The 55200-nt window shown below is 66.4% G+C and carries 57 protein-coding genes (2 of these 57 running past the window's edge); 38 read left to right on the top strand and 19 right to left on the bottom strand.

The annotated features are described in order from the left end of the window. Positions 1 to 307, bottom strand: partial view of a DMT family transporter gene (locus VIF40_RS01180; RefSeq protein ID WP_331935686.1) — the start only. Its footprint begins 626 nt before the window's first position; the window shows 307 of its 933 coding nt (coding positions 1-307); it begins with the start codon at positions 305 to 307; the stop codon falls past the left edge of the window. 153 nt (positions 308 to 460) lie between these two features. Here VIF40_RS01180 and VIF40_RS01175 point away from each other — a divergent pair, with 153 nt between their 5' ends. Next, positions 461 to 1459, top strand: coding sequence for a glycoside hydrolase family 3 N-terminal domain-containing protein (locus tag VIF40_RS01175; protein WP_331935685.1), 999 nt, complete (start codon positions 461 to 463; stop codon positions 1457 to 1459). A gap of 6 nt (positions 1460 to 1465) precedes the next feature. Here the strand turns inward: VIF40_RS01175 and nagA are convergent, their stop codons facing one another. Beyond that, the gene (gene nagA / locus VIF40_RS01170; RefSeq protein ID WP_331935684.1) at positions 1466 to 2641 is read right to left on the bottom strand and encodes an N-acetylglucosamine-6-phosphate deacetylase; all 1176 of its coding nucleotides are present in this window, start codon (positions 2639 to 2641) and stop codon (positions 1466 to 1468) included. After that, positions 2638 to 3669, bottom strand: coding sequence for an SIS domain-containing protein (locus VIF40_RS01165; RefSeq protein ID WP_331935683.1), 1032 nt, complete (start codon positions 3667 to 3669; stop codon positions 2638 to 2640). Before VIF40_RS01165 ends, nagA begins: the two co-directional genes overlap by 4 nt. 154 nt (positions 3670 to 3823) lie before the next feature. Between VIF40_RS01165 and VIF40_RS01160 the strand changes: the two genes are divergently transcribed. The 10 genes from VIF40_RS01160 to VIF40_RS01115 all read left to right on the top strand — a co-directional run bounded on the left by VIF40_RS01160 (position 3824) and on the right by VIF40_RS01115 (position 16059). Beyond that, positions 3824 to 4714 (top strand): N-acetylmuramic acid 6-phosphate etherase, encoded by an 891-nt coding sequence (locus VIF40_RS01160; protein ID WP_331935682.1) that lies wholly within the window; start codon positions 3824 to 3826, stop codon positions 4712 to 4714. 89 nt (positions 4715 to 4803) lie between these two features. Next, positions 4804 to 5595, top strand: a complete 792-nt coding sequence (locus VIF40_RS01155; RefSeq protein WP_331935681.1) for a TOBE domain-containing protein — start codon at positions 4804 to 4806, stop codon at positions 5593 to 5595. Between the two features lie 109 nt (positions 5596 to 5704). After that, positions 5705 to 7051 carry an ABC transporter substrate-binding protein gene (locus VIF40_RS01150; RefSeq protein WP_331935680.1) on the top strand — a complete coding sequence of 449 codons (1347 nt, stop codon included), beginning with the start codon at positions 5705 to 5707 and terminating at the stop codon, positions 7049 to 7051. After that, complete coding sequence (locus VIF40_RS01145; protein ID WP_331935679.1) at positions 7048 to 8388, top strand: di-heme oxidoredictase family protein; 1341 nt, start codon at positions 7048 to 7050, stop codon at positions 8386 to 8388. The genes VIF40_RS01150 and VIF40_RS01145 overlap by 4 nt, the downstream gene beginning before the upstream one ends. A 48-nt stretch (positions 8389 to 8436) precedes the next feature. Then, on the top strand, positions 8437 to 10566 hold the full coding sequence (locus tag VIF40_RS01140) for a TonB-dependent receptor (RefSeq protein ID WP_331935678.1): 2130 nt from the start codon (positions 8437 to 8439) through the stop codon (positions 10564 to 10566). 192 nt (positions 10567 to 10758) lie between these two features. Beyond that, a complete protein-coding gene (chpT, locus tag VIF40_RS01135) occupies positions 10759 to 11481 on the top strand; it encodes a histidine phosphotransferase ChpT (RefSeq protein ID WP_331935677.1) in 723 nt (240 codons plus the stop codon). A 113-nt stretch (positions 11482 to 11594) separates the two neighbouring features. Then, positions 11595 to 14198, top strand: coding sequence for a hybrid sensor histidine kinase/response regulator (locus VIF40_RS01130; RefSeq protein WP_331935676.1), 2604 nt, complete (start codon positions 11595 to 11597; stop codon positions 14196 to 14198). Beyond that, positions 14195 to 14731, top strand: a complete 537-nt coding sequence (locus tag VIF40_RS01125) for a chemotaxis protein CheW (protein WP_331935675.1) — start codon at positions 14195 to 14197, stop codon at positions 14729 to 14731. Before VIF40_RS01130 ends, VIF40_RS01125 begins: the two co-directional genes overlap by 4 nt. Then, the gene (locus tag VIF40_RS01120) at positions 14728 to 15093 is read left to right on the top strand and encodes a response regulator (RefSeq protein ID WP_331935674.1); all 366 of its coding nucleotides are present in this window, start codon (positions 14728 to 14730) and stop codon (positions 15091 to 15093) included. The genes VIF40_RS01125 and VIF40_RS01120 overlap by 4 nt, the downstream gene beginning before the upstream one ends. Before the next feature lie 126 nt (positions 15094 to 15219). Beyond that, complete coding sequence (locus VIF40_RS01115) at positions 15220 to 16059, top strand: protein-glutamate O-methyltransferase CheR (RefSeq protein WP_331935673.1); 840 nt, start codon at positions 15220 to 15222, stop codon at positions 16057 to 16059. A 141-nt stretch (positions 16060 to 16200) separates the two neighbouring features. Here VIF40_RS01115 and ctrA read toward each other — a convergent pair whose 3' ends face one another. Next, positions 16201 to 16902 carry a response regulator transcription factor CtrA gene (gene ctrA / locus VIF40_RS01110; RefSeq protein WP_331935672.1) on the bottom strand — a complete coding sequence of 234 codons (702 nt, stop codon included), beginning with the start codon at positions 16900 to 16902 and terminating at the stop codon, positions 16201 to 16203. Positions 16903 to 17758: 856 nt separating this feature from the next. Here ctrA and rpmH point away from each other — a divergent pair. The 7 genes from rpmH to VIF40_RS01075 all read left to right on the top strand — a co-directional run bounded on the left by rpmH (position 17759) and on the right by VIF40_RS01075 (position 23212). Next, complete coding sequence (gene rpmH, locus VIF40_RS01105; RefSeq protein ID WP_331935671.1) at positions 17759 to 17893, top strand: 50S ribosomal protein L34; 135 nt, start codon at positions 17759 to 17761, stop codon at positions 17891 to 17893. 37 nt (positions 17894 to 17930) lie between these two features. Then, positions 17931 to 18386 (top strand): ribonuclease P protein component, encoded by a 456-nt coding sequence (gene rnpA, locus VIF40_RS01100; protein ID WP_331935670.1) that lies wholly within the window; start codon positions 17931 to 17933, stop codon positions 18384 to 18386. Continuing rightward, positions 18383 to 20224 carry a membrane protein insertase YidC gene (gene yidC / locus VIF40_RS01095; protein ID WP_331935669.1) on the top strand — a complete coding sequence of 614 codons (1842 nt, stop codon included), beginning with the start codon at positions 18383 to 18385 and terminating at the stop codon, positions 20222 to 20224. The genes rnpA and yidC overlap by 4 nt, the downstream gene beginning before the upstream one ends. 32 nt (positions 20225 to 20256) lie before the next feature. After that, entirely contained in the window at positions 20257 to 20919 is a 663-nt protein-coding gene (yihA, locus tag VIF40_RS01090) for a ribosome biogenesis GTP-binding protein YihA/YsxC (RefSeq protein WP_331935668.1), read from the top strand. Positions 20920 to 20977: 58 nt separating this feature from the next. Continuing rightward, entirely contained in the window at positions 20978 to 21862 is an 885-nt protein-coding gene (argB, locus tag VIF40_RS01085) for an acetylglutamate kinase (RefSeq protein WP_331935667.1), read from the top strand. A 102-nt stretch (positions 21863 to 21964) separates the two neighbouring features. Continuing rightward, on the top strand, positions 21965 to 22687 hold the full coding sequence (locus VIF40_RS01080; RefSeq protein WP_331935666.1) for a pyrimidine 5'-nucleotidase: 723 nt from the start codon (positions 21965 to 21967) through the stop codon (positions 22685 to 22687). 171 nt (positions 22688 to 22858) lie between these two features. Next, a complete protein-coding gene (locus VIF40_RS01075) occupies positions 22859 to 23212 on the top strand; it encodes a hypothetical protein (protein ID WP_331935665.1) in 354 nt (117 codons plus the stop codon). Here the strand turns inward: VIF40_RS01075 and VIF40_RS01070 are convergent. Further along, a complete protein-coding gene (locus VIF40_RS01070; RefSeq protein WP_331935664.1) occupies positions 23190 to 23912 on the bottom strand; it encodes a pentapeptide repeat-containing protein in 723 nt (240 codons plus the stop codon). The genes VIF40_RS01075 and VIF40_RS01070 overlap by 23 nt on opposite strands. Positions 23913 to 24161: 249 nt before the next feature. On the opposite strand from VIF40_RS01070, the gene dapD reads away from it, so the two are divergent. The 5 genes from dapD (at position 24162) to VIF40_RS01045 (ending at position 28225) form a co-directional block, all read left to right on the top strand. Next, positions 24162 to 25019: a 2,3,4,5-tetrahydropyridine-2,6-dicarboxylate N-succinyltransferase gene (dapD, locus tag VIF40_RS01065; protein ID WP_331935663.1), complete on the top strand. Its 858-nt coding sequence runs from the start codon at positions 24162 to 24164 to the stop codon at positions 25017 to 25019. Beyond that, on the top strand, positions 25019 to 25498 hold the full coding sequence (locus VIF40_RS01060) for a hypothetical protein (RefSeq protein ID WP_331935662.1): 480 nt from the start codon (positions 25019 to 25021) through the stop codon (positions 25496 to 25498). The genes dapD and VIF40_RS01060 overlap by 1 nt, the downstream gene beginning before the upstream one ends. Positions 25499 to 25565: 67 nt before the next feature. Beyond that, the gene (locus tag VIF40_RS01055; RefSeq protein WP_331935661.1) at positions 25566 to 25856 is read left to right on the top strand and encodes a hypothetical protein; all 291 of its coding nucleotides are present in this window, start codon (positions 25566 to 25568) and stop codon (positions 25854 to 25856) included. Between the two features lie 86 nt (positions 25857 to 25942). Next, entirely contained in the window at positions 25943 to 27643 is a 1701-nt protein-coding gene (locus VIF40_RS01050; RefSeq protein WP_331935660.1) for a lysine--tRNA ligase, read from the top strand. A gap of 33 nt (positions 27644 to 27676) precedes the next feature. Next, positions 27677 to 28225: an RBBP9/YdeN family alpha/beta hydrolase gene (locus VIF40_RS01045; protein WP_331935659.1), complete on the top strand. Its 549-nt coding sequence runs from the start codon at positions 27677 to 27679 to the stop codon at positions 28223 to 28225. 47 nt (positions 28226 to 28272) lie between these two features. Here the strand turns inward: VIF40_RS01045 and VIF40_RS01040 are convergent, their stop codons facing one another. The 5 genes from VIF40_RS01040 to VIF40_RS01020 form a co-directional block, all read right to left on the bottom strand. Further along, positions 28273 to 29010 (bottom strand): ABC transporter ATP-binding protein, encoded by a 738-nt coding sequence (locus VIF40_RS01040; RefSeq protein WP_331935658.1) that lies wholly within the window; start codon positions 29008 to 29010, stop codon positions 28273 to 28275. Next, the gene (locus VIF40_RS01035) at positions 28961 to 29716 is read right to left on the bottom strand and encodes an ABC transporter permease (protein ID WP_331935657.1); all 756 of its coding nucleotides are present in this window, start codon (positions 29714 to 29716) and stop codon (positions 28961 to 28963) included. The genes VIF40_RS01040 and VIF40_RS01035 overlap by 50 nt, the downstream gene beginning before the upstream one ends. Next, positions 29713 to 30699 (bottom strand): ABC transporter substrate-binding protein, encoded by a 987-nt coding sequence (locus VIF40_RS01030; RefSeq protein WP_331935656.1) that lies wholly within the window; start codon positions 30697 to 30699, stop codon positions 29713 to 29715. Before VIF40_RS01030 ends, VIF40_RS01035 begins: the two co-directional genes overlap by 4 nt. Before the next feature lie 191 nt (positions 30700 to 30890). Beyond that, a complete protein-coding gene (locus VIF40_RS01025; RefSeq protein WP_331935655.1) occupies positions 30891 to 31313 on the bottom strand; it encodes a SufE family protein in 423 nt (140 codons plus the stop codon). An 82-nt stretch (positions 31314 to 31395) separates the two neighbouring features. Beyond that, complete coding sequence (locus tag VIF40_RS01020; protein ID WP_331935654.1) at positions 31396 to 31740, bottom strand: hypothetical protein; 345 nt, start codon at positions 31738 to 31740, stop codon at positions 31396 to 31398. A gap of 288 nt (positions 31741 to 32028) precedes the next feature. Between VIF40_RS01020 and VIF40_RS01015 the strand changes: the two genes are divergently transcribed. From VIF40_RS01015 to VIF40_RS01005, 3 genes are read left to right on the top strand one after another with little or no spacing between them, the layout of a single operon-like run. Next, entirely contained in the window at positions 32029 to 33825 is a 1797-nt protein-coding gene (locus VIF40_RS01015; RefSeq protein ID WP_331935653.1) for a PAS domain-containing sensor histidine kinase, read from the top strand. Then, entirely contained in the window at positions 33818 to 34561 is a 744-nt protein-coding gene (locus VIF40_RS01010) for a peptidoglycan-binding domain-containing protein (RefSeq protein WP_331935652.1), read from the top strand. Before VIF40_RS01015 ends, VIF40_RS01010 begins: the two co-directional genes overlap by 8 nt. Positions 34562 to 34605: 44 nt before the next feature. Beyond that, positions 34606 to 34947, top strand: coding sequence for a DUF1491 family protein (locus VIF40_RS01005; RefSeq protein WP_331935651.1), 342 nt, complete (start codon positions 34606 to 34608; stop codon positions 34945 to 34947). Here VIF40_RS01005 and queC read toward each other — a convergent pair. Both queC and VIF40_RS00995 read right to left on the bottom strand, forming a co-directional pair. Continuing rightward, a complete protein-coding gene (queC, locus tag VIF40_RS01000; protein ID WP_331935650.1) occupies positions 34944 to 35663 on the bottom strand; it encodes a 7-cyano-7-deazaguanine synthase QueC in 720 nt (239 codons plus the stop codon). The two genes, VIF40_RS01005 and queC, sit on opposite strands and share 4 nt — an antisense overlap. A gap of 70 nt (positions 35664 to 35733) precedes the next feature. Beyond that, the gene (locus tag VIF40_RS00995; RefSeq protein WP_331935649.1) at positions 35734 to 37290 is read right to left on the bottom strand and encodes a HAMP domain-containing sensor histidine kinase; all 1557 of its coding nucleotides are present in this window, start codon (positions 37288 to 37290) and stop codon (positions 35734 to 35736) included. 223 nt (positions 37291 to 37513) lie between these two features. On the opposite strand from VIF40_RS00995, the gene VIF40_RS00990 reads away from it, so the two are divergent. Both VIF40_RS00990 and VIF40_RS00985 read left to right on the top strand, forming a co-directional pair. Beyond that, positions 37514 to 38167, top strand: a complete 654-nt coding sequence (locus tag VIF40_RS00990; protein WP_331935648.1) for a uracil-DNA glycosylase family protein — start codon at positions 37514 to 37516, stop codon at positions 38165 to 38167. Positions 38168 to 38388: 221 nt separating this feature from the next. Beyond that, positions 38389 to 39045 carry a DsbA family protein gene (locus VIF40_RS00985; protein WP_331935647.1) on the top strand — a complete coding sequence of 219 codons (657 nt, stop codon included), beginning with the start codon at positions 38389 to 38391 and terminating at the stop codon, positions 39043 to 39045. A 90-nt stretch (positions 39046 to 39135) separates the two neighbouring features. On the opposite strand, the gene VIF40_RS00980 is transcribed toward VIF40_RS00985, so the two are convergent. Further along, complete coding sequence (locus VIF40_RS00980; RefSeq protein WP_331935646.1) at positions 39136 to 39789, bottom strand: response regulator transcription factor; 654 nt, start codon at positions 39787 to 39789, stop codon at positions 39136 to 39138. Next, on the bottom strand, positions 39786 to 41192 hold the full coding sequence (locus VIF40_RS00975) for a sensor histidine kinase (protein ID WP_331935645.1): 1407 nt from the start codon (positions 41190 to 41192) through the stop codon (positions 39786 to 39788). The genes VIF40_RS00980 and VIF40_RS00975 overlap by 4 nt, the downstream gene beginning before the upstream one ends. Before the next feature lie 204 nt (positions 41193 to 41396). Between VIF40_RS00975 and VIF40_RS00970 the strand changes: the two genes are divergently transcribed. Then, complete coding sequence (locus VIF40_RS00970) at positions 41397 to 41903, top strand: hypothetical protein (protein WP_331935644.1); 507 nt, start codon at positions 41397 to 41399, stop codon at positions 41901 to 41903. 94 nt (positions 41904 to 41997) lie between these two features. On the opposite strand, the gene VIF40_RS00965 is transcribed toward VIF40_RS00970, so the two are convergent. The 3 genes from VIF40_RS00965 to VIF40_RS00955 form a co-directional block, all read right to left on the bottom strand. Further along, positions 41998 to 43626, bottom strand: a complete 1629-nt coding sequence (locus VIF40_RS00965) for a CTP synthase (RefSeq protein WP_331935643.1) — start codon at positions 43624 to 43626, stop codon at positions 41998 to 42000. 124 nt (positions 43627 to 43750) lie between these two features. Next, complete coding sequence (secG, locus tag VIF40_RS00960) at positions 43751 to 44287, bottom strand: preprotein translocase subunit SecG (RefSeq protein WP_331935642.1); 537 nt, start codon at positions 44285 to 44287, stop codon at positions 43751 to 43753. A gap of 112 nt (positions 44288 to 44399) precedes the next feature. After that, positions 44400 to 44867, bottom strand: coding sequence for a hypothetical protein (locus tag VIF40_RS00955; RefSeq protein WP_331935641.1), 468 nt, complete (start codon positions 44865 to 44867; stop codon positions 44400 to 44402). Between the two features lie 263 nt (positions 44868 to 45130). On the opposite strand from VIF40_RS00955, the gene leuB reads away from it, so the two are divergent. The 4 genes from leuB (at position 45131) to VIF40_RS00935 (ending at position 47439) form a co-directional block, all read left to right on the top strand. Continuing rightward, positions 45131 to 46243: a 3-isopropylmalate dehydrogenase gene (leuB, locus tag VIF40_RS00950; protein WP_331935640.1), complete on the top strand. Its 1113-nt coding sequence runs from the start codon at positions 45131 to 45133 to the stop codon at positions 46241 to 46243. Between the two features lie 93 nt (positions 46244 to 46336). After that, on the top strand, positions 46337 to 46816 hold the full coding sequence (locus VIF40_RS21395) for a lysozyme inhibitor LprI family protein (protein ID WP_414684730.1): 480 nt from the start codon (positions 46337 to 46339) through the stop codon (positions 46814 to 46816). Between the two features lie 63 nt (positions 46817 to 46879). Further along, positions 46880 to 47140 (top strand): hypothetical protein, encoded by a 261-nt coding sequence (locus tag VIF40_RS00940; RefSeq protein ID WP_331935638.1) that lies wholly within the window; start codon positions 46880 to 46882, stop codon positions 47138 to 47140. Continuing rightward, positions 47137 to 47439, top strand: coding sequence for a type II toxin-antitoxin system RelE/ParE family toxin (locus VIF40_RS00935; protein ID WP_331935637.1), 303 nt, complete (start codon positions 47137 to 47139; stop codon positions 47437 to 47439). Before VIF40_RS00940 ends, VIF40_RS00935 begins: the two co-directional genes overlap by 4 nt. On the opposite strand, the gene ftsH is transcribed toward VIF40_RS00935, so the two are convergent. Together ftsH and VIF40_RS00925 are read right to left on the bottom strand one after the other, a co-directional pair. Further along, positions 47417 to 49282 (bottom strand): ATP-dependent zinc metalloprotease FtsH, encoded by a 1866-nt coding sequence (ftsH, locus tag VIF40_RS00930; protein WP_331935636.1) that lies wholly within the window; start codon positions 49280 to 49282, stop codon positions 47417 to 47419. The genes VIF40_RS00935 and ftsH overlap by 23 nt on opposite strands. A gap of 103 nt (positions 49283 to 49385) precedes the next feature. Further along, a complete protein-coding gene (locus tag VIF40_RS00925) occupies positions 49386 to 51608 on the bottom strand; it encodes a tetratricopeptide repeat protein (protein ID WP_331935635.1) in 2223 nt (740 codons plus the stop codon). A 259-nt stretch (positions 51609 to 51867) separates the two neighbouring features. On the opposite strand from VIF40_RS00925, the gene VIF40_RS00920 reads away from it, so the two are divergent. From VIF40_RS00920 to lptC, 5 genes are all read left to right on the top strand, one after another. After that, positions 51868 to 52461: a hypothetical protein gene (locus tag VIF40_RS00920; RefSeq protein ID WP_331935634.1), complete on the top strand. Its 594-nt coding sequence runs from the start codon at positions 51868 to 51870 to the stop codon at positions 52459 to 52461. 14 nt (positions 52462 to 52475) lie between these two features. After that, on the top strand, positions 52476 to 52949 hold the full coding sequence (locus tag VIF40_RS00915; RefSeq protein WP_331935633.1) for a CYTH domain-containing protein: 474 nt from the start codon (positions 52476 to 52478) through the stop codon (positions 52947 to 52949). A 217-nt stretch (positions 52950 to 53166) separates the two neighbouring features. Then, positions 53167 to 53745: a hypothetical protein gene (locus tag VIF40_RS00910; protein ID WP_331935632.1), complete on the top strand. Its 579-nt coding sequence runs from the start codon at positions 53167 to 53169 to the stop codon at positions 53743 to 53745. 143 nt (positions 53746 to 53888) lie between these two features. Further along, on the top strand, positions 53889 to 54503 hold the full coding sequence (locus VIF40_RS00905) for a ribonuclease D (protein ID WP_331935631.1): 615 nt from the start codon (positions 53889 to 53891) through the stop codon (positions 54501 to 54503). Positions 54504 to 54575: 72 nt separating this feature from the next. Then, positions 54576 to 55200, top strand: partial view of an LPS export ABC transporter periplasmic protein LptC gene (lptC, locus tag VIF40_RS00900; RefSeq protein WP_331935630.1) — the 5' portion only. The gene runs 74 nt beyond the window's last position; 625 of the gene's 699 nt are visible here — the first part of the coding sequence; it begins with the start codon at positions 54576 to 54578; its stop codon lies off the right edge, out of view.

The raw sequence follows: 55200 nt of genomic DNA, 5'->3' as shown, positions 1-55200 counted from the left end.
GCGCGAGCTTGAGCCCGCTCGCGGCGACGAGCACATAAGGCGCGCCGGCGCTGCACACGAGAAGGAGCAGCCGCAGCGGGCCGAGCCGCTCGAGCGCGAGACCCTTGCGCAGCACGACGGGAAACAGCAGCACGCCGGCCGCGCCGAAACGCAGCATGGTGAGATCATAGACCGAGAGCGTGGTCGTCACGCCGAGCCGCGTGACGACGATCCAGGTCGCCCAGATGGTGACGGCGCAGACGCCGAACATCGCGCCCGTGGCGTATCGCGCCGTCCGCGGAGCGCCTTCGACGATCCCCTCGCTCATCCGACTTCCTTCCACGCTCGAGAATTCCCCGCTCGAAACTTCGCTGCGCCGCACTCATAATCGAGCGCGGGAGAAAGCGCGAGCGTCTCCTTTTCGTCGCAATTTCGCCGCGGCCGCATTTGACCGCGCCGCGCGCCGCGCCATCTCACGGCCATGTCCTCCTCTCTGCCCATCGGCGAGCTCTTCCTGCTCGGCTTCCGCACGCCGCATGTTCCGCCCTGGATGCGCGATTTCGCGCGCGACCACGGCCTCGGCGGCGTCATCCTGTTCGACTACGACTGCATCTCCCGCAAATATGAGCGCAATATCTTCGATCCCGCTCAGGTGAAGGCGCTCTGCGAGGAGATTCACGCGCTGCCCTCGCGCCCGCTGATCTTCATCGATCAAGAGGGCGGCAAAGTGCGTCGGCTGAAGGAGGAGCGCGGCTTCCGCCCGCTGCCGAGCGCGCGCCAATTCGGCCGGCTGACGGCGCTCGAGCGGCTCGAGGCGCTACGGCCCGCCTATCTCGAATTGCGCGATCTCGGCATAGACGCCGATCTCGCGCCCGTCGTCGATCTCGACATTGAGCCCGACAGTCCCGACATAGGCTCGGCGCAGCGCAGCTTTTCCGCCGATCCGCAGATCGTCGAAGATTGCGTCGCGGCGCTCGTCGAAGTGGCGCGCTCGACAGGTCTGAAGCTCTGCCTCAAGCATTTTCCCGGAACCGGCGGCGCCAAGGTCAATCCGCACGATCATGTGATGGATCTCTCCGACTGCCTCACCGACACGCAGGTGAAAATCTTCGAGACGCTGGCGCCGCGCGCGCCCATGGTTCTGTTCAGCCATGGCGTCGTCAATCAATGGGAGACGGACACGCCGACCTGTCTCTCCGCCGTCGCCGTGCGCAAATTGCGTGAATGGGCGCCGGACGCCGTGATATTGACCGATGATCTGCAGATGCAGGGCGTGCAAAAGCTGATGACGACGGGCGAAGCCTCGCTCTGCGCCTTGCGCGCCGGCGTCGATTTCATCCTCATCGGCAATAATATGAAGGATGAGCAGGACGAGTCCGCACGCTATGCGGAGAATCTGCTCGAAGCCTGCGAGAAGGACGCCTCGCTCCGCGACGCTGCGCGCGCCGCGATCGAGCGCATCCGCCGCCTGAAGGCGTGACGCTCATCACTCCTCGGTGGAAGGCCTGTCCTCGGTGGAAGGCGCGCCGGCGACCCAGGTCGCCACGACGCGAATGCTCTGCGGATCGAAAGCCGTCATATCGGCGCGATAGCCCGCGACGAGCCGGCCGAGCCTCTTTCCGAGCCCCAGGAAATTCGCCGGATGCGTCGACGCGAAGACGAGCGCCCGCTCGAGCGGAAGATCGAGCATCGCAACGCAATTGCGCACGGCGCTCGCCATATCGAGCGCCGCGCCGGCGAGCGCGCCCTCCGTCGTCACGCAGCGTCCGTCCCGCACGATGATCGGCCGGCCCTGCAACAGGAACTGCTGCGCGCTTCCGCCGACCGGCGGCATGGCGTCGGTGACGAGCATGGGATGACCGAGGCCGGCGCGCAGAGCGAGGCGCAGCATCGCCGGATCGACATGCTCGCCGTCGACGATGAGCCCATAATAGGCGGCGCAGGATTCGAGCGCGGCGGCGATCGGCCCCGGCTCGCGGCTCGCGAGCGGACGCATGGCGTTGAACAGATGGGTGAAGCCGGTCGACCCTTCGCTCATCGCCGCGCGCGTCTGCGCATAGGTCGCCATCGAATGGCCGAGCGCGAGCTTGCAGCCGGCGGCGACGAGCTCCGAGACGAAGCCCGGCGGCGCCGCCTCCGGCGCGAGCGTGACCAGCGAGACGCCCCCCGGCGGCGGCGCGAGCATTTCGACATGGTGCGGCTGTGGCGCGCGACACAGATCGGCGCGATGCACGCCGAGCCGCTCCGGCGAGATGAACGGTCCTTCGAAATGCACGCCGAGCACGCCGGGCTCCCGCGGCAGGATCGTCGTCACGGCGCGCTTCGCCGCGATCATCTTTTCATCCGTGTCGGTGATGAGCGTCGGCAGCAGCGACGTCGTGCCGAATTTGCGATGCGCGCGAAGGATCGTCGCGATCGCCTCCGGCGTCGGCTCGTCGTTGAACAGAATATCGCCGCCGCCATTCACCTGAATATCGATGAAGCCCGGCGCGATCCAGACGCCCTTCGGCAGCTCGACGACGGTCGCGCCGCGCGGAATCTCGCGGCGCAGAATGAGCGAGACGATGTCTTCGCCCTCGATCACCACGGCGCAGTCGCGATGCGCCGATGCGCCGTCGAAGACGACATCGGCGGCGATGATTCGGCGCGACTCTTCGCTCATCGCGTGCGCGTCACCTTCTGTAGATGCCGCGGGCGATCGACATCGACGCCGCGCGCGGCGGCGAGCTGCGCCGCCATCGCATAGAAGCTCTGAATGAGGCAGATCGCGTCGGTCTCCGGATGGTCGGGCGAGAGCGTCGGCAGACGGCTGCGCGTCTCGTCCTCGCGATCGGTGGCGAACAGCGCTGCGCCTTTGCCGCGCAGATCCTCGGCGAGGCGCCGCATGCCGATCGCCGCTTCGTCGGTCGGCGTGAACATCAAGATCGGATAGAGCGGCGAGACGAGCGACACGGGGCCATGCATGAATTCCGCCGAGCTGAACGCCTCGGCGTGGAGATTGGCGGTTTCCTTCAGCTTCAACGCCGCTTCGCGCGCGATGGCGAGCGTCGGCCCGCGCCCTATGGCGACGAGACTCTCGGCGCGCGAAAAAGCGTCGACCATTCGCGACCAGTCGAGCTCGGCCGCGCGCGCGAGCCGCTCCGGCAGGCGCGCGAGCGCCGCAGCGAGCGCGCGATCCTGCGACCACAGCGCGACGAGACGCGCCAGCGCGGCCAGCGAGGCGATGAAGGTCTTGGTCGCCGGCACGGCGAATTCCGGCCCCGCCGCCATCGGCAGAACGAATTCGCATTGCGCGGCGAGATCGCTCTCCACCTCATTGACGAGGCAAGCGGTGACGGCGCCGCTGCGGCGCGCGGCGGCGGCCTGCTCGACGAGATCGACGCTGCCGCCCGATTGCGAGATCGCCAGAAAGAATTGGCCGTCGAGCCGCAGCGAGCCGCCATAGACGCTGGTTATATTCGGCGCGGCGGCGGCGACCGGCAGGCCGAGGCCGCGCTCGACGAGATGCTTGACGAATGTCGCCGCGTGAGCGGAGCTGCCGCGCGCGCAGGTCACGACGACGCGGGGATTCACATCGCGCAGGCGCGAGACGAGCGGCGCGAGACGCGCTGCGATCTGCTCCTGCTGCCGCGCGACGGCATGGGGCGCCTCGCGCGCTTCGATCGCCATTTGATTGTCATGCTTGATCATCGGCGGCTCTGCTGCAGCTTTATCGTCGCCCCCCGCCCGCGCCCTTATGTCACAAGAGCGCGCCGCGAGCGAGCGTGAAATCCCCTACGCTGCTGCGTCCTCGCTTGCGATTTTCGCGCAGAGCGCCGACCTCTTCCCGCATGGAGGCGCGTCAATGGAAACCGAACGTCCGAGCCCACGCTATTCGTCGATCGACGCATGGGAGCCGCGCGAGATTCTCGACGCGATGATCGAGGGGCAATTGGCCGCCGTCGCCGCCGTGCGCGCGGCGCGCCCTGCGATCGAGACCGCGGCGCTCGCCGTCGTGCAACGCCTGGCGCAGGGCGGACGCATCGTCTATGTCGGCGCCGGAACCTCGGGCCGGCTCGCCGTGCAGGACGGGGCCGAGCTGACGCCGACCTTCAGCTGGCCGCAGGACCGGCTGCTGCTGCTGATGGCGGGCGGCGACGATGCGCTGCTGAAAGCCGTCGAAGGCGCGGAGGACGAGTCCGGCCACGGCGCCGAGCTGATGCGCCGCCACGCGATCGGCGAAGCCGATGTCGTGATCGGCGTCGCCGCGAGCGGCACCACTCCCTTCACTCTCGCCTGTCTGCGCGAGGCGGGACGACGCGGCGCGCTGACCATCGGCGTCGCCAATAATCGCGACGCTCCGCTGCTCACGCAAGCGGATCATGCGGTGTTTCTCGACACGGGATCGGAGGCGATCGCCGGCTCGACGCGCATGAAGGCCGGCACGGCGCAACGCATCGCGCTGCTGATGCTCTCCTCGCTGGTGATGATTCTGCAAGGCAGAGTCTTCGAGGGGCTGATGGTCGATGTGCAGGCGTCCAACAAAAAGCTGGTGCGCCGCAGCGAGCGCATTCTCACGCGGCTCACCGGCCGCGACGCCGCGGAGATCGGCGCGGCGCTCGTCCGCGCCGGCGGCAGCGTCAAGCTGGCCTATCTTCTGCTCGAAGGCCATGGGCTCGGCGAGGCGCAGGCGGCGCTCGAATGTTCGCGCGGCCATCTGCGCCGAGCGGTCGAAGCGCTCTCCTCGGCGAAGTGATTTCGATGTTTCTGACCGGCCGGCCCGATTTTTGATGCGTCTTCTCCGCTCTGACGTATAAATACACGCTAAAGAGGAATCGAGAGAGCATGACAGTCAATAAGATCGACGCGCTGCTGGCTCTTCGCCGCGAAGGGCGCTTTCTCGTCGGGCGGGACCGCATCAAGCTGCTGGAGGCCGTCGCCGAATATGGCAGCATCACCAAAGCGGCCAAAGTCGTGGGCTTCAGCTATAAAACCGCCTGGGACGCGGTGAACGCCATCAATAATCTGCTGCCGAGCCCAGCCTTCGTCACCAAGGCCGGCGGCCGCTCGGGCGGCGGCGCCGAGGTGACGCCGGAGGGACGCCGGCTCATCGCCACCTTCCACCGGCTGGAGGAGCGGATGTCGCGCATCTCCTCGCTGATCGCCGAGGAGGGGCTCGAGGATCAGGATGATTTTCTGCTCTGGAGCGTGGGCGTCAAAATTTCGGCGCGCAATATATTCCAGACGGAAGTCGTCTCGGTGAAGAAATGGCCGGTCGACGTCGAGGTGACGCTGCGCGTCTCGCCGGAGACCACCATTCACGCCATCGTCACCAATGATTCGGCGGTCGAGCTCGGCCTCGAGGCGGGACGCAAGACGCTGGCGCTGATCAAATCCTCCTTCGTCCATCTCCACCCGGCCGAGCACACGCCCGCGGGCGCGCGCAATCAATTCGCCGGCGTGGTGCGGCGTCGAATCGACGCGGAGCGCAACAGCGAGGTGCTGCTCGACATCGGCGCGGGCAAGACGATGCACGCCGTCGTGCCGCGCCAGACGGCGGAAGACCTCGGCATCGCCGAGGGCGAGCGCGCCGTCGCGAGCTTCAGCCCGACCGACGTCATTCTCGCGGTGGACTGACCTCGAATTCCATTGTGCTTGAAGAACGATCAATCGGCGGGCCTCCCGCCGATAAAATGGGCGCGCTCGTCGATTGACAGGGCCGCGGCGTCGCTTTTATGTTTTCATTATGTATCACCGCGACATAACGAATCGGATCGCTCTCCGCCCAAGCCGCCGCAACGTCGTCGCGGCCATCCCTTCCGCGCTCGGCCTCGCCCTGCTCGGCAGGCCCGCGCTTGCGGCGGACGAGCGCCTCATCGTCGTCACCTCTTTCCCGGAAGAGCTGACGACGCGTTATGAATCCGAGTTCGAGAAGCTCCATCCGGGCGTTCACGTCCAATTCGTCTGGAAGCAGTCGCGCGACGCGCTGGCCCTGCTGAGCGAGACGGCGCAGGGCGGCGCCGACGTCTATTGGGCCCCCGCTCTCGGAAACTTCCCTATATTGCGAGACCGCGGCGCCTTTCAGAAATTCTCGGTCGACCGGGCGGCGCTGCCTGGCCGGCTCGGCGGGCAGATCCTGTCGGACCCGAATGGACTGTTCGAGGCCTATGACGTCGCCGGCTATGGGATCGTCGTGGACCCGGCCGCGCTCGCGCGCGATGGGCTGAAGCATCCTAAGAGCTGGAGCGACCTCGCCTCGCCCGCCTATGCCGGGCGCATCGCGATGCCGATTCCCGCCAAGGTCGGCTTTTCACCGGCGCTCTATGACATCATCCTGCAGTCGGAGGGCTGGGAGCGCGGCTGGGCGCTGCTCGGCGAGATCGCCGGCGGCGCGGAGCTGCTCGGCTCGGGCGCCGGCCCGACGGCGACCGTCAAGGAGGGGCGCGCGGCGCTCGGCCTGACGATCGATTTCTTCGCCTTCAACGCGCTGGCCAATGGCGAGTCGGTCGCCTTCGTCTATCCCGAGAAGACAGCCTTTCTGCCCGCGCATATCGCCGTCACGGCGGCAACGCGCCGTCTCGAGGCGGCCAGGGCCTTCGTCGATTTCGCGCTCTCGGCCAAGGGCCAGAAGCTGATGATGGAGGCCGACAGCAGCCGCCATCCGGCGCGGCCCGACGCCTATGCCGGCAAGCCGGCGGCGGTGGTCGACCCCTTCGCTCTGCCGCCGGGGACCTTCTATCCTTATGACGCCGAGATCGGCCGCCGTCGGCCGGGCGTCGTCAGCGTGCTCTTCGATCTCGCCATTACCGAGCGCCACGCCGAGACGCAGCGCCTGTGGCGCGCCATTCACGCCGCCGAGGCGCGGCTCGCCGCAGCCCCCGACGCCGCGGGAAGCGCCGCCGTCGCCAGGGCGCGCAAGCTCGCCGGCTTCACGCCCGTTTCCGAGGCGCAAGCGAGCGCCTCCGCATTTCTCGATCGTTTTTCCAACCGCAAGCTGGAGGACGGCGATCTCGCCGCCCGCTGGCGCGCAGAAATTTCATCGGCCCGAGCCGAGGCGCTGAGCCTTGTCGCTTCCGCCGAGCAGCGTCTGTGACGCGGCGGCCGCTTCTCCCATTCGCTCTGTTTTTTCTTCCATTCGCTCTGTTTTTTCTCGCCGCCGGCGCGCCCTACGAGAACGCGAAGCTCGACGGCGACGCCTTTTCCCGGCCGATCGCCGGATTGGACGAGGGTTTTCTGCGTGGCTTTCGGCAGGGGAGCGCGCTGTTTCGGCAGGCCTGGGTCATCGGCCCGTCGCAGGACCAAAGCGAGATCACCGGGCTCGGCCCGCTCTATAACCGGCTCTCCTGCATCGCCTGCCATGTGAAGAACGGCCGCGGTCCGGCGCCGGACCCGGAGAATGGAATCGCCCGCGCCATGGTGGTTCGGCTCGGCCTCCCCGGCCGCGACGCCCATGGCGGGCCCCTGCCCCATCCGGCCTATGGCGGCCAGCTCAATCCGGAGGGCAATCCCGGCGTCGCCGGCGAGGGCCGCGCGATCGTGGAATTCGACGCGGTCGAGTCGCGGCTCGGCGATGGCGAGACGGTCTCGCTACGCCGGCCGCGCCTCTCCTTTCGCGATCTCGCCTATGGGCCGCTCGGCGACAATGTGCGGATATCGCTGCGCAATGCGCCGCCGGTCTTCGGCCTCGGCCTGCTCGAGGCCGTGCCCGAGGAGGAGATTTTACGCTATGCGGCGGGCCAGAGCCGCGGCCGGCCGAACCATGTCTATGACATGGCGGCCGGCCGCATGGCGCTCGGCCGCTTCGGCCTCAAGGCCAATCAGCCGGATCTGCGCCAGCAGATCGCCAACGCCTTCGCCGAGGACATCGGCGTCTCCTCCTATCTCTTCCCGGAGCCCAATTGCGCCGCCGTCCAGACGGAATGCCGCGCGGCGGCGGGATCGCAGATCGAGCTCTCCTACACTCGGCTCGAGGCCTCGCTCGACTATATGCGCGGCCTCGCCGTGCCGGCCCGGCGCGATCTCACCGATCCGCGCGTCGCCAAAGGGGAGGCGCTGTTCCGCGCAATCGGCTGCGCGTCCTGCCATCGCGAGACGATGAGGCTCGGCCCGGTCGGTTTCGCGCCATGGCTGAGCGGGACGGAGATCCATCCCTATAGCGATCTTCTGCTGCATGACATGGGCGATGGGCTCGCCGATGGGCGCGAGGATTTCGAGGCCGGTCCGCGCGACTGGCGCACGCCGCCGCTATGGGGCCTCGGCCTCGCCGGCCGCTATGGAACGCCCGCGGATTTTCTCCATGACGGCCGCGCCCGCAGCGTCGCCGAGGCGATCCTCTGGCACGCCGGCGAGGCCGCGACCGCGGCGGATGGGTTTCGCGGACTGACGCGCGAGGAGCGAGGGGCGCTGCTCGAATTTCTGGGGTCGCTCTAATGGCGATCCTTCTCGGGATGCGCAGTCGAGACAATCGGGGGAAGAACCATGAAATCTAGCAAACTCGCGCCATTCGGCGCCGTGAGCGTCGTCGCGCTCCTCGGGAGCTACGCGGCGCTGGCCGCCGAGCAGCCGCAGCCTTTCGATCTCGGCGAGATTCACGTCGGCGCCGAGCGCAAGAGCGCGCCGCCCGAGAAGAAGAAGGACGACGCCCCGGCGCCCGTGCAGCAGACCGACTCCTATGGCGGCGTGACGCTCAGCAACCGCCAGAACGAGACCTTCCAGCGCGATTCTCTCGATCGCGCCGTCAATCTCGCCGCCGGCGTCGTCAGCAATTCGACCGGCGGCACGCGCAATGAGCAGAACGTCTATGTGCGCGGCTTCGATCGCTGGCAGGTTCCGCTCACCGTGGACGGCGTGCGCGTCTATCTGCCGGCCGACAATCGTCTCGATTTCGCGCGCTTCCTGACGCCGGATATCGCCTCCGTGCAGATCGCCAAGGGCTATGTCTCCGTGCTCGACGGGCCGGGCGGCATGGGCGGCCAGATCAATCTCGTCTCGCGCAAGCCGACCAGGGAGATCGAGGGCGAGGTGCGCACCGGCCTCGAATTCGGCCGCGACGGCAGCTATGAGGGCATCAAGACCTATGGCCTGCTCGGCACGAAGCAGGAGAATTATTATCTCCAGCTCAGCGGCGCCTGGCGCGATCTGCGCGGCTGGATGCTGCCGGAGAGCTACACGCCGACCAATAATCAGGGCGACGGCTTCCGCGGCAATTCGGCGGCCTATGATTGGAGCCTCAACGCCAAGGCCGGCGTGACGCCCAACGCCACCGACGAATATTCGCTGAGCTTCATCCGCCAGGACGGCAAGAAGGGCGCGCCCTACCACACGACCGACGGGCTGAACAGCCAACGCTATTGGCGCTGGCCCTACTGGCGCGTGCAGAATCTCTATTTCCTGTCCAACACCAAGATCGGCGATTCTTCCTATGTGAAGACCAAGGCCTATTGGAGCAAGTTCGACAACGACCTCTTCTCCTACAACGACCCCTACCAGGCCTATCAGTCGAGCGCCAAAGCCTTCCGCAGCTATTATCAGGACTATGCGCTCGGCGCGGACATAGAGGCGGGACATGATTTCGGCGAGGTCGACACGCTGAAGATCGCCGGCCACTACCGCTTCGACGAGCATGCCACCTGGCAGGAATATTACGGCGTCAATGTCGCCAATAAATCGACCGGATGCGTCATAAACGTCATCTGCTTCACCCAGCCGGTCGTCTACACGCAGGAAGACACTTATTCGATCGCGGTCGAGAACACCTTTCATCCGACCAAGGACATCGATCTCGTCGGCGGCTTCGCCTACGACTGGCGCCATCTGCGCAAGGCAGATGATTTCGTGGTCGCCACGGGCGTCATCGGCTATCAGCTGAAGGACACGCAGGCGCCGAATTTCCAAGGCGCGGCGATCTGGCGCTACAGCGACACGAACAAGGTCTATTTCAACGTCTCCGACCGCGAGCGCTTCCCGACGATCTTCGAGCGTTTCAGCTCGCGTTTCGGCGGCGCCACCTCCAACCCCGGCCTCGTGCCCGAGCGCGCGATCAATTTCGATCTCGGCTGGGCGAGCGAATTCGCGCCGGGCAGCCGCATTCAATTGGACGCCTTCCACTCGATCGTGCGCAATCTGATCCAATCGGTGCCGGCGCCCGCCTATGGCGCGAGCGTCACCCAGAGCCAGAATGTCGGCGACGCCAGCTTCTGGGGCGGCGAGATCTCGGTCGACTATCGCGTGGCGGACGATCTCTCGCTCGGCGGAAATCTGACGCTGATGCGCCGCTCGGTCTACGCGCCTTACATCCTCAACTTCCAGCCGACCGGCGTGCCGGACGGCAAAATGTTCCTCTACGCCGGCTGGCGGCCGCTAGAGGGGCTGACGCTGACGCCCAACATCGAGATGGCCGGCAATCGCTGGACCTCGAACACGGCGGGGACGATCTATTATCGGACCGGCGCCTATTTCCTGACCAATCTCCAGGCCGAGTATCAAGTTCACCCGAATTTGAAGCTCGAAGGCGGCGTGCGCAATCTGTTCGACACCGCCTACACCTTCACCGACGGCTATCCGGAGGCCGGCCGCAGCTTCTATGTCGGAGCCAAGGCGACATTCTGACCCGGCCGGGGGACCGCCCGCCTCGGGCGGTCCCTTTAGGCGGCTCCTTTCGGCGGTCCCTCGGCGACGCTTTGCAAGCGGGCGCTGCGCGGCTACCAATGGGGAAAAGGGGCGCTGGTGATTCGTTCGCCGACGTTCCCGCTTCGGCCGGAGCCGCCTCGCGGCGCGCCGGCGGCTCCTTCGGATGGCCTCATGACCAAATTCGCGCTCGACTCCCTCGATCTCGCCGCGCTGCTCTCCTCCCGCGTCTGCCATGACGTGATCTCGCCCGTCGGCGCGATCGTCAACGGGCTCGAGGTGCTCGAGGAGGAGAAGGACGCCGAGATGCGCGGCCATGCGCTGGCGCTGATCAAATCGAGCGCGGCGGAAGCCTCCGCCCGGCTGCAATTCTGCCGGCTCGCCTTCGGCGCCGCGGGCTCCAAAGGCGCCGAGATCGACACCGGCGACGCCGAGCATGTGACCCGCCAGCTGCTCGCCGACGAGCGCACCAAGCTCGAATGGGGCGTGCCGCGCGTGCTGATGTCGAAGAACAAGGTGAAGCTGCTGCTCAATCTCTGCCTGATCGCCGATGCGGCGATCCCGCGCGGCGGCGTGATCTCCGTCGCCTCGACCGGCTCCGGCGACGAGATCGCCTTCACCCTCGACGCCAAGGGCGTCAACGCCCGCATCGCCGCGGCGATTCCGGGCCTGCTCGCCGGCCTGCCGGAGGACGGCGTCGTCGACGCGCGCGCCATTCAGGTCTATTACGCCGGGCTCGTGGCCCAGGCGGCCGGGCTCGATGTCGAGATCTCCGCCCAGTCCGAACATGTGACGATCACGGCCCGGCCGGCCGCCGCGCCGACGGCGCATGAAAACGACGCGCAGGCCGAGACCGAAGCGCAGACCGAGAAAGCGCAGGCCGCGATCCGGGCCTGACACGATCGAGACGCCCGCGGCGCCGCCGTTTCGGCGAATTTCGGTCGTCGATCGTCACGCGAGCCGACCTCGAGCGCGGGAATTTCAGTTCTCTTAACCAGAATGCGTCAAGAATGGCGTCGACGCCGCACGAGCGGCCCGAGACAAACGACGCCATGGACGAGCTCCTCAATGATTTCCTCGTCGAGACCACCGAGCATATCGACTCGGCGACGATGGAGCTCGTCTGTCTCGAGAAGGACCCCGGCGATCAGGCGCTCATCGCCAGCCTGTTCCGGCATATTCACACGATCAAAGGCACCAGCGGCTTTCTGAAGCTGCCGCGCGTCGGCCGGCTGACCCATTCGACCGAGGCGCTCATCGGCGCGCTGCGCGACGGCGCCCCGGTCCGCGACACGCATATCACTCTGATCTTCGCCGCCGTCGATCGGCTGAAGGACATTCTCGCCGAGATGGGCCGCTCGGAGGAAGAGCTCCCTGGCGACGACGGCGAGCTCGTCGTCGCGCTGGAAGAGGCGACGCGCCGCGCGCGCCTCGGCGAGGACGAGCCGCAACCCTCCGATGTCGCGGAAGCGAGGCTCGCGGCGGCGCCCGCGTCGCGCGCCGCGGCGTCGGCGCCGGGCGAGGCCTATCCCAGCGTCGCCCATATCGGCGAGACGGTGCGCGTCTCGGTCAATGTGCTCGATCGGCTGATGGGCATCGTCTCCGAGCTGGTCTCGACCCGCAATCGGCTGCTCGAATTGTCGGGCTCCTGGGGCGGCGGCGACGAGGCGCTGACCAGCTCGGTGCAGACGCTCTCCAACATCACCGGCGACCTGCAGGATGCGGTGATGAGCGCGCGCATGCAGCCGGTCGGACGGCTGTTCTCGACGCTGCCGCGGCTGGTGCGCGATCTCGCCCTCGATCTCGCCAAGAAGATCGTCGTCACGACGGAAGGCTCCGACACCGAGCTCGACCGGCAGGTGATCGAGCTCATTCGCGCGCCGCTGACCCATATCATCCGCAATTGCGCCGATCACGGCATCGAGCCGCCCGCCGAGCGCGCCCGCATCGGCAAGAACGAGACCGGCGTCATCACGGTGCGCGCGGCCTATGACGCCGGCCAGATCATCATCGACATCGCCGACGACGGCCGCGGGCTCGACGTCGCGCGCATCCACGCCAAAGCCTTGGCGGTGGGGCTGCTCACCGAGCCCGATATTTCCAAATTCACCGACAGCGAGCTGTTCGAATATGTCTTCGCGCCGGGCTTCTCGACCGCGGACGGCGTCACCAAGGTCTCCGGCCGCGGCGTCGGCATGGATGTGGTGCGCGAGAACATCCAGTCGATCGGCGGCTCCGTCTCGCTGAGCTCGCGCGCCGGCAAGGGCGCCCGCGTGACGCTGCGCATTCCGCTGACGCTCGCCATCACGCCGGCGCTGATCCTGTCGAGCAATGGCTCGCGCTTCGCGATACCGCAGATGACCGTGGTCGAGCTGGTCGGCGTCGGCCACGGCTTCGAGCATATGATCCAGTTCATTCACGACGCGCCGGTGCTGCGCCTGCGCAACGACGTGCTGCCGCTGCTCGATCTCGCCGCGACGCTCGGCCTCGGCCGTCCGGCGGAAGAGGAGATGCAAGACGGCTTCGTCGTCGTGCTGCGCATCGGCAGCGCGCGCTTCGGCCTGCTGGTGGAGACGATCGCCGATGTGCAGGAAATCGTCATCGAGCCTCTGGTGAGCGCGGTGGCGCGCCTCGGCGTCTTCTCGGGCCAGACGATTCTCGGCGACGGATCGGTGGTGCTCATTCTCGATCCGGCCGCGCTGCTCGATCGCGCCGGACTGCAACGGCTGGGGGAGCGTCCGGCCGAAGCGGCGACGCCGGAGGTCTTCGTCCCGCGCGCGGAGAAGACCCGCATCATTCTCGTCAAGGCGGGCCCGGGTCCGATGAAGGCGCTGCCTCTGTCGCTCGTGCTGCGCATCGAGGATGTGCCGCGCGAACGGCTGATCGCCTCGGACGGCGCCTTCGTCATGGCCTATCGCGACAGCCTGCTGCCGATCATTCCGGCGACGGCCGACATGTCGCTCGACCGCCCCTCCTGCCCGATTCTCGTGCTGTCGGGGGCGGGCCAGTCCATGGGCCTGCTGATCGAGGACATCGTCGACGTCACCGATGAGATTCTCGACCTGCGGAGGGAGAGCAATTCCCCGCATATTCTCGGCTCGATCCAGCTCGGCGGCGAGATCGTCGAATTCCTCGACGCCACTTATTTCATGCGCATCGCCTGTCCCGCCGCTCTGGCGCGCGGCGTCAACAAGCGGCACCGCATCCTGCTCGTCGACGACAAGGCCTTCTTCCGCGACATGCTGGCGCCGATTCTCGGCTCCGCCGGCTATGACGTGACCACCGCGGCCTCGGCTCCGGAGGCGCTGTCCTTCCTGCGCAAAGGGCTCTCCGTCGAGGCGGTGGTGACGGATACGGATATGCCGGAGATGGACGGCTATAATTTCGCGCGCGCGCTGCATGCGCTGCCCGGCCTCGCCGAGCTGCCGGTGGTGGCGCTCGCCGCGCAGGCGGCGCCCAGCGTGCTGGCCGCCGCCAAGGCCTGCGGCATCGCCGCGGTCACCGGCAAATTCGATCGGCGCGCGCTGATCGAATGCGTCGGCAGCCTGCTCGACAAGACGGACACGGCGCCGCGCGATCTCGAATTGCGCATCATGTCGGAGCTCGCCGCATGAACAGGCCGCAACGCGACGCGAGCGGACGACGCCGACAGGACGAGGCGCCCGACCAGCAGACGCGCAATTTCACCATAAAGGTGCGCGGGCACACTTTCGGCCTGCCGGTCGAATGCGTGAAGACCATCTTCCATGTCGAGCAGGTTACGCCGGTTCCGCTCGCCCCGCGCGAGATCGCCGGCCTCGCCAATCTGCGCGGCCGCATCGTCACCGCGGTGCGGCTCGACCGCTGCCTCGAGATCGACGACGGCGGCCGTCCCGATTCGACGCTCGCCGTCTGCATCGAGCACAATGGCGAACGCTACGCTCTGCTCATCGACGAGACCGGCGACGTCGTCACCTGCGAGGAGGACGACCGCATCGCCTGCCCGACGCATGTCCGGCAGCAATTCGTCGAAACCACCAACGCCTGCTACCGCCTCGAGGACGACTTCCTGCCGATCCTCGACATCGGCGCGCTGCTGAGGCGCCTGTCGCGAACCGGCGAATGCGGCGGGCATATGAGAGACGCACCCCGAGGAGGAGAGTTATGAAGCAGATTCTGGTCGTGGACGATTCCGCCGTCATCCGGAAGGTCGCACGCCGCATTCTCGAAGGGATGCAATTCACCACGGTGGAGGCCGAGAACGGCCGCAAGGCGCTCATCGTCTGCGAGCTGGCGATGCCGGACGCGATCCTGCTCGACTGGAACATGCCGGAGATGGACGGCTTCGAATTCCTGCGCGCGCTGCGCAAGATGCCGGGCGGCGCGGCGCCGAAAGTGGTGTTCTGCACCACCGAGAACGAGGCGAGCTATATCGCGCAGGCGATGGACGCCGGCGCCGACGAATACATAATGAAGCCGTTCGACCAGCATGTCGTGCGGTCCAAGCTCGAGGACATCGGCGTCATCTGAGACGCGCGTCACTGGCGGCAGGAACGAGGGACGCTCTTTCGAGCGAAGGGGGATGCGGAAAACAGCGGCGGCTCGCCATTCTCGGCGCGGCGCGGCGCGCGCGACAGCCGCCGCGGAGAACCAGCGATGAGCCTCGCCTTCGCGCGGCTGCGCCGCCTGATCGGCTCGCTCGCCGGAATCTCGCTCGACGCCGACAAGCTCTATTTCGCCCAGAGCCGGCTCGAGCCGATCATGCGCGCGCATGACTGTCGCGATCTCGCCGCGCTCATGCGCCTCATCGAGACGCGCGAGGACGAGGCGCTGCTGCAACGCGTCGTCGACGCGATGACGAATAACGAGACCTCGTTTTTTCGCGATCGCGTCCCCTTCGAGCGGCTGAGGCAGGAATGGCTGCCCGATCTGATGACGCGACGCGCCGAGACGCGGCGCCTGCGCATCTGGTCGGCAGCCTGCTCGACGGGCCAGGAGCCCTATTCGATCGCCATGGCGCTCGCGGAATCGGAGCCCGATCTCGAGGATTGGAAGGTCGAAATAACGGCGACGGATATTTCCGAGTCCGCGCTCGAGATCGCGCGCCGGGGCGTCTACAGCCAGTTCGAGGCGCAGAGGGGCCTCTCCACCGCGCGGCTGCTGCGATATCTCGAGCCCCATAGGGGACAATGGCGCGTCAGCGACGCGCTGCGGGCGCGCGTCGTCTTCCGCAGGGTCAATCTGCTCGACCAATTTCGCGATGTCGGGCCATGCGACGTGATCTTTTGCCGCAATGTGCTCATGTATTTCGAGCCCGAGGTGAGGCGCGAGGTGTTGACGCGCCTCTTCGGCGTCCTCGCGGAAGACGGCGTTCTGATCCTCGGGGCGGCGGAGACGATGGAGTTCGACGAGCGCTTCGCGCCCTCCACCTCCGGGGATTGCCGTATTCTGCGGCGCCGTCTCGCGCCACGACGGCGATCGGTGAACGGCGTCTGAGGCAAAGGGGCGCGGCCCGACGCGGCCCCGACCAGAGCCCCGTCATCGCCCATCAGAGCCGGCCGGAAGAAATCAGCCCGCGACATGCGAAGGGGCCCGAATCGGGCCCCTCGGCATGTCGCCGGTCTCGCGCTTTCCGCCTCAGGCGGTGATGCGCTCGTCGGCTTCGCTCGGCTCGCGCAGCACATAGCCGCGGCCCCACACCGTCTCTATGTAGTTGCGGCCGTCGCTGGCGTTGGCGAGCTTCTTTCGCAGCTTGCAGATGAAGACGTCGATGATCTTGAGCTCCGGCTCGTCCATGCCGCCATAGAGATGATTGAGGAACATCTCCTTGGTCAGCGTGGTGCCCTTGCGCAGCGAGAGCAGCTCGAGCATCTGATATTCCTTGCCGGTCAGATGCACGCGCGCGCCGGAGACCTCGACCGTCTTCTGGTCCAGATTGACGACGAGATCGCCCGTCGTGATGATCGATTGGGCATGGCCCTTCGAGCGGCGAACAATGGCGTGAATACGCGCCACCAGCTCGTCCTTGTGGAAGGGCTTGGTCAGATAATCGTCAGCGCCGAAGCCCAGACCCTTCACCTTGTCCTCGATGCCGGCGAGGCCGGACAGGATCAGAATCGGCGTCTTGACCTTGGCGACCCGCAAGGTGCGCAGCACCTCATAGCCGGACATGTCGGGCAGATTCAAATCGAGCAGGATGATGTCGTAATCGTAGAGCTTTCCGAGATCTATGCCTTCTTCCCCGAGGTCCGTCGTATAGACGTTGAAATTCTCGGATTTGAGCATGAGCTCGATGCTTTGAGCGGTCGCGCTGTCATCCTCTATCAGTAAAACGCGCATTTTCGGTCCCCACCCAGCTCCACCAAATCGTCCCCGGACGCCGTCGCGTCGCCCGAGCGTCGACGATGCGCCGCGCATTCGTCGGCCGCCCGCCAAGATCTATATCTATTTGTCGAAACGCTAAGCGGTAATGGTTAACAAACCCTGACCTTCGGCCCGGCGGCAAACCAGAACCTTAATCGTCGACGGCTAAGGGCCGCGACGAGCCGAGAACAGCGTCTCTCGAGGGGGACGAATCGACCGGCCTCATCGTTATACAAGCCGCTCGCCCGGCTGCGAAGCCGGCCGGCGCTACGCAAACTCCGCGGCGAAAGCTTCGCGAAAGCCCCGCCGCATGCGCCGAGCCACGGCGCGGCGAGGCGATCGGGCCAACGAGACGCCGCGACCGATGAGCAGACGCGGCGCCGGATGAGTGTTTCCCCTCCCCCATCGAGGCCCCCTCCCCCATCGAGGCTCATGGAGGGCGAAGGCGAGCGCCGCTCGGGCGGGGCGCTTCCTCGAGCGCTCCCCGGAGTTTTGGAACCTGGTTAACGAATCCTGAACAGCGCGGTCATGAGGCTGGAAACGCGTCTGCGCGCCAGCCCCGACAGCGCCGCGCTGCGCGATTGACTTATACGCGGGCTTTCTCCTATATGCCGGCGCGGCGTCGGAAAGACGCGTTTCGTGCGGGGGCTTGTGCGCCCGCGAAAAAGGCGGAGCACGACGGCCGCGGGGCGATGAAACGCCCGACGAGACCTGAACGAAAATCGAGGGCCGTGGCGGCGGCCGGCCGATGACGAGCCGTCGGCGCAAGACGAGAACAACTCTCGGCGAGAACGGCTCTCGGATCGGCGACCTGAGCGAGCGGAGACCCCAAGTGAAGCGAACATATCAACCCAGCAAATTGGTGCGCAAGCGCCGCCACGGCTTTCGCGCCCGCATGGCGACTGTCGGCGGCCGCAATATCCTCGCGGCGCGCCGCGCCCGCGGACGCAAGCGCCTGTCCGCCTGATTCCCGCCGGCTTCTCGGCCAGAGGAGGGCGAGAGGCATGAGCGCGAAAACCCCCGCCGCGACGAGGACGAAGAAGCCGCAGCGCTTGCGAAAACGGCGCGAGTTTCTGCGCGCCGCCGCGAGCGGGCTGAGCCGCGGCGCGCGCGCCTTCAAGCTGCAGGCGGCGGCGCGAGAGAGCGGCGACGCGGATGCGCCGCGCTTCGGCTTCACCGTAACGAAGAAGATCGCCGGCGCCGTCGGTCGCAACCGCATTCGGCGCCGCTTGAAGGAGGCGCTGCGGCTCTGTGGCGCTTCCGGTCTTCCGGGCTATGACTATGTCTTCGTCGCCCGGCCCGACGCATTGACGGCGCCCTTTCCCGAATTGACGGCGCAGATCGTGGACGGACTGACGAAGCTCAGACCGGGCGACAAGGACCGAAACCCGGGCCGAAACCCGGCTCGAAACCCGGGCCGCAACAAGCGCAACTCGAAAGACAGGCCGCAGGCGTCATGAACGAGTATACGAAGAATGTCCTCATCGCGGCCGGCCTGTCGATGCTGGTGATCGCCGGCTGGGATTTTTTCTACGCCTTCCCCAAGCTGGACCAGCAGCAGAAAGAGGCGCAGCTCGCCCAGCAGCAGCGGCCCACCGCCGCGCAGCAGACCAAGCCGGCCGCGCAGCACGCCGCCGATCAAGCCGCGCCCGCCGCCCAGCAGGCTCGGCCGCAGCAGGCCTTTATCGCCAAGCCCGCGCCGAAGACGCGCGAGGCCGCGCTCGCCGAGAGCAAGCGCGTCTCCATCGACACCCCCTCCATCTCCGGCTCGATCGCGCTGAAGGGCGGACGCATCGACGACGTCTCGCTGAAAAATTATCACGAGACGGTCGACCCCAAGAGCCCGATCATCGTGCTGCTCTCGCCCGAGGGGGCGCCGCAACCCTATTACGCCGAATCGGGCTTCCTCGCCTCCGACAAGGATTCGGCGCCGCCGCTCCTGCCGACGAGCGAGACGCTGTGGAGCGCCGACAGCGAGTCGCTCGCCGTCGATCGGCCGGTGACGCTCTCCTTCGACAATGGCCAGGGCCTCGTCTTCAAGCGCAAGATCTCGGTCGACGACAAATATATGTTCTCGGTCGCGGACAGCGTCGAGAATCACGGCCAGAGCGCCGTGACCGTCTATCCCTATCTGCGCGTGTCGCGCATCGGCGCGCTGCAGAGCGCCGGCTACGCCGCCCTGCACGAGGGCTTTGTCGGCGTGCTGGGCGAGGCGGGCCTGCAGGAGCTCAAATTCGAGAAGATCGAAAAGGAGCCGCACGGCGCCAAATCCTTCGAGGCGACCGGCGGCTGGCTCGGCTTCACGGAAAAATACTGGGCCGCCGTGCTGGTGCCGCAGCAGGACCGGACGCTGGTGGCGCGGTTCTCGGCTTCCGGCGCCGGAACGAACAAGGCCTATCAGGCCGATACGGTCGAGGCGCCGCTCACGATCGCGCCGGGCGCCTCCGGCTCGGTCGCCTCGCGCGTCTTCGCCGGCGCCAAGGTCGTCGACACGCTCGACGTCTATGAGGGGCAGGGCATCAAGCTCTTCGACCGGCTCATCGATTGGGGATGGTTCTACTTCCTCACCCGGCCGATGTTCCGCATCATCGACAGCCTGTTCCATGTGCTCGGCAATTTCGGCCTCGCCATTCTGGCCGTCACCGTGCTGGTGAAGATCGCCTTCCTGCCGCTCGCCAACAAGAGCTATCTGGCGGTCGCCAAGATGAAGGAAATTCAGCCCAAGATCGCGGCGCTGAAAGAAAAATACGGCAGCGACAAGCAGGCGATGAGCCGCGAGCAGATGGAGCTGTTCCGCCGCGAGAAGGTCAATCCGGCCGGCGGCTGCCTCCCCGCTCTGCTGCAAATTCCGGTGTTCTTCTCGCTCTACAAGGTGCTGGTCATCACCATCGAGATGCGCCACGCGCCCTTCTATGGCTGGATCAAGGACCTCTCGGCGCCGGACCCGACCAATATCTTCAATCTGTTCGGCCTCATCCCCTTCGATCCGACTCACATTCCGGTGTTCGGCTCGTTTCTGTGGCTCGGCGTCTGGCCGCTCATCATGGGCGTCTCCATGTGGGCGCAGATGAAGATGAATCCGGAGCCGACCGACGAAATCCAGAAAATGGCCTTCGCCTGGATGCCGGTGATCTTCACCTTCTCGCTCGGCAGCTTCGCCTCCGGCCTCGTGATCTACTGGACCTGGAACAATGTGCTCTCGGTCACCCAGCAGTGGATCATCATGAAGCGCGCCGGCGTGAAGTTCGAGCTGTGGGACAATATGAAGAAGACCTTCACCTTCAAAAAGGCCGCCTGATCACGCAGCGGACACGACCCTCGGAGCGACCTTTGGACGAAGCCCGCGACGAGGACTTCATCGAGCCGGGCCGGCTGCTCTTCGCCGGCCCGTGCGAATTCATATTCGCCAGCGCGAAATCCGGCGATCTGCCGCCGATCGGCCCGGCGGAGATCGCCTTCGCCGGCCGCTCCAATGTCGGAAAATCCTCGCTCCTCAACGCGCTGACCGGCCGCAAGGCGCTGGCGCGCGTCTCCAACACGCCGGGGCGCACGCAGCAGCTCAATTTCTTCGCCCTCGGCGCCGAGCCGGGCGCGGAGCCGCTGCGCCTCGTCGACATGCCCGGCTATGGCTACGCCGCCGTCGGCAGGGAGAAGGTCGCCAATTGGACGCGGCTGATGGAGGAGTTCCTGCGCGGCCGCGCCACGCTGCTCCGCGTCTTCGTGCTCATCGACAGCCGCCGCGGCGTGAAGGACCTCGACGAGCAGATGTTCGATCTGCTCGATCGCGCCGCCGTCTCCTATCAGATCGTGCTGACGAAGCTCGACGAGCTGAAGGTCGCCGAGCGCGGCGCCGCCGTCGCCGCGGTGGAGGCCGCGCTGGCCAAGCGCCCCGCCGCCTTCCCGCGCCTCGCCGTCACCTCCTCTCACAAGGGCGAGGGCGTGGCGGAGCTGAGAGCCGGCATCGCGCGGCTGCTGGCCGAACGAAACGCTTGAATATTGCAGCCTCGTCCGTTCTAACGGGGCCGAGCTTCATCTGACCAGAGGCGGACCCATGACCGAGGACTCGGCCGACAGCGCGCTCCAGCAGGCCCGTATTCTCATGCAGGCGCTGCCGCATATGCTGCGCTATGACGAGGCCATCGTCGTGGTGAAATATGGCGGCCACGCCATGGGCGACGACACGGTCGCGCGCGACTTCTCCCGCGACATGGTGCTGCTCGAGCAATCGGGCGTGAACCCCGTCGTCGTGCATGGCGGCGGCCCGCAGATCGGCGCCATGCTGGGCAAGCTCGGCATAAAATCGGAATTCGCCGACGGGCTGCGCGTCACCGACAAGGCGACGATGGAAATCGTCGAGATGGTGCTCGCCGGCTATATCAACAAGCAGATCGTCGGCTTCATCAACTCCGAGGGCGGCCGCGCCATCGGCCTGTGCGGCAAGGACGGCCGCATGGTGACGGCCGAGAAGCTCGCGCGGCCGGCTCACGAGAATGGCAAGTCGATCGACCTCGGGTTCGTCGGCGAGGTGGCGAAGGTCGACACCACCGTGCTGGACCAGCTGCTCGGCCGCGAGCTGATCCCCGTGCTGGCGCCGGTGGCGCAGGGTCTCGACGGCGAGACCTACAACATCAACGCCGACACTTTCGCGGGCGCCATCGCCGGCGCGCTCGGCGCCAAGCGGCTCCTGTTCCTCACCGATGTGCCGGGCGTGCTCGACAAGGACAAGCAGCTCATCAAGGAGCTGAAAGTCTCCGATATTCCGGGCCTCGTCGCCGACGGAACCATCACCGGCGGCATGATCCCCAAGGTCGAGACCTGCATGTATGCGATCGAGCGCGGCGTCGAGGGCGTCGTGATCCTCGACGGCAAGCTGCCGCACGCCGTGCTGATCGAGCTTTTGACCGATCACGGCGCGGGCACGCTGATCACGAGGTGACGGATTGACGGGCCAAAGGAGCGTCGCGACAAAGCGATCCTGGAGCCGCCCCACGGCTCTGGATCGCGTCGCGCCGCTCGCGACGACGGGACGACGCGCGCGATGACGGAGCCGTCCGACCAGCCGCGCCTGCTGACGATCGCCAATCGCTTCGCCCATGTCGACACCTGGGTTTTCGATCTCGACAACACGCTCTATCCCGCCTCATCGGATCTGTGGCCGAAGATCGACCATCGGATCACGCTCTTCATGATCCGCCTGTTCGGGCTCGACGGCATGTCGTCGCGCGCGCTGCAGAAATATTATTACAAGCACTATGGCACGACGCTGCGCGGGCTGATGACCGAGCATGGCGTCGACGCGCAGGCCTTTTTGACCTTCGTCCATGACGTCGATCGCTCTTCGCTCTCGCCAAATCATTCGCTGGCGGCGGCGATCGCGGCGCTGCCGGGCCGCAAGCTCATCCTCACCAATGGCTCACGCGAGCATGCGCTGGACACGGCGAAGCAGCTCGCCATCGATCATATTTTCGAGGATGTGTTCGACATCGTCGCCGCCGATTTCATCGCCAAGCCGCACGCCGACGCCTATGAGCGCTTCTTCGAGCGCCATGCGGTGGAGCCGAAGCGCTCGGCGCTGTTCGAGGACATAGCCCGCAATCTGATCATCCCCCATGCGCGCGGCATGACCACCGTGCTGGTGACGCCGGACGCCGGCCATGAAGAGCGCCGCGAATCCTGGGAAATCGCCCATGGACGCGAGCCGCATGTGGATTTCGCGACCAATGATCTTTCGGGATTTTTGGAGGGGCTGGCGGCGGGCTGACCCCGCGGGGCCGGGCGGACGAGCCGCCGACCGCGCCCGCCCCCGACCGAGCCTGCTCCCGACCGAGCCTGCCCCCGACATGGAACGTCATTTGCGTAATCGGCCAGCGAGGTCGCGCTTCGACGAATTCAAGCCGCCTCGAAGCCTTTTCGATGGTTTGGGGAGCGATCCATGGTCGATTCGATTGGCGCCGTCGTGGTGGGAACGTTCGGCCTCGCGGCGGAGGCGGCGGCCAAAGGCGCGGCGGACGCGGCCGTCATCGACGGCTATGACGCCCTGAAGTCTGGACTTTCCGCCTTCGCCAAGAGGGAGATCGCCGAGCTGGAGCCGCGGCCGCGTTCGATCGGAATGCAAATCGCCGTCGCTGAAATCATCGACGCCCAATCGGAGGAGACGAAAACGGCGCTTTGCGTCCTCGCCGCGGCGCTCCTCGCCCGGCTGAGGGACGGCGCTCCGGCCGCCGGACTCGACATCGACCGCGTCGCCGCGCTCGAAGCGCAGCTCAGCGCCCTCGCTCCAAAATAGGGGCCGCCGGCGGCAGGCGCGCTCCATCGAGATCGGCGCCGTGGAAGCTCGCGCCGGCGACATTCGCGCCGGAGAGATCGGCGTCGCCGAGCTTGGCGTGATCGAGCCGCGCATTGCGCAGGCTCGCGCCGGCGAAGCGCGCCGACGCCAGCACCGCATGGGTGAGATTGGCGCCGGTGAGATCGGCGCCGTCGAAAATGGCGGCGGTCAGATCGGCCCGCACAGGGACCATGCCTTGATTGGCGGGATCGGCGCCGAGATCGGCCTCCACCAGCCTCGCCTTCACGAAGCGCGCATTGCGCCCGCCGCCGATGACGCGGGCGCGCGTCAGATCGGCGCCGGAAAAATCCGCATCGTCGAGAATGGCGGCGTAGAGGATCGCGCCGGAAAGGTCCGCGCCGGCGAGATTGGCCTCGTGCAGATCGACGCGGGTGAGATTGGCCTCGGCGAGCCTTGCGCCGACGAGCTTGGCCCCGGCGAGCCGCGTGGCGAAGAGATCGGCGCGCCGAAGGTCCAGCCCCGAGAGATCGAGGCCGGAGAGGTCGAGATCGGTGAGCTCGACCGGCCGGCCGGCGGAAGCCGCGGCGGCGATCGCCGTCTCGATCTCGGCGCGGCTGCGGTCCGCCGCCGCGACCGGAACCGCAAAGGCCAGCGACAGGAGAACGGCGGCCGTGAGGCGTTTCGCTTCGGCTGAGAACATGACGAAAAGGGCTCCCTGACGGGCGTCGCTTCTGCGGCGACGGCGCGGGCGAGCCTAGCCTCGAAGCGGGCCGGCGGCCGCGGGAAAGAATGCGCCGCGCGAGGGGAAGACGTCCCGCCGGCGGCGCGGCCGAAAGACGCGGGGGCGCCCCCTGATTTCCGCGATTGACAGGGCCGCGGCCTTGCCGCCTATAGCCCTCGACCCATTCGACGGGCCGCCTGCCCGCGCCGTCTCGGAGCCAGACGATTCATGCCGCACACCGGTCTCGAAAATCTCATCACCACCGCCTTCGAAGACAGGGCCAATATCGACTCCTCCACGCAGGGCGATGTTCGCCACGCCGTCGACAGCGCGCTGCGTCTGCTCGATTCGGGCAAGCTGCGCGTCGCCGAGAAGATCGAGGGCGCGACCGGAGCCGGCTCCTGGAAGGTCAATCAATGGCTGAAGAAGGCCGTTCTTCTCTCCTTCCGCCTCAACGACATGAGCGTGATCGAGGGCGGGCCTGGCGGCGCGACCTGGTGGGACAAGGTTCCCTCCAAATTCGCCGGCTGGGGCGCCGCCGAGCATAGAGCCGCCGGCTTTCGCTCCGTGCCGGGCGCGATCGTGCGTCACTCGGCCTTCGTCGCGCCGGGCGTCATTCTCATGCCCTCCTTCGTCAATCTCGGCGCCCATGTGGACGCGGGGACCATGGTGGACACTTGGGCCACGGTCGGCTCCTGCGCGCAGATCGGCAAGAATGTGCATCTTTCCGGCGGCGTCGGCATCGGCGGCGTGCTGGAGCCGCTGCAGGCCGGCCCCACCATCATCGAGGATGATTGCTTCATCGGCGCGCGCTCGGAGATCGTCGAGGGCGTCGTCGTCGGCCAGGGGGCGGTGATTTCCATGGGCGTCTTCATCGGCGCCTCGACCAAGGTGATCGACCGCGCCACCGGCCAGATTCACATCGGCTATGTGCCGCCCTATTCGGTCGTGGTGTCGGGCAATCTGCCGGGCAAGCCGCTGCCGGACGGCTCGGCCGGGCCGTCGCTCTATTGCGCCGTCATTGTGAAGACCGTCGACGCGCAGACGCGCGGCAAGACGGCGATCAACGAGCTGTTGAGGGACTGATGGCCCTGCCCTCGCGCGAGCGCCTGAGCTTCCTCTATCGCACGGAGGAGGGAACCCTCGATCGCGCCGGCTGGCGCTGCGGCGTCGCTGGCCTTCTCGCGGTCCTCGTCCCGCTGACGCTGATCTGGCTGGCGCTGTTCCCCTATACGGACCACGACCTCGCGAAGGAGCCGTTCTTCGTCTGGCAGACCGTGGTCGCCTACGCCTATCTGGCGCTCTATTCGCTCGCCGTGCTGCTGATCGCGGTGAGCTTCGTCAATCTTTCGGCCAAGCGGTTCCGCGCGCTGGGCCGGCCGGCGCCGATCGTCTTCGCCGGCCTGCTTCCCCTCGCTCTTCTGGTGGCGGGCGCGATGCACTGGCTGCAGCCGCGCGTCGCCGAGGTGATGCCCTATTGGACCGTGACGCTCACCGATGTCGCGCTGGCGGCGATCGCGCTGTGGACGGGGTATGAGCTGGGGGTGAGAGAGGGCGGGGAGTAATGAGTCGCTATGTTATGAAACTTCCTGATTTCTAGATAGAAACCATGAAAACGACCGTGAGGTTTCCATGCCGATCTTTAAAGGTTCTACAATCGATTGGTACATGGCTTCAGGGATAGTAAGAAACCATCCCTGCGAGGTGAGAATTGATGTATCAAGCGTCGTCGTTTCATTCCGCTATGAAAATATCAATTACGTTTGCTCTGGCCATGAAATTGCCAAAGGTCACTTTGAACTCAAAGACCCAGATCGAAAAGCAAAAGCCACTCTTCATATGAAGCCTGACGACGACGTGTTGGAGGGATGGTGGCTTGAAGGTGGCTACGATTGTATGTGGCGGATAACTTTAGACGAGTAGAGAGCCTTTGCTCCCCCACGCGTTGACGCCCCCGCCCCGCGCCCATAGTGTGCGCGCCTCTTCGCAACCGCAACAAAAGCCGCATCATGCCAACGTCCGAGCCTCTGCCCGCCGATCTCCTCGAAGCCGCCCGCGTCTCGCCGGCCTGGCCGTTCGAAGAGGCGCGCAAGCTGGTCAAGCGGGTGGCGGAGACCGGCCAGACCAATGTGCTGTTCGAGACCGGCTATGGCCCCTCCGGCCTGCCGCATATCGGCACCTTCGGCGAGGTGGCGCGCACCTCCATGGTGCGCCACGCCTTCGAGATTCTGACCGAAGGCAAGATCGAGACGCGCCTGCTCGCCTTTTCGGACGATATGGACGGGCTGCGCAAAGTGCCCGACAATATCCCCAATAAGGAGCTGGTCCGCGCCCATCTCGGCAAGCCGCTGACCAAGGTGCCGGACCCGTTCGGCACGCATGAGAGCTTCGGCGCGCACAACAATGCGCGGCTGCGCGCCTTTCTCGACGCTTTCGGCTTCAAATACGAATTCGCCTCCTCGACGGACTATTACACGTCGGGCCGCTTCGACGCCGCGCTGCTGCATATGCTGGCGCGCTACGACGACGTGATGAAGATCATGTTGCCGACCTTCCGCGAGGAGCGCGCGGCGACCTACTCTCCCTTCCTGCCGATTCACCCCGCTACGGGAATCGTCATGCAGGTTCCGCTCGATTCGATCGACGCTGCGGCCGGGACCATCTCCTGGCGCGATCCCGAGAGCGGCGACGCCTTCATCACGCCCGTCACCGGCGGCCATTGCAAGCTGCAATGGAAGCCCGATTGGGCGATGCGCTGGTATGCGCTCTCGGTCGATTACGAAATGGCCGGCAAGGACCTCATCGACTCGGTGAAGCTGTCCTCGGCGATCGTGCGCGCGCTCGGCGGGCGGCCGCCGGAGGGCTTCAATTACGAGCTCTTCCTCGACGATAAGGGCCAGAAGATATCCAAGTCCAAGGGCAATGGCCTCACCATCGAGGAATGGCTGACCTACGCCAGCCCCGAGAGCCTCGCGCAATTCATGTTTCAAAAGCCGAGCGCGGCCAAGAAGCTCTATTTCGACGTCATTCCGCGCAATGTCGACGATTACCTCTCCTTTCTCGAGGCCTATCAGCGTCAGGCCTGGAAGGAGCGGCTCGGCAATCCGGCATGGCACATTCACTTCGGCGCGCCGCCGGCGCCGGAGACGCTCGCCCATGACGGCGACGCCAAGGGGACGGCGATCTCCTTCTCCATGCTGCTCAATCTCGCCACCGTCGCCAACGCCGAGGATTCGTCGGTGCTGTGGGGCTTTCTGCGCCGCTATACGCCGAATGTGTCGCCGCAGAATCATCCGCGCCTCGACAAGCTCGTCGGCTATGCGGTGGCCTATTTCCGCGACTTCGTGCGGCCGGCGAAAAAATATCGCGCGGCCGACGATGTGGAGCGCGGCGTGCTGACGACATTGTCGGAAACGCTCGCCGCGCTGCCGAAGGACGCCAGCGCCGAGGCGATTCAGACCGCGCTCTATGATGTCGCGCGCGCCGTGCCGCGCTATCAGGATTTGAAAGCCAAAGGCGCGACGCCGGAGCGGCCCGGCGTGTCGAACGACTTCTTCAACATGCTCTATGAGGTTCTGCTCGGCGAGAGCAGAGGCCCGCGCTTCGGCTCCTTCGTCGCGCTGTTCGGCATCGAAGAAACGCGCGGCCTCATCGCCAAGGCGCTCGCCGGGGCGCTGCTCGGCGTCTCGAGCACAGCGCCCACGCCCTGAGGAGGTCCCGAAGGCGGATTTCGGAGGAGAGAGATGCGCGCTGCAGACGCCGACATTCTGATCCTGCCGGGGCTGGGCGGCTCCGGCCTCGAGCATTGGCAGACGCGCTGGGCGAAGAAGCTCTCCACCGCGCGTTGCGTGGCGCAGGCGGATTTCGATGCGCCGCGCTTTCCCGAATGGATCGAGAGCATAGAGCGCGAGATCGCTGCGGCGACGCGCCCTGTGGTGCTGGTCACGCATTCGCTCGGCGGCGTAGCGGCGCTGCATGTCGCCGCGCGCGGGAGCGACAAGATCGCCGCCGGCTTTCTCGTCGCGCCGCCCTCGGAGCGCGCGATCGCCGAGCTGACGGCGATCGACCCCGCCTTTCTGCCGATTCCGCGCGAACGGCTGCGCTTTCCCGCGCTTCTCATCGCCAGCTCGGACGATCCTTATGCCGAGGCCGATTTCTCGAGGGCCTTGGCGCAGGACATAGGCGCGGAACTGGTCGACGCCGGCGCGGCGGGCCACATCAACGCCGACAGCGGCTATGGACCCTGGCCGGAAGGCTCGCTGCGTTTCGCGGGCTTTCTGTCGAAGCTGTAGCGCGCCCCCCTCTCCCGCAAAGCGGGGGAGGGCTGGGGAGGGGGCGCTCACCGCCCGCGCATCGCCTCTATCTCCCTGCGCGCCTGCGCTTCCAGCGCATCGGCGGCGTCCTTCGTCATCAGCTTGCGCGGCGTCGTCACGTCGAGCGTCGCGCCGACATGCGAGGGGCGCGGCGACAGAAGAAAAATAACATCGGCCAGCTCGATCGCCTCGCGCAGATCATGGGTGACGATCAGCGTCGTCACGCGCTTCTCGTCGATCAGCGCGGCGATGCGCGCGCGCAGATCGCGCGCCAGAGCGTCGTCCAGAGACACGAAAGGCTCGTCCAGCAGCAGAAGATCGGGCCCGATGGCGAGCGCCCGCGCGAGCGCGACGCGGCGCGCGAGGCCGAGCGACAATTCGCCGGGAAAATGCCGCGCATGCTCCTCGAGCCCGAGCCCGGCGAGCAGAGCCGCGAGCGCCTCCTCGCTCGCTTGCGGCGCGGCGATGCGCAGATTGTCGATCACGCTGCGCCAGGGCAGCAGCCGCGGCTCCTGAAACACCATGCCGAGCCGCCCGTCCGCGGGCAGCGTCACCGCGCCGGAAAATTCCGTATCGAGCCCGGCGATGATGCGCAGCAATGTCGTCTTGCCGCAGCCCGACGGGCCGACCAGCGCTCCAGCGCGACCGGCCGGCAGCGAGAAGGCGAGATTTTCCAGCGCGCGCTGCGGCCGGCCGGCGGCGGAGAGATAGTCCTTATGCGAGACCCTGACCTCGAGCAGGGCGGCGGCGCCATCGCGAGACATATCGTTCAAAGGGCTGCACCAGGAGAGTTTCGACGCCGAGCATCAGCAGAACGAAGGGAATTGCATAGGCGAGCAGCAAACGCACGTCGAAAAGCTGAAACGCCATGTTGATCTCGAAGCCGACGCCATTGGAGCGGCCGATCAGCTCCACCACCAGCACGATCTTCCACACGAGCGAGAGCCCGGAGCGCGTCGCCGCGGCGATATAGGGCGACAGCTGCGGCAAGACGATATGCCGCAGCCGCGCCGCCGGGCGCAGGCGAAAGACCTCGGCCATCTCGTCGAGCTCGTGATCGAGCGCGCGCGCGCCCTCGCGCATCACGACGATGGCGTTGGGCAGCTTGTTCAGCGCCACCGCGCCGATGGCGGCGGCCTCGGTGAGGCCGGCCCACAGATAGGCCAGCACGATGACGACCAGCGCCGGCAGATTGAGGAGAATGACCAGCCAGGGATCGAACAGCCGGTCCAGCGCCCGCCGCCGGCCCATGGCGTAGCCGAGCGCGGCGCCCAGGCTCATGGCCAGCAGAAAGGAGGCGACGACCCGCGCCAGCGTCGCGCCGAGATTGGTGAACAGCGCGCCGCTCTCGACCTCATGCGCCATCGCCTCGAAGACCGGGACGGGCCCCGGCAGGCGGCGCGGATCGGCGAAAAGCGCCGCGCCTTGCCAGAGCGCCAGCAGCAGCAGCAGCGAGAAAAGACGAATCACCGCGCCGCGCTCGCCGGGGCGGCCTCGTAGAAGGTGCCCGCGGGCAATGTCTTGGCGCGGCCGACCAGCGCCGGACCGCCGATCTCGGCGAGCGTGGCGTAGAGCAGCGCCGCATCCGCCCGCTCCTCGCCGATGCTGCGAGTGGGAATGCCTTCCGCATAGCTCTCGCGATAGAGCGCCAGCACGGAAGGGTCCTTGACCGGAATGCGCTGCATCGCGACGCGCCAGGCGGCGTCCGAGGTGGCGATCAGGCTCCTGGCCTTGTCGATCATCGCGAAGAAGCGCGCCAGCGGCTCCCGATTCTTCGCCGCGAAGCCTTCGTCGAACACATAGCCGGTGACGACGGGCGCGCCCTTGGCGCCGAGCGCCGTCTCCACCTTGCGCAGATCGAGGACGCGAAAGAGGCCGCGCGCCTCGAGATCGGCGGCGAAATTCCAGAATTCGAGCGCGGCGTCGAGCTCCCCGTCGGCGGTCTTTTCGGCGATGAGCGGCGGCGCGCCGTAAACGATCGTCGCCGCCTTCTCGAGATCGATCCCGGAGCGCTGCGCATAGGCGCGCAGCATCAGCCAGCTCTTGTCGAGCGGGCCGCCGGCGACGCCGATTTTCTTGCCCGCGAGGTCGGCGACGTTCCGAACCGAACGGTCCCGCGCCATGAGCGAGCCGATCGCGGTCGAATGAGGATAGAAGGTGAGCGTCGCCCCAGCGGCGCGCTGGCGCGCCACCCACAGCCAATCCGAGACGACGATATCGACCGAGCCGCTCTGAATGGCGATCTTGGCGGCGTCGGTATTGGCGAGCTCGGTCACGGCGAGCTCGAGCCCGGCCTGCTTATCGAGGCCAAAAGCTGTGATGACGGCCAGCTCCCAGACGCCCGAGCCCGTCTTCTGCAAGGCGAGCCGCAGGCGATCGGCCGCGCGCGCCGGAGCAACGACGAGAAGCGCGATCAGAGCGGCAAGGAGGAGGTTCTGGAAGATCGGTCGCACGATAAGTCCCGCCTCGTTCGTTCATTTCCTCACGAGGCAGAATAGCACAAATCGCCGGGAAGGCCCTCCCCGGCCCGCGCCCGCCATGCGGGAGCGGCGGCGCGAATGATCGACGCCACGCGTCGATGCGTGAAAACGGAGGATAGAATCCCGCGCCCTCTCCCGCATGGCGGGCGAGGGCCGAGAAAAGATCACGCCACCAGAGCGGCGCGGGCTTCGTTCTTGATGCGCTCGACCATGGAGCGGACGCCATTGGTGCGCTGGGGCGTCAAATGCTGGGCGAGGCCGAGCTCGGTGAAGATCGGCATGGCGTCGAGGCCCGCGATCTCGTCGGCCGGCCGGCCGGAATAGAGCGCCAGAATCAGCGCCACCAGGCCGCGCACGATATGAGCGTCGCTGTCGCCGCGCAGCGCCAGGATCGGCGCGCCGCGGCCCTCCCGAATCACCTTGCTGTCGAGCCAGACCTGGCTGGCGCAGCCGCGCACCTTGTTCTCCTCGGTGTGGGCTTCGTCCGGCAAAGGCTCCAGAGTGCGGCCGAGCTCGATGAGATATCGATACCGGTCCTCCCACTCGTCGAGCATTTCAAAATTGCCGATGATCTCGTCTATCACCATTGTCCGCTCGCCCACTGGAGACGCCTCTCCGACAGTTATATGGCTACTGTCCGTTTTGGCGCAATCACCCGCAGTGATGCAATCACGGCGCCGCGCCGAGGCCGGCGGGCCGCCGCGGCGGCTCGACCGCCGTCGCCCGGCTGATTTTCTCGGCCGCCTGCAGGCAATCCAGCGGATGCTCCATGCAATGGTCGCGCGCGACGGCGGCGATTTTGCCGGCGGCCTCTTCGGCGAGATCGGCGAGGGCGTCGCGCGCCGCCGCGATCGGCGAGGAGGTTTCGGCTGCGGCTCGTGGCTTGGCCGGAGCCGCGGCGGAAAGATGCGCCGCCGCGGCGCGCTCGCGCGGAGCCGGACGCCGCTCCGCGTCACGCATGACGACGAGAAAAACCAGGCTCAAAAAAAACAAAGTCTTGAAGAGAAATCCCACGGCCCCCGCCTCGCTTTCGCACCGCGAGCCCGCGGCGCGCGAGAGAAACGATGGCCCGCGCTCCTTACCGATTCGTAAATGCGGGCGCCGTCGAAGATGCGCGCGGGCGGCCGGCGCAAACGGGGCCGCAGAGCTAAGAAGTCGCAAACCATAAGCCGCGTTCCGCGCCGACGAAAACCAAATTCTTCCATTTCTGTGGTCGGTTTAGCAGTCACTTAAGACCGGTTTGTCACATTGTCCGCAATCGGGAGCGTGATTTTGCGTAAGCCAACTGCACCTTGGGCGACGATGTCGAGCGAATGGGTCGAGCATCTGGCGCAATCCGGACGCGCGGTCGATTCGATGGAGCGCGCGCGGCGCGAAGCCTTCCTTCTGTCGCATCTGATCCTGTCCGCCGGCGTGCTCATCGCCGCGCCGCTGTGGATCGTCATCAATGGCGCGCCGACGCTGGGCGAGAGCGCGATCTTCGCGCTGGCGCAGCTGCCGCTGCTGTCGGTCGTCGCCCTGCTGCGGCTCGACGATCTGAAAACCGCGCAATCCGTCGCCGCCTTCGGCTGGCTCGCGCTCGCCGCGGCCTGCCTGTTCACCGGCGACCACGCCGGCGCGGCGGCCCCGTTGGGAGCGCTCGCCCTCATCGAGGCGACCTTCGCCTGCGACCTCGCGCTGGTGTCGGCGGTCGCCTCGGCGTCGCTCGCCGTGCTCGCCATCGCCGCTCTTACGGCGGCCGCCGGCGGCGGCTTCCTCGAGACGCTGCTCGCGGCGCCGCTGCTGCTCTATGTCGTTCTGCTCGCCCGCGGCGCGGCGCGCATCGAGAGGGTCCGCGCACGAGCGGAAGCGCGCGACGCCCGCGATCTGCGGCTCGTCTCCGAGGCGGCCGGCGATCTCGTCCTCGGCTTCGACGAGGGCGGCGCGGTCTCCTCCGTCGTCGGCGACGCGGCCAAGGCCTATGGGCTCGACGCGCGCGAATTGATGGGGCGCGGCTTGTTCCAGCGCGTCCATGTCGCCGATCGCCCGGCCTTTCTCAAGCTCGTCTCCGACGCCATCGCCACCCGCGAGCCGATGCGGGCGACGCTGCGGCTGCGCATCGGCCATGCGCGCAACGAGCTCGGCGAGTTCATCGAGCCGGTGTTCCACTTCTTCGAGGCGCGCAGCAGCCTGGTGGAGGAGGCCGAGGACGCGCGCGCGGCCTGCGTGGTCTGCATTCTGCGCGATGTGACGACGCAGCGTCACGCCGCCGAGACGATAGAGGCGGCGCAACGCGAGAGCGAGATGGCGGCCGCCGGCAAGACGCGCTTCCTCGCCAATGTCAGCCATGAGCTGCGCACGCCGCTCAACGCCATCATCGGCTTCTCGGAAATGCTGGCGAGCGAGCAGCTCGCGCCGATCGATCCGGTGAAGCGCCGCGAATATGCCGAGATCATCCGCAATTCGGGCCAGCATCTGCTCGCCGTCGTCAACACCATCCTCGACATGTCGAAGATCGAATCGGGATCGATGCAGCTTTCGCCCGAGCCCTTCTCTCTGCCCGAGCTCGTCGATCAATGCGTGAGCATGATGCAGCTCAAGGCCGAGCAGGGCCATGTGACGCTGTCGCGCGACTATCCCGACCGGCTCGAGGAGATCGTCGGCGACAAGCGCGCTTGCAAGCAGATCATCATCAATCTCCTGTCCAATGCGGTGAAGTTCACCCAGCCCAATGGACGCGTGAGAATCCGCCTCTATCCCGATGGCAATTGCCTCGCGCTCGCCGTCGGCGACAGCGGCATCGGCATTTCGTCGGCCGATCTCGGCCGCCTCGGCGATCCTTTCTTCCAGGCCAGCGCCTGCCATGATCGCGCCTATGAGGGCACCGGCCTCGGCCTCTCCGTGGTGCGCGGCCTCGTCGGCCTGCATGGCGGAACCATCGCCGTCGAGAGCGCGCCGCGCTGCGGCACCACCGTCACCGTGCGGCTGCCGCTCGATTGCCGTCCCTTTCAGAACAAGAGCCCCGCTCTCGCCAGAATCGAGACGATCGCCCGCCGCGGCGTCATTCGTCCCGCCGACGAGCGCGAGGCCGCCGAAGACAGGGTGAAAAAAATTGCGTGAAGCCCTCGCCGCCACCAATCATGATTTCCTGCTCCGCGACGAGGATCGCGGAGAGACGCGCCGCCGTGGCGCCAAATCCAGCGCCAAGGCCAAGAAAGGCCCGCTGACGAAACTGTTCGGCGGACGCCGGCGCGGAATCGTCTTCCTCTGCCTCGCCGGCGCGACCGCGATCGGCGTGCCGATGAACGCGCTCTATTTCCAGGACGGACGCCATCCGGCGCCGCTGTTCCGCTCCTTCGCGCCCGATCTTCGCACGCCGCGCGCCGAGACCGAGGCGCCGCTGCCGCCCGCGCGCCCGCAAGCCGCGGCGATCCCGGCCCAGCCGCCAGCGGCGCAGCCCGCGCCCGCCCCGCATCCCGTGATGGCCAAGCCCGCGGCGGCGATGGTCAAGCCCGCGGCGGCCCGGCCGGAGCCGGCGCACGCCGAGAAGCGCGACGCGATCGGCGCGCTGCTGGGCAAGGGGCCGCATAAGGAGACGCCGAAGACGGATGAGCCGGACAAGACTGTGCTGACCGCCCAGCGCGCCCTCGCCAAGCTCGGCTTCGCGCTGCATGCGGACGGCAAGATGGGCGGCGCGACGAAGCAGGCGATCGAGAAATTCGAGCGCGACAATCACCTTCCGGTCACCGGCGAGGTGACGGCCAAGCTGCTGCGCAAGCTGCAGGGCCATGTGGGCGCCGGGCCTGCGAGCGCCGGATCTGCGAACGCCGGATCTGCGCACGTCGCCGCGCATTGACGAAAGGGCTTGCGCGAGCGGCGCGGAATGGCTGAAAAGAATTCATGCGTCTACGTTCCGACTTTTTCGTCTCCGCTCTGATCCGCCGCGCTGAAACGGCCGGCGCCGTCGCCATGCTGCGCCGTCGCGGCTCCGAGGAGGCCGGCGCGATCTTCGTCAAGATCGATAGGCTGGACGGCCGCGCCGCGCTGCTCGGGCCGGCGCCGCAGAGCTTCGACCTTCCCGACGGCGTCGATCGGCTGTTCGCCCGTCTGCATGCGGAGGAATGGGTGACGCCGCTCGAGGCGGAGGAGCGCGCGCGCAAGGAGATCGCCTTCGATGCCGATCTCTGGCTCGTCGAGATCGAGGATCGCGACGGACGCGGCTTCGTCGATCTCGCCGCTTAGGCCGCGCGATATTTCTCCCAGCCGGCGGCGCGCAGGCGGCAGGCCGGACATTCGCCGCAGCCATAGCCCCAGTCGAAGCGCGTCCCGCGCTCGCCGAGATAGCAGGTGTGGCTCTCCTCGACGATCAGCCGCACCAAGGGCTCGCCGCCCAATTCCTCGGCGAGCTTCCAGGTCGCGGCCTTGTCGATCCACATCAGCGGCGTGTCGATCGCGAGCGGCCGATCCATGCCGAGCGTCAAAGCCGCCTCGACCGCGCGAATCGTCGCGTCGCGGCAATCGGGATAGCCGGAATAATCCGTCTCGCACATGCCGCCGACGATATGGCCGATCCCGCGCCGATAGGCGAGCGCCGCCGCGAAGGTGAGAAAGAGAATGTTGCGTCCCGGCACGAAAGTGTTGGGCAGGCCGGAGACGTCGAAGGCGATCTCCGCCTCGCGCGTGAGGGCCGTGTCGGACATGGCGCCCAGCGCCTCGATGGAAATGGTGTGATCCTCGCCGAGCCGTTCCGCCCAGAGCGGCGAGATGCGCGTCAGCCCCTCGCGGATTTTCCCACGCTGCCCGAGCTCGATGCGATGCCGCTGGCCATAATCGAAGCCCACCGTCTCGACGCGCGCAAAACGCGAGAGCGCGAAAGCGAGGCAGGTGGCGGAATCCTGCCCGCCGGAGAAGAGGACGAGGGCGGCGTCGGCAGCGCTGGGGGAATTCGGGTCGGTCATTCTCGGGCGCCGGGGAAAGAGACGGAGACGGGATTATATCGCTCTTCCGAGCGCCCCCGCCAGCGCCGCCTCACGCCGCCGCATTCCGCCGCCGGTCGACGCTGATGTAATGCGGCGCCTCGTCCTCTTCCTCGAATTTCGGCAGCGCGTTCATCACACGCTCCGGCGGGAAGACGACGATCGCCTCCGTGCCCTCGCGCACCCTGGACTTCAGCTTGAACATTCCGCCATGCAGATCGACGAGGCCCTTGACGATCGGCAGGCCGAGGCCGGTGCCCTCCTCCGCATTCTTCTGCGCCAGCGTGCCGCGGCCGAAGGAGGACATGACGACGGCGATCTCCTCCTCCGGAATGCCCGGACCGGTGTCCTTGATCGCCACATATTGGCCGCCGGCGCTGGTCCAGCCGATCTTCAGCGTCACCTGCCCGCCCTGCGGCGTGAATTTGATGGCGTTGGTCAGGAGATTGAGCATGATCTGCCGCACCGCGCGCTCATCCGCCCAGATGCGCGGGAGATCCGGCTCCTTGACCTCGATCATCTCTATGCCGCGCTTTTGCGCGCGAATGGTCAGGAGATGGCGGCAGTCCTCGATGACGCCGGCGAGCGAGACGCTCTCCTCCTTCAGCTCGTAGCGGCCGGCCTCGACGCGCGAGAGATCGAGAATCTCGTTGATGAGCATCAGCAGATGCTGGCCGCTGCAGTGGATGTCGTTGGAGTAATCCTTATAGGCCGCCACCGCATGGACGCCGAACAGCTCGTTCTTCAGCACTTCCGAAAAGCCGAGAATGGCGTTGAGCGGCGTGCGCAGCTCATGGCTCATGGTGGCGAGGAAGCGCGATTTGGCGAGATTGGCCTCCTCCGCGCGACGGCGCGCCTCGTCGGAATTGGCCTTGGCCTGCTCGAGCTCGCCGATGAGATCGTCCTTCTCGATACGAAAGAACAGGCTCTCGCGCGTCACATGATGGAAGCGCTTGGCGAGCACCACGAAGAACACTTGCGCCGCGCCGACCAGCGCCAGCAGCGAGAGGCTCGTATCCTCGACGCCGTCTATGCGCAGACAGGCGACGATGGCGAGCGAGATCGGCGTGATCGTCGCATAGACGGCGAAGGGAATCGTCGCCGTGACCATCGTGTTGAAGGCCGCCGCGAGCATCAGCATGGCGGTGACGAACGCCTTGGCGTTGGGGTCGCTCGCTTGCAGCAGCAGCAGCGCCATCGCCGCCCAGACGAGCCCGTGCAGGAATTCCGCGGCGACGAATTTGCTGCGCCAGCCGACGACATTGATCTCGTCGTCGGACAGGCGCTCGAGCTTTTTGGCGAGGCCGTAGCAGAGCAGCAGGCTCGAGAAGGCGAGCACGGTCCAGATGATGTCGACCTCGCCCTCCATCCAATAGCGGGTGAGCGCCGCCACCATGGCGATGAGCGCCGTCGCGGGAACCGCAGAATGGATTCGCGCGGAGGCGTAGGCGCGCAGCAGGCCGACGTCGCAGCCGCGATGGCCCGTGTCCGAGGTGGTGAGCTTCTCGCGCGCCGCGCGCACCTTGGCGCTGCGACGGCGACGCTCGACGGCGACGCGCGGGTCCTTGCCTCGGCCGCGCTCGATCATCTCGGCGGTGATGTCATTCATGATACGCTGAACCCGAAAGCAACGATGTTCGCACTCGAACGACGGCCCCATGAGGGAAACGCCCCGTGCGGGAAACGCCGTCACGACTCTTTCCAGACCCCGAAAAATGTCTCTGCAATCTAGGCGTCAGGTCGAGCGTCACTGATAATGGGGCGGAAACGTTAACGGGGGACTCACGACATTTGTCGAATTTTATGGAACGCCCCCATCAGGGAGCGCAAAAGTGAGCTTTTCCACCGCGAGCGAAGCCGCTCTCGCCGCGCTCGTTTCCGGCGTCGGCGCCTGCCGCCTCTGCGTCGAGCGGCCGGAGGGCTCGGCGCTTCCGCATGAGCCGCGGCCGGTGCTGCGCGTCTCGCCGCGAGCGCGGCTGCTGATCGCGGGCCAGGCGCCGGGAATGCGCGTGCATCGCTCCGGCCTTCCCTTCGACGACCCCTCCGGCGACCGGCTGCGCGACTGGATGGGGGTGAACCGCGAGATTTTCTACGACGTCGACCGCATCGGAGTCGCGGCGATGAGCTTCTGCTTTCCGGGCTATGACGCGCATGGCGGCGATCTGCCGCCGCGCCGCGAATGCGCGCCGCAATGGCATGACGCGCTATTCGCGGCTCTGCCGCAGGTGGAGACGATTCTGGCGGTCGGCAAATATGCGCAGGCCTATCATCTGCGCCGTCTGGGGATATCGCTGCGGCCCGGCGCGAGCGTCGCCGAGACGGTCGGGCGCTGGCGGGAATTTTCGGCGCTTTCGCCCAAGATCGTCCCGCTGCCGCATCCCTCCTGGCGCAATACGGGCTGGCTGAAGCGCAATCCCTGGTTCGCGGAGGAGCTTTTGCCGGTGGTGCGGGCGGAGGTGGAGCGGCTGGCCGGACTCGGTCCCTAGCGCACGCTAGCGCGCACTTTCGACAGGCGATCGGCGACCTTCGCGCCGAGCGTCGAAACACCCGAACCGGATGCGCCGAGCATATGTATCCGCGGCGTCGGCTATTCTCCCGAGGAGCGCGTCGATCCGATCGGCTCGGGCGGAAACCTCGCTCTCCTCGGATTCCCCGCGACCGGAAAATGCTCTATGGTCCGCCGGTTCCGCGACCCTATGGAGCGTCCATGCAAAGCTTCGACCTTCGTTTCTCCCGTCGCGCCGCGCTCGCCGCGGCGGCTTCCGCCGCATTCGCCTTCGCCGCGCCCGCCTTCGCCCAGAAGGCGCCGAGCGGCAAGGTCCCGGTCGATGAGCTCATGGGGCCCAACGCCCTGCCGGATATCGTCGCGGGCAAGGCCGACGCGCCGATCACCATCGTCGAATACGCCTCCATGACCTGCAGCCATTGCGCCGCCTTCCACAAGGACGTCTATCCGGTGTTGAAGAAGAACTTCATCGACACCGGCAAGGCGAAGTTCATCCTGCGCGAGTTCCCGCTCGATCCGCTGGCGACCGCGGCCTTCATGCTGGCGCGCAACGCCGGCGACAAGCGCGACGCGGTGGTCGATCTCCTCTTCTCCCAGCAAAAGAACTGGGCCTTCGTCGACAAGCCGCTCGACGGCCTCGCCAATGTGCTGAAGCAGACCGGCCTCGGCCAGGAGAAATTCGAGGCGACGCTGAAGGATCAGCAGCTCTTCGAGAATGTGAGCAAGGTGCGCGACCGCGCGGCGGAGAAATTCGGCATCAACTCGACGCCGACCTTCTTCATCAATGGCGACCGGTACAGCGGCGAGATTCCCGAGGCCGACTTCGAGAAAATTCTGACCGAGAAGGCGAAGTCGTAAAGCCCGGCTGCGCAAGACTGCGCCGGGCGACCTGAAGGCTCGCGGTCCGATCGCGCCCTTGGACCGCGTGCCGTCAGGCTCGCTTTCCGATCACACAGACCTCTCGGCGCCGACGAGTCCGGCGCCGATGGCGAGCCAGACCAGATGCGCGTCGGTGCGCGCGCCCACCTTCGATTTGATCTGATAGTGGTAATTCTGCACCGTCTTGGCGCTGAGATGGAGCGCCCCGGCGATCTCGTCCGTCGTGCGGCCGGAGGCGACGAGGCGCAGGATTTCCGTCTCGCGCGGCCCGAGATCGTCGAGCGGCGAACGGCCCTCGGCGAGACGCTCCGCGGCGATCTCCCGCGCTATATCGTCGCCGAGCGCGCGGCCGCCGCGGGCGACCGTCTCCACGGCGCGCACCAGCTCCGCCGCCTCGCCGCCCTTGGTGACGAAGCCGCAGGCCCCGGCCTCGAAGGCCTTCAGCGCATAGGCGGCGGCGTCATGCATGGTGACGACGAGAATGCGCGCGCGCTTGTCCCATTGCCTTATGTGGCGCACCGCTTCCAGCCCGCTGGCGCCGCCGGCGAGCTGGAGGTCCATTACCACGACGTCCGGCGAGAATTTGCGATAGGCCTGATAGGCCGAGGCCGCGCTGTCGGCCTCGCCGACGACGCGAAAGCCGGGCTGGCGCTCCAGCAGCCGCCGATAGCCCTCGCGCACGATCGGATGATCGTCGACGAGCAGGACGCAGACGCCGCTCATGCCGCACGCCCGAAGACGCTGGCCGCCATGGCGTTGGAATTGGCGAGAATCAACGGAATGCGCGCGGCGACGCGGACGCCGTGAGCGGCGCGGCCGATCGAGAGGCTGCCGCCGAAGGCCGAGACGCGCTCGCGCATTCCCAGCAGGCCGTGGCCGGCGGAGAAATCGATGCGCGTCGGATCGCCCTCGCCGTCATCCTCCACGGTGAGCGCGACGATTCCGTCATTGGAGGCGAGCCGCTCCACGCGCAGAAACACCTCGCTCGGCCGGCCGTGGCGCATGGCGTTGGTCAGGCACTCCTGAGCGATGCGAAAGACGCTGGTCGAGACCGCGGGCGGCACGCCGGCGAGATCGCCCATCAGATCGAGATGCACGATCGCGCCCGGCGCCGTCTGCGCGTTCCAGCCGGCGACGAGCTGCACCAGGCAGGCCTCGAGGCCGAGCTCGTCGAGATCCTGCGAGCGCAGCCGCGCCAGCGCCTCGCGCAATGTCATCGTCATGCGCCGCGCCACCTTGCCGATCGAGCGCGCGTCGGCGGCGAGATCGGGCCGGTCCGCCGCCCCCGCCTCGATCGCCGCGGCGAAGGCGCTGGTCGCCGTGAGGCATTGGCCGAATTCGTCATGGAGATCGCGCGCCAGAGCGCGGCGCTCCTCCTCCTGCACCTCGAACAGGCGCTTCGTCAGCGCGACGCGCTCCGCCGTCGTCTGCGCCAGCCGCTCGGCGAGATCATTCGCCGCGCGGGCGATGAGGCCGAATTCGCTGTTCGTGAAAGCCTTGATTCGGTGCCGATAATTGCCGCTCTCGAGGCGACGCAGCCCGTCGACGATCGTCTGCGTCGGCGCCAGCGCATGGACGATGGCGAGCGCGGCGAGCAGGCAGACGCCGAAGGCCATGGAGGCGGCGACGCCGGCGACGATGGAAATTTCGCGCCAGGCCTGACGCACGGCGGCTCCCCGATCGGCGCGGGCGACGACGGCGCCGGTCTCCGGCTGGCGCACGGTGAGCGGCCGCGCGACGGGGGCCGGCGCGCCGAACAGAACATCGAAGGTCCGCGCGAACCATTGCGGCGCCTCGGCCCCGACGCCGTCCATCTGGCTGCACATCACGCGCGGCTCCTCCGCGCCCGGCGCGAAAGTGATGCAGACGCCGGGGGAGACCAGCTTCAAAGTGGCGAGCGACTCCCAATTGGGAATGGGCAGGATGTTGTCGCGCCGCATGCTGCCGCGCCACAGAATCTCGCGCCAGAAGAGATTCTCGAGCTCATGCGCGACGCGCTCGGCCGAGGCCTGCGTCTCGGAGCGGATGGCGCGATTGGCGTCGTTCATCACCCAGCCGATGGTGAGCGCGAGGCACAGCGCCACAATGGCGACGAGGCGCATGATGAGGCGAATGATCAATTGCATCGCGGTCTGCTCCCGGCTCCCAGCGGCCCCGAGTAAAGCAGGAATCGCCTGGGAGGCCAATGCGGTCCGGCTCGGCGGCGGCCAGTCCCACGAGATCGGGCAAAATGCCCGGCGCGCCTCGGGCCCGCGCGCCCTTCGGCGGAAAGCGGGAAGCAGGCAGGATCGCGCCTCGGTCCGATGCGGGCCTTTTTCGGAGAGTCGACGATGAAACCCAATGCAATCGGCGCGCGCCTGCCGTCGCGAACCGCTTTTCTTCTCGGCTTTGCGGCGCTGCTGCTGGGCATCGCGCTCGCCATCGCCTGGGTCTTGGGCGTGAGCCTGTTCTTTCCCGATGGCGTGATCGCCAAAGCGATCGCCCGGCGCGACGATCTCATCCGCGGCCATATCGACTATCTGATGATGGCGCAGTTCCTGTTTCTGTTCGCGCTGCTGTTTCGCCAATATGCGATTCGGCCGCCGCTCTGGGTGATCGCCGCGAGCTGCTTCGGCGCCTTCAACAATCCGCTCAGCTTCGTGCTGCGTTCGCTGCAGCCGAAGGTCGATCCGGCGACGCTCCCGCTGGTCGAGCCGCATTTTCCGCTGATGGCGGGGGTGAGCTTCACTTTGACGACGGCGGGATTTCTCGCCGCCGCTTTTCTCGCCGTCCGCGCCGCCTGGCGCGCAGGCCACGCGCCGGCGGCGGCGTCGCCGCAATTCGAAAAGGTGGGGTGAAAGCCCGAAATTCCGGGGGAACGCCGGCATGCGAGCCTGAAGGCTCGCATGCCGAAAGCGCTTTGGACCGCGAGCCTTCCGGCTCGCTCTCGCCTCAGACCAGCCGGCTCTGCGCCTTGGCCGCCTCGATGAAGCTCGCGAACAGCGGATGCGGCTCGAAGGGGCGCGACTTCAGCTCCGGGTGATATTGCACGCCGATGAACCAGGGATGGTCGGGAATCTCGACCGTCTCCGGCAGCAGCCCGTCCGGCGACAGGCCCGCGAAGGAGAGGCCATGCGCCTCGAGCTGCTCGCGAAAGGCCGAGTTCACCTCGTAGCGGTGCCGGTGGCGCTCGGAAATATCATGGCGGCCGTAGATTTTCGCGATATGCGAGCCGGGCTTCAAATGCGCGGGATAGGCGCCGAGCCGCATGGTGCCGCCAAGATCGTTGCCGGCGCGACGCTGCTCGAGATCATTGCCGCGCAGCCATTCGGTCATCAGACCGACGACGGGCTGCTCGCAAGGGCCGAATTCGGTGGAATTGGCTTTCTCTATGCCGGCGAGCGCCCGCGCCGCCTCGATGACGGCCATCTGCATGCCGAAGCAGATGCCGAAATAGGGGACCTTGCGCTCGCGGGCGAAGCGCGCCGCGAGAATCTTGCCCTCCGCGCCGCGCTGGCCGAAGCCGCCGGGCACGAGAATGCCGTTCACATGCTCGAGATGCGCGGCCGGATCGGAGCTCTCGAACACCTCCGATTCGATCCAGTCGAGATTGACCTTCACGCGATTGGCGATGCCGCCATGCGCCAGAGCCTCGATGAGGCTCTTATAGGCGTCCTTCATGCCCGTATATTTGCCGACGACGGCGATCGTCACCTCGCCCTCGGGATTGTTGACGCGCTGCGTCACCGCATTCCAGCGGCTCATATCCGGCTTGGGGGCCGGGTCTATGCCGAAGGCGGCGAGCACCTGCGCGTCGAGACCCGCCGCGTGATAGGCCCGCGGCACGTCATAGATATGGGCGGCGTCGCGCGCCTCGATCACGGCGCTCTCGCGGACGTTGCAGAACAGGCCGAGCTTGCGGCGCTCCTCGCGCGGGATCTCGCGATCGGTGCGGCAGAGGAGAATGTCCGGCTGAATGCCGATCGAGCGCAGCTCCTTCACCGAATGCTGCGTCGGCTTGGTCTTCAGCTCGCCGGCGCTGGGGATGAAGGGCAGCAGCGTCAGATGGATATAGACGCAATGCTTCTCCGGCAGCTCATTGCCGAGCTGGCGGATCGCCTCGAAGAAGGGCTGGCCCTCGATGTCGCCCACCGTGCCGCCGATCTCGATCAGCGCGAAATCGACATGGTCGTTGCCCTCGAGGACGAAGTCCTTGATGGCGTTGGTGACATGGGGAATGACCTGGATCGTCGCGCCGAGATAGTCGCCGCGCCGCTCCTTGGCGATGATGTCCTGATAGATGCGCCCGGTCGTCACATTGTCCTGCTTGCAGGCGGGACGGCCGGTGAAGCGCTCGTAATGGCCGAGATCGAGATCGGTCTCGGCGCCGTCGTCGGTGACGAAGACCTCGCCGTGCTGGTACGGACTCATCGTGCCAGGATCGACGTTGAGATAGGGATCGAGCTTGCGCAGCCTCACGGTGTAGCCACGCGCCTGAAGCAATGCTCCGAGCACTGCCGACGCCAAGCCCTTGCCGAGTGAGGAGACCACGCCGCCGGTGATGAAGATGTACCGCGCCATGGGGCCTTACGCTTATCGCCTCGGGATCGATTCGGAAAAGACTTTTTTCGTCGGCCGGCGGATTTCCACCGGCGCGTTCTCTCGCGCCGAAGCTGCGGGAGGCGGCCTTAGGCCGCCCCGCGCCTTATTTCTGCTCGGTCGGGGCCGTGTCGACGCCCGCGGGAGCGTTGACTTCGGGAGCAGCCTTCACTTCAGGCGCCTTGGCCTCGGGCTCTTTCGCGCCTTCGGCCGCCGGGGGAGTCGCCTCGGCCGGAGCGGTCGGCTGCTCGGCGGCCGGCGGCGTCGCGCCCTGGCGCTGCTGCTGGGCGCGCTGCAGCTGGTCGAAGATGCTCTCTTTCTTCTCGGCCGGGGCCGGGGCGGCGGCGCCCGGCGTCGCCGGCGCGCCGGCCGGCGGCAGCTCCTTGAGCTCGAGCTTGCCGGCGTCGACCCCCTCGCCGCCGCGCTCCCAGGCCGGGAGAACGGTGAGAGCGATGCTCGTCAGGAAGAAGATCGCGCCGAGAATGCCCGTCGCGCGGGTGATGGCGTTGGCCTGGCCGCGGCCCGTGAACAGGCCGCCGCCGCCGCCGATGCCGAGCGCGCCGCCCTCCGACTTCTGATACAGAATCAGAATAACGAGAGCGACCACCACCATCAGGTGGATGACGATGATAACCTGCTGCATGAACCGCTATCTCCCGGCGCTCGGTTTCCGCCCGCCCCGCGGCCCGCGCATTTTCTTGTCGCGGCCTTCTACACCAATTGCGCGGGCCTAGGGAAGGGGCGGCGACGTCCGATCAGTAGGAGTTGCCGTCCTGGCCCTTCCAGCCGCCGGGGGCTTGATCGAAGCGCGTCTCGTCGCTGAAGTCGATCTTCGCGCCGGGCTCGATATATTGATGGTCCTTGATCTCCTGATTGGAGACGGTGGTCGAGAAATATTTGCTCGCCGAGCAGCCGGCCTTGACCGCCCCGGCGTCGTCCGGCTTGCAATCGAGATGGGCGCCCTTGGGGAACTCCACCGTGGAGGTGAAATAAAATTCGACCGCCTTGTGACCGGCGCCCTCGACATCGAGCTGCCAGAAGCGCGACACGTCGAACTTGACGATCCGAGCGTCCGGATCGAACTTCTTTTTCAACCGGTTCTCGAACACCGAGCGAGCGTTGTCGGCGGTCGGCTCGCAGGAGAACAGGCAGAAGGCCTCGGCGTGGCCGGCGGTGAGCGCGGTCGCCAGCAAGGCGGCCGCCACGATCTTCGATTTCGACATGAAACGCGTCTCCTCTTTTTTCTCGTTTTTTATCCGTCGCGGCATTCATGCTTCATGGTTGGGCGCCATGAAGCGCGAGGGGCGCGAAGCGGGCTCCTTATGGGCCTCCGACCACAGGCTGCACGGCCGTCGCTGTCCCGGCAAGCGCGTCGATTCGGACAGATTGTCGCATCACGATGGATTTTTCCACCTTGTTGCGTTGCGGCGGCGAGCGCCTTATTGACGGCGCGAACGCGAGGGAACCAGTCATAGAGAGGGATTGCATGGCCGCCTACAAGCTTCTTCTGTTGCCCGGCGACGGCATCGGCCCGGAAATCATGGCCGAGGCCGAGAAGCTCGTCGCCTTTCTGAGCACGGCCGGCGTCGCCTCTTTCGAGACGGAGAACGGCCTCGTCGGCGGCGCCGCCTATGACGCCCATGGCCAGGCGATCAGCGAGGCCGACATGGCCCTCGCGCAGAGCGCCGACGCCGTGCTGCTCGCCGCCGTCGGCGGCCCGAAATGGGATGGCGTGCCCTATGACGTGCGCCCCGAGGCTGGCCTGCTGCGCCTGCGCAAGGACCTCGGCCTCTTCGCCAATCTGCGTCCGGCCATCTGCTATCCGGCGCTGGTCGAGGCCTCCTCGCTGAAGCCCGATCTCGTCGACGGCCTCGACATCATGATTGTGCGTGAGCTGACCGGCGGCGTCTATTTCGGCGAGCCCAAGGAGATCACCGATCTCGGCAATGGCCAGAAGCGCGGCGTCGACACGCAGGTCTATGAGACCTACGAGATCGAGCGCATCGCCCGCGTCGCCTTCGAGCTCGCCCGCAAGCGCGACAATCGCGTGACCTCCTCGGAAAAATCCAATGTGATGAAGTCCGGGCTGCTGTGGCGCGAGACCGTCGCCGCCCTGCATGCGCGCGACTATGCCGATGTGAAGCTGGACCATATGCTCGCCGATTCGCTCGGCATGCAGCTGGTGCGCCGGCCCAAGCAGTTCGACGTGATCGTCACCGACAATCTGTTCGGCGACCTGCTGTCGGATGTCGCCTCCATGCTGACCGGCTCGCTCGGAATGCTGCCCTCGGCCTCGCTCGGCGGAGAAGACGCCGCCACCGGCAAGCGCAAGGCGCTCTACGAGCCCGTGCATGGCTCGGCGCCGGACATTGCGGGCAAGGGCCTCGCCAATCCGATCGCCATGATCGGCTCCGTCGTGATGGCGCTGCGCTATTCCTTCGGCCTCACCGAGGCTGCCGACGCGGTGGACAAAGCGATCGCCAATGTGCTCGCCGCCGGCCTGCGCACGGCGGACATCGTCGGGCCGAGCGGCAAGCCGGTCTCGACCAGCCAGATGGGCGACGCCATTCTCGCCGAGCTGAAGAAGACGCTGGGGTGACGTGATCCGCCCCATGCGAGATGGAACGCGCTTCGGCGCGTTCCACGCGGCCCGACTTTTCGCGCTTCGTTGCGTATGACGAATTGACGACAATTGCGCAAAAGTGAAAGGGAGCGCCGCATACGAGCGCATAGCGTATATCGCGACATCGCCTGCTCCGCCGTTATCCTTGCAGCGATTCTGTTAATCTCGTCCGGTGAGGTTTCTCACTCCGAAACCACAGCCAATTCTACGGCGCCGCGCGGTCGGTCGTGCTGGGACGAGGCCATGACACAGCGCGATATGACCGACTGCGCGATGAAAGACTTTCGCGCGGCCGACGAAAAGCTGAATAAATCGTATCAGGCTGTAGCGTGTTATCTCGATCCGCAGGAAAAGGCCAAGCTCAAGGCGGCGCAACGAGCATGGATCATATTTCGCGACTCGGATTGCGCCTTCTGGGGTAGCGGCGACGGCTCGATCTCTCCAATGAATGAACTGATGTGTCGAGCTCGGCTCTCCGATGCGCGAGCGAATGAACTCGACGGGTGGCCTCCGAATGCGCCACGCGACGCCCTTGCGCCCTGCAATTGAGCGAGCCGTCCAAGTGCAGCTGTCTGCTGTTCCGAGCCGGGCGTTTCGTGGTAGAGAAGGCGAATGCCGATTACCCTCACCCCTGAGCAGGAAGCGTGGCTCGACGCCCGGGTGGCGCGTGGCGATTTCAATTCGATCGAGGAGGCGGCGCGCCGGCTCATCGATGAGCGCATCGCCGAGCGCATGCTCGAGGAGGGCGACGATCTCGCCTGGGCCAAGCCTCTGGTCGCCGAAGGCCTCGCCGCGCTCGAACGCGGCGAGATCATCTCGCTCGACGAGCTCAAGGCGCGAAACGCGGCTCGGCTCGCGGCGATGAAAGGATGACGACGCGCGTCGTCGTCACGGCGCTCGCCGACGCGGACATGGCCGACATACTCGCAGAGATCGCGCGCGAGGCGGGCGTTCGCATCGCCGAGAAATACAATCGCCGGTTCGAGAGCTTCTTCGAGCGGATCGCGGCCCATCCCGAAATCTGCCCCTCACGCGCCAGCCTCGGCGCGCATGTGCGCATCGGCGTGGTGTTTCCCTATCTCGTCTATCGCCGCCTCGAAGGCGAGGACCTTCTGAGCGTGATCCGAATCCTTCACGGCCGCCGAGACATCACGCGCGACCTTCTGCAATGACCGAAGACCCGCGAACCTCGATGCGGGCCTGCACCTGCGCCTTTATCGGCTCCAGCTCCTCTTCCGAAAACGTCTCCTCGTCGAGCAGCTTCTTCGCCGACTCCTCGTGGATGCTGGCGCAGCTCTTCAAAATCCGCGTCGCGCGCGCAAAGGCGTCGTCCACCAATTCGCGGACGGCGCGGTCGATCTTGGCGCTCGTCTCCTCGCTCGCCGCGGAGCGCTGGCCGAGATCGCCGATGTCGAGATAGCGCGGCCGCTCGGCGATATAGGACGCCTGCCCGACGGAAGGCTCCATGCCGTAGCGCGTCGCCATGGAGCGGGCCATTTCGGTGGCGCGTTGCAGATCGTCGGCGGCGCCGGTGGTCGCCTCGTGAAACACCGCCATCTCCGCCGCGCGGCCGCCGAGCAGAACCGTCATGCGATTTATCAGCTCGGTGCGCGTCATCAGGTAGCGGTCCTCGAGCGGCATCTGCATCGTATAGCCGAGCGCGCCCATGCCGCGCGGAATGATCGAGACCTTCTTGATCGGGTCCATATCCGGCAGCGCCATGGCGACGATCGCATGACCCATCTCATGATTGGCGACGATGCGCCGCTCGCGCGGATGCAGCAGCCGATTGCGCTTCTCCGGTCCGGCGATCACACGTTCGATCGCGGCGATGAAATCATCGGGCGTCACCGACGCCGCGCGCCGGCGCGTCGCCAGCGTCGCGGCCTCGTTGACGAGATTGGCGAGATCGGCGCCGGTGAAGCCGGGCGTCATGGCGGCGATCTCGGCGGGGTCGACATCGGCGCCGAGCTTGATCTTCTTCAAATGCACGTCGAGGATCGCGGCGCGGCCGATCTTGTCCGGCCGATCGACGGAAATCTGCCGATCGAAGCGCCCCGCGCGCAGCAGCGCCGGATCGAGCACCTCGGGCCGATTGGTGGCGGCGAGCAGCACGACGCCGGAGGAGGGATCGAAACCGTCCAACTCGGCGAGCAATTGATTGAGCGTCTGCTCCTTCTCGTCATGACCGCCGGAGAGGCCCGAGACGCCGCGCGCGCGGCCGAGCGCATCGAGCTCGTCGATGAAGATGATGCAAGGCGCGGAGGCGCGCGCCTGCGTGAAGAGATCGCGCACCCGCGCGGCGCCGACGCCGACGAACATTTCCACGAATTCCGAGCCGGTGATGGAGAAGAAGGGCACGCCCGCCTCGCCCGCCACCGCGCGGGCGAGCAGCGTCTTGCCGGTGCCGGGCGGCCCCACCAGCAATATGCCTTTCGGAACGCGCGCGCCGAGCCGCCCATAGGTCTGCGGGTCCTTCAGAAAGGCCACGACCTCCTGCAACTCCTCCTTGGCCTCGTCGACGCCGGCGACATCGGCGAAGCCGACCTTCACCTGCGTCTCGACGAAGATTTTGGCGCGGCTCTGGCCGATCTGCATGACCGAGCCGAGCCCTTGCGTGACGCGACGCGACAAAAAGCTCCAGACCAGGAAGAACAGCGCGATCGGCAGGACCCAGGAGAGCAGCGTCGAGACAAAGGTATTTTCGACGATTCCGGAATATTTGACCTTGGCCGCCTCGAGCTCTGCGGCGATGTCCGTCGGCACGCGCACGGCGGCGATCTGCTTGCGGCCGTCTTTCATCGGCTCCTTCAACGTCGCGCGCACGACGTCGCCGCCGACCTCGACCGAGTCGATCTTGCTGTCACGCAGCAGAGTCTCGAACTCGCTATAGGGAACGACCTCGGTCTGGCGGTAGACCGTCCACATCTGCTGCAGGACGAGAACGCCGACGAGCGCCGAGAGGAAATAGGCGAGATGGAAAGACCAGGCGTTGTCTTTCGCGGGCTTCTCCATGGGTGGGCCTCGTCGTCGCTATATATGTTTGCTCACCTGGGCGCGTGAGCCGTTCACATATAGGCGCCGCCGCGAGCTTATCCACTCCGCGACGGCCGAGCGCTCAGAATGGGCCGTTGCGCGCCGCCGCTTCGAGAAAATCCTCGAGCGCGCGAATATAATCCATATCCTCGAAAGCCTTGTGCTTGTTGGCGGCGATGAAGCCGGCGAGCGCAGCGCGCGCAGCGCGGTCGCGCCCCAGGCGCACGGCGATCTCGACATAATGGTCCAGCGAGGAGGCGATCGTCTCCTCGCAACCGATGCGGCGCAGAATCGCGGCCGTATGGCGCCCGCGCATGAAATCGCCCGGCAGCGTCACGATCGGCCGGTCGGCGCCGAGCAGATCCAACGTCGAGCGGCCGCCCGACCAGCCGAGCGTGTCGAGAATGACGTCGGAGGCGGCGGCCGCGGCGATGAACAGCTCCTGCGGCATTTGCGGCAGGATCACGCAATGATCGTCGGCGGAAAGCCCCGCCGCCGCGAAGACGCGCTGCAGCCGCGCGCGAAACGCCGCCGTCACCTCCTCGCTCTTGGCGAAGGCGATGAAGAGGAATTTGCAAGGGCCGACCGCCGCTGCGATGCGCGGGAAGACGATGTCGTGGCAGGGCTGATATTTATAGAGCGCCTGCCCCGAGAAGAAGATCGGCGCATGGGGCTTGGCGCCGAAGAGCGTCCTGTCGAGCGGCGTCAGGGCGAGCTGCTCCGCCCTGTAATGCAGGCCGAGATTGGGCATCGGCGCCAGCCGCTCGGTGTAGAAGCGCTCGGCGCCGTCCGGCTCCATCAGCGCGCTCGACAGGAAATAGTCGATCGTCGGCATGCCGCTCGTCTCCGGCTGGCCCCAGGCCATGCATTGGACGGGGGCGAGGCGCTGCGCCGCCAGCCAGCCGGAAACCGGGTCCATGCCGATCTCTGGATAGAGCAGAACATGCGGCGCCGCGGCGACGATGGCCTCGCGCCAGCCCTGCGGCGTCGACGGCTCGCATAGAAAATGCTCGCAATATTGCGCGGCGAGAATCGTGTCGGCGTCCTGCGTCCTGCCGGTGTGGAAGCCGATCAGCTCGAAGCGCGCGCGATCGAGCCGCGTGATCCAGCTCTCGAGAAAGAGGCGGAACACCGTATGGCGGCAGAAGAAGCCGCTCACGAGGCCGATTCTGATGCGCTCGCCGGGCGCAGGCGGCGGCGCGAGCGGCGCGGCGGGACGCGTCTGCGCCAGGACACGGCAAGCGAATTCGCCGTAGCGCGTCTGCAATGCGCGATCGTCCTCGCCTTGATAGGGAAGGAAAAACGGCTGCGTCGCGCCGATGGCCGGCGCGAGCGCGGCGGCGATCTCCGCATCTCGCGACGAAGCGACGAGCGCCTCAAGCGCGGCCGCATAGCGCGCGCGACGGAGGGCGATCTCCTCCTGCGCGGCATAGAGGATCGGCAGCTCCGCCATGCACAGCGCGATGCGCGCGCCGCCATGACGCGAATCCGCTGCGATCGCCGCATGATGACGGGCCACGGCCTCATCCGTGCGTCCCCTGACGTGCAGCAGGCAGCCGAGATTGTAATGCGCGTCGGCGAGATCGGGCTGCAGCGTCAGCGCGCTCTCGTAGCAGACGATCGCCTCGGAATGGCGGCCGAGCTCCTGCAGGACGACGGCGAGATTGTTCCAATAGGCGGCGGCCGGAGCGAGCCGCACGGCGATGGTGAGGCGCGCCGCAGCCTCGCTCCAGCGGCCGCGCTGCATCAGCCAGCGGCCGAAATTGGCTTGCGCCTCGACGAGCCGCGGCTCCAGCTCTATGGCGCGCAGAAACGCCGCTTCGACCTGCGCGGCGGGGCCGATCTCGGCCAGCGCATTGGCGAGATTGTACCAGATTTCCGGCCGGTCCGGCGCGCATTCGGCGGCCTTGGCGTAATGCGCCGCCGCTTCCACGCCGCGGCCGAGCTCGGTCAGCGCGATCGCGAGATTGCAACGGAGCTCGCCGGAGCCGGGGCGCAGCGCCACAGCGGCGCGATAATCATCCACCGCCTCGTCGAAGCGTCCGAGCGCGCGAAGCGCGAGCGCGCGGCTGTTGTGATGAATCGCCTGCCCGGGCGCGATCGACATCGCCGCGCCGATCAAGTCCAGCCCCGCCTGCGGCGCGCCGCGCTCGACCTCGAGCAGGCCGAGCAGATGCAGGCTGTCGGCGTGCCGCGGAAAGGATGCGAGCACGCCACGATACAGCGTGGCCGCTTCGTCGATCGCGCCCGCCTCATGGCGTGCGCGCGCCTCTCGAAAGGCGGAATCCGGCGTAATATCGTTCATGAACGTCGCGAATGGTCCCGCGTCGGCCGCGCCCGAATCGGGCCGGCCGTCGCCTGCGCCCTATTTCGAACCCGGGTGTTGCGCCAGCTTGTTCGCTGTGTTTCTGAATGGCGAACGAATGCGCATCCTCTCCGGCCGCCGCCGCGCTACATGTCGTGGATCGGCGCGAGGACGAGAGCCGTCGCCGAAGGCAAGCCCGCCGAAGGCAAGCCCCGTAGATTGTTCGCCGGCGGCGCTCGCCGTGAGAGTGAGAGGTCCAATGGACGCGCTCGAGCCGAATGCGACGCCGCGCTGGGAATGGCGCATTTTCGGCGCCGATCTCGCGGCGCTGGAGGCGAAGCTCGGCCCGCCGACATGCCTGCCGCGCCGCAGCGACGAAATCTATCTGCTCAACGCGCTCACGCCGCATTCGGCGAAGATTCGCGACCAGGCGCTCGAGGTCAAGCGCCTGCTGCGCGTCGACGACGGCCTCGAATTATGGACGCCGGCCTTTCATTCGGCGTTTCCGTTGTCGACGGAACGTCTCGCCGCCGCCGCCGCGGCCTTGGCGCTGCCGCTCGACCGTGTCGGCCGCGCCGCTTACGACACGACGCGCTTTCTCGACGAGATCGTCGCGCCCTGCCCCGCCCTGCGCGCGGTGGCGGTGCGAAAATCACGTCTGCGCTTTACATTTCACGATTGCGCGGCGGAATTCGTGCGGCTGCAGATCGGCCCCGCGCCGATGGAGAGCGTCGCGCTCGAGAGCGAGGACGAGCGACTCCTCGCCGAGGCGCTGCGCGCGCTCGACGCCGATCCGCGGCTCAATGTGAATTTTCCCAAAGGCGTCGAGCGCGCCGCCGCGCTGGCGAGCTGATCGAGGAGGATGGAATGGGCGTGGAAATCGAGCGAAAGTTCCTGGTGACGCGCGAGCAGTGGCGGCCGCGCAATGATGGCGTCGCCTTTCGCCAGGGTTATCTCTCGCGCGTGGAGGATCGCGTCGTGCGCGTGCGCATCGCCGGCGGCGCCGCCTTTCTGACGATCAAGGGGCGCGCCGCCAATGTCACGCGCTCGGAATTCGAATATCCCATTCCCGTCGAGGATGCGCAGCTCATGCTCGACCGCCTGTGCGAGCGCCCGCTGATCGAGAAGACGCGCTATGAGGAAGTGTTCGGCGGCCATATTTGGACCGTCGACGTGTTCCAGGGCGAGAATGACGGGCTGATCGTCGCCGAGATCGAGCTGGGGTCCGAAGAGGAGCCTTTCGACCGCCCCGGCTGGCTCGGCCGCGAGGTCTCCGGCGATCCGCGCTACTTCAACTCGGAATTGTCGAAGCGGCCGTTCGGCTATTGGGATGCGCCGTAGAGCATGTCGCCGCCGTTGGCGTTTTGCAACGAGGAGCCGAATTGCGTGAGCGATTTTACATTGACAGCCTATATTTATAATATAATTTGCAGGCACGAATGCGTATCAGTCGCGGATACAGCCTTGCCGACGACGTGAGGAAGCAAGCTCGGTTATTTTCAATTTTGATATGCTCCCATAAGACTTTGTGTCTATTTTCAAGATGAAAGTCATAGCAATGAATGAAGAAACAGTATCAGCAATATTATTGCTAGTTATAATATTCATCGGCTATCAGGGATATCGTCTTTTCGTTCCAAGCAAAGAAAAGATAAAAAATATCAGGAATGAAATATGGCGACGCCATACTGGCGATGAGTTTCCTCAATCTCTCCGCGACCCACAACAAAACGCTGGAGCTCCGTTTCAATGCTATAGCGTATTAGATTATTTTCACAAGGTTGTTGATCGACAACTCAATAAAGCGCGCGGAATCCTGTCATCCAACTCACTAATTATGGCAGGTCTTGGATTATCGATCAAAGATTGTAAACAATGCTTAATATTGTTCGATGGACATTATAGCATATTTATATATGTCACGGCAGCATGTCTTCTTGTATCGACATCTCTGTGTCTTATTCTTTTTGTCGTTGTGTTCGACGATGAAGACATATACTCATCGTTTGCGGCAGAAATACAAAATTATGCCAATACCGTTGGAACTCGAGCCGGTCTCTTATATTTGAGCGTGTATTTGTCTTTTGTAAGCATCACCCTTTGGATGCTCTGGATAATGTTTTTCAGGCCTGGCTGACGCAGGCCGAGCAAGGACGGCTCCGACATGACCGACGTCTGGATCGGCAGCGATGGTCGACGCGATTCGTCGCCTTTATTTCGACAGCGCCCCCGGAAATCGGCTAAAGGTCGCTGTCCCTCGAGAAAGCGAATCAAAACCCCATGACCATCCGCGTGCATTCGGGCGATCTGCCGGACGGCGCCAATCTCGGCCCCGTCGTCGCCATCGATACGGAAACGCTCGGCCTCAATCCGCATCGCGACCGGCTCTGCCTCGTCCAGCTCTCGGGCGGGAACGGCGACGCCGATCTCGTGCGCATCGCGCCGGGCCAGACGCAGGCGCCCAATCTCACGCGCCTCCTCGCCGATCCGAAAGTGCTGAAACTGTTTCATTTCGGGCGCTTCGACATCGCCGTCATGGCCAAGACCTTCGGCGTGACGGCGGAGCCGGTCTATTGCACCAAGATCGCCTCCAAGCTCATCCGCACCTATACGGATCGCCACGGGCTCAAGGATCTCGTGCGCGAATTGCTCGCCGTCGAAATCTCCAAGCAGCAGCAATCGTCGGACTGGGGCGCGGCGACGCTGTCGGACGCGCAGCTCGCCTATGCGGCCTCGGACGTGCTCTATCTCCATGCGCTGCGCGAGAAGCTCGATGTCATGCTGGCCCGCGAGGGCCGCGCCGATTTCGCCGCCCGCTGCTTCGACTTTCTGCCGACGCGCGCTCGCCTCGATCTCGCGGGCTGGCCGGAGACCGATATTTTCTCGCATGAATGACGCCTCGAATTCGCCATGCGGCCGGCGTTATCTCGCGGGCGTTCTCGCGCAGGGATGGCGAGCAGGAATGGAATGAACGACGTCTCGCCGCCGACCGATAGACGCGATCGGCTCGCCTCCATCATCGCGCCGCGACGCGACGCCATTCCGCAGGCGCGACGCCATTCGCTGCGCGTGGCCAAGCTGAGGCGCTGGCTGCTGTGGGGCAGCGGCGCCATTCTCACCGCCGTGGCCGTGGGCGTCGCCTTCCATTCGCTGCGCTTTCTGCCGGCCGATCTGCGCTTCTCGCGCATCGCCACGCAGGGTACTCGCATCACCATTGAGAGCCCCAAGCTCGTCGGCTATAGCAAAGACGGCCGCCCCTATGAGCTGCGCGCCCGCACCGGAATACAGGATATCGCCAAGCCCGATGTGTTCGAGCTCGAGCAGCTCGAGGTGCATTTCCAGAGCGACACCGAGTCCAACATCGTGCTGACGGCGGAAAATGGCCTCTATGACGCCAAGAAAGACCGCGCCAATCTCTCCGGCGGCGCCCGCATCTTCGACGGCAAGCATTATGATTTGCGCAGCGAGGCGGCGGTGATCGATTTTCGCGGCAATGTCGTCACCTCGGACCAGCCCACGAGGCTGACGCTGGACAAATCGGTGGTGACGTCGAATTCGGTCGAATTCTCGCAGAACGAGCGGCGCGCGACCT

Origin of the sequence: Methylosinus sp., from assembly GCF_036560965.1 — a bacterium.
Taxonomy (GTDB): Bacteria; Pseudomonadota; Alphaproteobacteria; order Rhizobiales; family Beijerinckiaceae; genus Methylosinus.
This window is presented reverse-complemented; position numbering and strand designations above follow the sequence as displayed.

Coding starts and splice junctions, on each gene's coding strand:
- VIF40_RS00965 (WP_331935643.1), bottom strand. CDS start 43,626: ATGGCGCGGTACATCTTCATCACCGGCGGCGTGGTCTCCTCACTCGGC.
- VIF40_RS01060 (WP_331935662.1), top strand. CDS start 25,019: ATGGCCCTGCCCTCGCGCGAGCGCCTGAGCTTCCTCTATCGCACGGAG.
- VIF40_RS01150 (WP_331935680.1), top strand. CDS start 5,705: ATGTATCACCGCGACATAACGAATCGGATCGCTCTCCGCCCAAGCCGC.
- VIF40_RS01055 (WP_331935661.1), top strand. CDS start 25,566: ATGCCGATCTTTAAAGGTTCTACAATCGATTGGTACATGGCTTCAGGG.
- VIF40_RS01140 (WP_331935678.1), top strand. CDS start 8,437: ATGAAATCTAGCAAACTCGCGCCATTCGGCGCCGTGAGCGTCGTCGCG.
- rnpA (WP_331935670.1), top strand. CDS start 17,931: ATGAGCGCGAAAACCCCCGCCGCGACGAGGACGAAGAAGCCGCAGCGC.
- VIF40_RS00910 (WP_331935632.1), top strand. CDS start 53,167: ATGAATGAAGAAACAGTATCAGCAATATTATTGCTAGTTATAATATTC.
- VIF40_RS01130 (WP_331935676.1), top strand. CDS start 11,595: ATGGCGTCGACGCCGCACGAGCGGCCCGAGACAAACGACGCCATGGAC.
- VIF40_RS01045 (WP_331935659.1), top strand. CDS start 27,677: ATGCGCGCTGCAGACGCCGACATTCTGATCCTGCCGGGGCTGGGCGGC.
- VIF40_RS00980 (WP_331935646.1), bottom strand. CDS start 39,789: ATGAGCGGCGTCTGCGTCCTGCTCGTCGACGATCATCCGATCGTGCGC.
- VIF40_RS00920 (WP_331935634.1), top strand. CDS start 51,868: ATGGACGCGCTCGAGCCGAATGCGACGCCGCGCTGGGAATGGCGCATT.
- argB (WP_331935667.1), top strand. CDS start 20,978: ATGACCGAGGACTCGGCCGACAGCGCGCTCCAGCAGGCCCGTATTCTC.
- VIF40_RS00915 (WP_331935633.1), top strand. CDS start 52,476: ATGGGCGTGGAAATCGAGCGAAAGTTCCTGGTGACGCGCGAGCAGTGG.
- VIF40_RS01005 (WP_331935651.1), top strand. CDS start 34,606: ATGCGTCTACGTTCCGACTTTTTCGTCTCCGCTCTGATCCGCCGCGCT.
- VIF40_RS01155 (WP_331935681.1), top strand. CDS start 4,804: ATGACAGTCAATAAGATCGACGCGCTGCTGGCTCTTCGCCGCGAAGGG.
- VIF40_RS01165 (WP_331935683.1), bottom strand. CDS start 3,669: ATGATCAAGCATGACAATCAAATGGCGATCGAAGCGCGCGAGGCGCCC.
- VIF40_RS00985 (WP_331935647.1), top strand. CDS start 38,389: ATGCAAAGCTTCGACCTTCGTTTCTCCCGTCGCGCCGCGCTCGCCGCG.
- VIF40_RS01025 (WP_331935655.1), bottom strand. CDS start 31,313: ATGGTGATAGACGAGATCATCGGCAATTTTGAAATGCTCGACGAGTGG.
- VIF40_RS00955 (WP_331935641.1), bottom strand. CDS start 44,867: ATGTCGAAATCGAAGATCGTGGCGGCCGCCTTGCTGGCGACCGCGCTC.
- VIF40_RS00935 (WP_331935637.1), top strand. CDS start 47,137: ATGACGACGCGCGTCGTCGTCACGGCGCTCGCCGACGCGGACATGGCC.
- VIF40_RS00940 (WP_331935638.1), top strand. CDS start 46,880: ATGCCGATTACCCTCACCCCTGAGCAGGAAGCGTGGCTCGACGCCCGG.
- VIF40_RS01015 (WP_331935653.1), top strand. CDS start 32,029: ATGTCGAGCGAATGGGTCGAGCATCTGGCGCAATCCGGACGCGCGGTC.
- VIF40_RS01050 (WP_331935660.1), top strand. CDS start 25,943: ATGCCAACGTCCGAGCCTCTGCCCGCCGATCTCCTCGAAGCCGCCCGC.
- ftsH (WP_331935636.1), bottom strand. CDS start 49,282: ATGGAGAAGCCCGCGAAAGACAACGCCTGGTCTTTCCATCTCGCCTAT.
- VIF40_RS00975 (WP_331935645.1), bottom strand. CDS start 41,192: ATGCAATTGATCATTCGCCTCATCATGCGCCTCGTCGCCATTGTGGCG.
- VIF40_RS01175 (WP_331935685.1), top strand. CDS start 461: ATGTCCTCCTCTCTGCCCATCGGCGAGCTCTTCCTGCTCGGCTTCCGC.
- VIF40_RS01075 (WP_331935665.1), top strand. CDS start 22,859: ATGGTCGATTCGATTGGCGCCGTCGTGGTGGGAACGTTCGGCCTCGCG.
- VIF40_RS01120 (WP_331935674.1), top strand. CDS start 14,728: ATGAAGCAGATTCTGGTCGTGGACGATTCCGCCGTCATCCGGAAGGTC.
- dapD (WP_331935663.1), top strand. CDS start 24,162: ATGCCGCACACCGGTCTCGAAAATCTCATCACCACCGCCTTCGAAGAC.
- VIF40_RS00905 (WP_331935631.1), top strand. CDS start 53,889: ATGACCATCCGCGTGCATTCGGGCGATCTGCCGGACGGCGCCAATCTC.
- VIF40_RS01070 (WP_331935664.1), bottom strand. CDS start 23,912: ATGTTCTCAGCCGAAGCGAAACGCCTCACGGCCGCCGTTCTCCTGTCG.
- VIF40_RS01160 (WP_331935682.1), top strand. CDS start 3,824: ATGGAAACCGAACGTCCGAGCCCACGCTATTCGTCGATCGACGCATGG.
- VIF40_RS01080 (WP_331935666.1), top strand. CDS start 21,965: ATGACGGAGCCGTCCGACCAGCCGCGCCTGCTGACGATCGCCAATCGC.
- ctrA (WP_331935672.1), bottom strand. CDS start 16,902: ATGCGCGTTTTACTGATAGAGGATGACAGCGCGACCGCTCAAAGCATC.
- leuB (WP_331935640.1), top strand. CDS start 45,131: ATGGCCGCCTACAAGCTTCTTCTGTTGCCCGGCGACGGCATCGGCCCG.
- nagA (WP_331935684.1), bottom strand. CDS start 2,641: ATGAGCGAAGAGTCGCGCCGAATCATCGCCGCCGATGTCGTCTTCGAC.
- secG (WP_331935642.1), bottom strand. CDS start 44,287: ATGCAGCAGGTTATCATCGTCATCCACCTGATGGTGGTGGTCGCTCTC.
- VIF40_RS00925 (WP_331935635.1), bottom strand. CDS start 51,608: ATGAACGATATTACGCCGGATTCCGCCTTTCGAGAGGCGCGCGCACGC.
- yidC (WP_331935669.1), top strand. CDS start 18,383: ATGAACGAGTATACGAAGAATGTCCTCATCGCGGCCGGCCTGTCGATG.
- queC (WP_331935650.1), bottom strand. CDS start 35,663: ATGACCGACCCGAATTCCCCCAGCGCTGCCGACGCCGCCCTCGTCCTC.
- VIF40_RS00995 (WP_331935649.1), bottom strand. CDS start 37,290: ATGAATGACATCACCGCCGAGATGATCGAGCGCGGCCGAGGCAAGGAC.
- VIF40_RS01115 (WP_331935673.1), top strand. CDS start 15,220: ATGAGCCTCGCCTTCGCGCGGCTGCGCCGCCTGATCGGCTCGCTCGCC.
- VIF40_RS00970 (WP_331935644.1), top strand. CDS start 41,397: ATGAAACCCAATGCAATCGGCGCGCGCCTGCCGTCGCGAACCGCTTTT.
- chpT (WP_331935677.1), top strand. CDS start 10,759: ATGACCAAATTCGCGCTCGACTCCCTCGATCTCGCCGCGCTGCTCTCC.
- VIF40_RS01125 (WP_331935675.1), top strand. CDS start 14,195: ATGAACAGGCCGCAACGCGACGCGAGCGGACGACGCCGACAGGACGAG.
- VIF40_RS01040 (WP_331935658.1), bottom strand. CDS start 29,010: ATGTCTCGCGATGGCGCCGCCGCCCTGCTCGAGGTCAGGGTCTCGCAT.